This is a genomic window from Amycolatopsis sp. CA-161197 (assembly GCF_050942255.1).
GTDB lineage: Bacteria > Actinomycetota > Actinomycetes > Mycobacteriales > Pseudonocardiaceae > Amycolatopsis.
Genome location: NZ_CP192059.1, coordinates 2,909,734 through 2,966,457, shown reverse-complemented (window position 1 = coordinate 2,966,457; position 56,724 = coordinate 2,909,734). Strand labels below are relative to the sequence as shown.

The window sequence follows — 56,724 nt, the reverse complement described above, 5'->3', positions numbered from 1 at the left end:
CCGGCCGTTTCCTCGTACCGAACCGACCGCTCACCGGGTCGAACTCACCCGTTCGAGTGACCCGCCGTGAGCTTTTCCCCGGTTCGGACATCGTAGGAGTGGGCAAGCTTCCGGCGCCGACGCCAGCGGCGCCGTCCCCACCGACAGCGAGGAGCGAACTCCATGGTGCAGCCGAGCCCCCGCCGGACCGATGTTCCGGGTACCGCGATCACGACGCCCCTCAACGAGGAGGGGTCCGCGGGCCGGACCACGATCTCGTCGCTGGTGGTGCAGAAGGTCGCCGGGCTCGCGGCGCGCGAGATCGCCGGCGTCCACGCGCTGGGCGGCGGGGTGTCCCGCGCGTTCGGCGCACTGAAGGAGCGCATCCCCGGCTCCGGCACGACGTCCACCGCGGGTGTCGCCGTCGAGGTGGGCGAGAAGCAGACGGCGATCGACCTCGACCTGGTCGTGGAGTACGGCGCGCGGATCGTCGAGGTGTCGCGAGCGGTGCGGCGCAACGTGATCGAGGCCGTGGAGCAGATCACCGCGCTCGAGGTGATCGAGGTGAACATCGCGGTCAACGACGTCCACCTGCCCGACGAGGACGACGAGCCCGAGTCCTCCCGCGTGGAGTGACCACCACCCGACCACCCAGCACCAGGAGGAAACGTTGAACGCAACGCAGACCGGGATCCTCGCCGGACTGATTCTCGGCCTCGCCGCGACCCAGGGGTTCACCGCCTTCCTGGTCACGTTCGCCGTGGGGGTCGTGGGGCTGGTCATCGGCCGGGTCGTCGACGGTGAGCTCGACCTCGGCGACCTGTTCGGCCGGGGCCGCGACAAGTGACCGGCCGGCCGCTCCAGGTCGACCTGCCGCGCGGTGACCTGGCCGAACCCGAGGAGCGCGGCAGCCTGACCATCGCCCACGCCGTGGTGCGCAAGGTCGCGCAGCACGCGGCGGACCTCGTGCCCGGGACCCTGCAGACCGAGCGCCGCGTCGCCGGTCTCACGCGCGGCCGCTCCGGCGCGAGCGCGAAGGTCGGCGGCGAGGACAACGACGTGGACCTGGCCCTGGAGCTGGCGTTGCGGTATCCGGCGCCGGTCCGGGCCGTGACGGGTGACGTGCGCGCGAAGGTGACCGAGGAGGTCGAGCGGATCACGGCGTACCACGTGCGGTCGATCGCCGTGACGGTTTCCGCGCTGCTGCCCGACGTCCGGCCGAGGGTGCGCTGATGCGGATCCTCGTGCGGTTCCTGTCCACTGTGCTCGGTCTGGCCGTTGCGGCCGGCGGGGCGGTGCTGGCGATCGAGGTCGGGTGGCGCTGGTGGCAGCCGGGCCGCGCGCCGCTGATCGTGCCGTGGGAACGCTGGCGTGAAGACCTCGCCGGGCTGCCGTGGACCAGCACGTCCGTGCGGGTCACGGCGGCGATCGTGCTCGTGGCCGGGCTGCTTTTTGTGTTGTTCGCCCTCACCGCGGGCAGCCGCGCCGTGCGGATGGCCGACCCGGCCGACGGGATCTGCGTGAGCACGTCGCCGCGGGCGCTCGCGCGGCTGGTCGGGCTCGCCGTGCGCGCGCAGGCCAACGTGACCGGCGCGAGCGTGACGGCGAGCGCCCGCAAGGTGCGCGTGCGCGCGACCAGCCGGCTGGAGAACGAGGAACAGCTGCGGCCGCGGCTGCTGGAGACCGTCGCGACGGTGCTGGACGACGTCCCGCTCGAACGCCGGCCCAAGGTGTCCGTGGTCGTCGACTCACCGAAGGACCGCCGATGAGCCGCTCCACCGCCTCCCGTGCCCTGGGCCGTTCCCACAGGGCCGAGCGCACGCTGACGTTCCTGACCGGGCTGGTCGCGGTCCTCGCGGGCGCGGCCGCGCTGGTGGTCGGGCAGGGCTGGCTCGGCGAGTTCCGCGCGCGGCGGCCGCTGCTCGACCCGATGGCGGTGAGCTGGCTGGCCGACCATCAGCTGTACGCGCGGATCGGCGCCGTCGTGCTCGGCGTGCTGCTGTTCGTGCTGGGGCTGTGGTGGTTCTTCCGTTCGCTGCGCCCCGAACGCCGTCCCGACCTGGCCCTCGACGAGACGCCGGGCGCCGAGCTCACGGTGACCGCCGGCGCGCTCGCCGGCGCGGTGCAGACCGACGCCGAGGCCATCGCCGGCGTCACCCGGGCGCGGGCGCGCGCGGTCGGCACGGCGGCCGAGCCGGCGCTGCGTGTGACGCTGTGGCTGAGCGAAGGCACCGACGTCCGGCGCATCTGGACCGACCTCGACACCTACGTGCTCACGCGTGCCCGCGAGGCGCTCGGACTCGACTCGCTGCCCACGGCCGTGCGGCTCGAACTCGACACGACGGGCCCGGCACGCGTGCGCTGACCGCGTGTTTCGCACAGAATGCCCGCATGGCCCTCCCCGTGCAGGCTCCGATCAAGCCGATGCTCGCCAAGCCGGCGAAGGCGATCCCCGACTCCGGCGGGCTGCTGTTCGAGCCCAAGTGGGACGGGTTCCGCTGCCTGGTCTTCCGCGACGGCGACGAGCTCACCCTGCAGTCGCGCGCCGAAAAGCCGCTCAACCGCTACTTCCCCGAGGTGGTGGAGCGGCTGCTGGCGACGCTGCCCGAGCAGGTCGTGCTCGACGGCGAGCTGGTCGTGGGCCGCGGCGGCAAGCTCGACTTCGACGCGCTGACCGAGCGCATCCACCCGGCCGACTCCCGCGTGCAGCTGCTGGCGAAGGAGACGCCCGCGGAGTTCGTGGCGTTCGACGTGCTGGCGCTGGGTTCGGAGTCCTTCGTGGACGAACCGACGTCGGCGCGGCGCGCGCGGCTGGAGGGCATCGCGGGCGACGGCGTGCACCTCACGCCGGCGACGACCGACCCGGACACCGCGCGGCACTGGTTCGAGCTGTTCGAGGGCGCCGGGCTCGACGGCGTGATCGGCAAGCCGCTCGACGAGCCGTACTCGCCGGGCAAGCGCGTGCTGTTCAAGTACAAGCACTCCCGCACGGCCGACTGCGTGCTGGCCGGGCTGCGCTGGCACGTCGACGGCGAGCCGGGTGAGGCCGTCGGGTCTTTCCTGCTCGGGCTGTACGACGCCGACGGGCTGCTGCACCACGTCGGTGTGGTCGGGTCGTTCCCGGTGAAGCGGCGCCGTGAGCTGGCCGAGGAGCTGGCCCCGCTGATCACCGACGGCGAAGGCCACCCGTGGGTGGGCGACGCCGTGCGCGAGGGCCAGCGCATCCCGGGCGGCATCACGCGCTGGCGTTCGACCGAGCACGCGTGGGTGCCGCTGAAGCTGGAGCGCGTGGTCGAGGTCGGCTACGAGCACACCGAGGGCGGCGAGCCCGCGCGGTTCCGGCACACCGCGCAGTTCAAGCGGTGGCGCCCGGACCGGGAACCGGCGTCGTGCGGCTACGCGCAGCTGGACGAACCGGCGCGCTACGACCTGTCGGCCGTGTTCCGCGGCGAGGTCGTGCGGACCCGCTAACTTCCGCGTCACACCCGGCATGCCAAGCTCGTCGGACAGCTCCACCGACACCACGTGAGGACCAGCCCGTGCGCCGCCGTTCCACCAGCCGCCCCCGCCTGCGTGCCCTGGTGGCGGTGCTGGCGGGTGCGTTGACCGTCGCGGGCTGCACCACGGGCCCGTCGGTGCGCCCGGCGGTGGTGGACAACGACGGCGGGGTCACGCAGGCGCCGGCGTCGAGCGCCGCACCCGTGCCGCTGCCGCCGCTCACGCAGCCGCAGTCACCCAGCCTGCGTTGGAGCGACTGCGACGAGGACACCCGCCAGCGCATGGGCTCCCCCGCCGCGCCGGACTCGCTGCACTTCACGTGCGCGCGCCTGACCAGTCCGCTGGACGCGCCCGACGACACGCAGCACCTGCTCGCGCGCATCCTCGTGCTCAAGGCCGGCGACGGCCCCATCCCGCTGGTGGTCGTGAACGACGTCGGCGGCGAACCCGGCTCTGTTTTCGCGGCGCGCCTGGCCTCGCAGCTGCCGCCCGCGTTCCTGCAGAAGTTCTCTTTGATCGGCGTGGACCGCCGCGGCACCGGTTTGTCGGGCGGCGTGCAGTGCGTGCCCCCCGAGGCCCGCGAAGCGCTGCTCGGCGCCGACCCGGCCCAGGGCGACCTGTCCGACGTCCTCGACGCCTCGCGGCGCGCCGGCCAGCAGTGCGCCATCGACCTCGACACGGCCCAGACCGCGCTGGACAGCTGGCGCACCGCCGGGGACCTGGAGGAGCTGCGCACCCAGCTCGGCGTGCCGCACCTCAACGCGCTCGGGCGGGGCGACGGCTCGAAGGTGCTGTCGGAGTACGCCGTGCGCTATCCGGCGCAGGTGGGGCGGATGGTTCTGGACGGCTTGCCGGACCCGGGTGAGGACCGCGCCGCGGTGCTGGACGCGGTCGCGGCCGGCGCGCAGGCGACGTTGGACGCGTTCGGGGCGGATTGTGCGGCTCGCGGGTGTGCGATGGGCGGCCCGAAAGCGGCGTTGAAGGCGGTGATCGACCGGTTGCGCGCGGCGCCGGAGACGACTCCGGACGGGGTCACGGTGACGCCCGGTATCGCTACGTACGCGGTGTACGTGGGGTTGGCCGACCGGACGCGGTGGCCGGCGCTGGCCGATGCGTTGACAGCGGCGAAGTCCGGTGACGTGACGGCGCTCGAGTCTTTCGCGGATCCGGTGATCGTGGACGCGCAGGGCCGGACGTCGCGGATCGGCGGCGTGATGGCGACTCGGTGCAATGACGCGTCTACTCGGTTGCCTGCCGATCAGATCAACAAGGTCGATCAGGGGATGCGGGCGAAGTATCCGCAGTTCGGGTCGGCGGTGGCGCAGGAGCTGGCGTGGTGTGGGGCTTGGCCAGTGCGTCGGGAGCCGTTGCCTGCCGCTGGTGCGCCTGGTGCACCGCCGATTCTGGTGGTGGCGACAGCTGCCGACCCGGTGACGCCGGAGATCGGGACCACGCGGGCGGCGGACCAGATGCCGAGCGCCGTGGCGCTTTCGTGGCAGGGTGCCGGGCATGGCGCCGTGGGGCAGTCGCCGTGCGTGACGTCGGCGGTTCAGGCGTTCTTGATCGACGGCAAGGTTCCTACTGACGGGACTCTGTGCCCGGCTTGACGGGGGGTTCGGTGTGACCGGTAGTGCCGAGGTGCTGGCTGAGTTGGCCGCGCTGGAGGATCCCAGGTCTCGTGCGGTGAACGAGAAGCATGGTGATGACCATGGGGTGAATCTCGGGAAGCTGCGGGCGCTGGCCAAGAGGTTGAAGACGCAGCACGAGCTTGCGGTCGAGTTGTGGGGCACTGGGGACAGCGCGGCGCGGCTGGTGGCGGTGTTGATTTGCCGGCCCAAGGCGTTCGAGCGTGGTGAGTTGGACGTCATGGTGCGTGAGGCTCGGACGCCTAAGGTGCATGACTGGTTGGTGGGGTATGTGGTGAAGAAGAGCCCGCATGTCGAGGAGTTGCGGGTGGCTTGGTTCGCCGATGCCGATCCGGTTGTGGCCAGTGCTGGGTGGGCGCTGACGACTGATCGGGTGGGGAAGGCTTCGGAGGGGCTGGATCTGGGTGGGTTGCTGGATGTGATCGAGGCCGAGATGAAGGATGCGCCCGAGCGGCTTCAGTGGGCGATGAATCATTGTCTGGCTGAGATCGGGATTGAGCATGCGGAGTTGCGGGAGCGGGCGGTGGGTATTGGGGAGCGGTTGGGGGTTTTGAAGGATTATCCGACGCCGAAGGGTTGTACGTCGCCTTATGCGCCGGTTTGGATTGCGGAGATGGTTGGTCGTCGGGTTTGAGTGGGGTGGCGGGCGGCTCGGCGCGCGGAGCGCACCATTGCCGGATTTTTGGGGCGAGATGGCGTTCAGCGCAACCAACGCCGCATTGGGGCGCGGGGGAAGGAGTCGGGGCTCAGTGAGGCGGGGCTAGCTGTGATGTCCGGGGACGTTGTTCTCGGTTGAGGTGAGGTCGGCCTGTCGTGCAGACAGGCGAAGGCCTCCGGTTGTGAAGTGGAGCTGTTGAGGAACCGCTTCACCAACGGGAGGCCTTCGTGTCCCACCCTAATGCTGCGTTGACCCCGCGGGCCCGGTTGCGTCTTGCTCGGTTGATTGTCGAAGAGGGCTGGACCGCGACTACTGCGGCGAGAATGTTCATGGTCGCGCCGCGCACGGCCGGCAAGTGGGCCGCGCGGTATCGCGCCGAGGGTCAGGCGGGTATGGCCGACCGCAGCTCCCGGCCACACCGCAGCCCGGCTGCAACACCTGAGCAGCTCGTGCGCCGGATCGTAGGGTTGCGGTGGCGGCAGCGGTTGGGGCCCGTGCAGATCGGTGGCCGGCTGGGTATGCCCGCTTCCACCGTGCATGCGGTTCTGACCCGGTGCCGGATCAACCGGCTTGCCCGCATCGACCGGGTCACCGGAGAACCGTTGCGTCGCTATGAGCACGACCGCCCCGGCTCACTGATCCACGTCGACGTGACCAAGTTCGGCAACATTCCCGACGGCGGCGGCTGGCGTTACGTCGGCAAACGGCAGGGCAAGCGCAACCGCACGCAGACCGCTTACCGCACCGGAGAACGCGACAGGCACCACGGACCCAAACTCGGCACCGCCTACCTGCACACCGTCATCGACGACCATTCCCGGGTCGCCTACGCCGAGATCTGCGCGGACGAGACCGCCGCGACCGCCATCAGCGTCCTGCACCGGGCCGTTACCTGGTTCGCCGACCGCGGCGTCACCACCGAGCGAGTGCTCTCCGACAACGGCTCGGCCTACCGCTCGTTCGCGTGGCGCGACACCTGCACCGCTCTTGGCCTCACCCACAAGCGGACACGGCCCTACCGCCCGCAAACCAACGGGAAGATCGAAAGATTCCACCGCACCCTGGCCGACGGCTGGGCCTACGCCCACTTCTACAAGTCAGAAGCCGACCGTCGAGCCGCCCTACCAGCCTGGCTCCACTTCTACAATCACCACCGACCCCACAGCGCCATCGGAGGCCACCCACCGATCACCCGGCTGACCAACCTCCCTGGACATCACAGCTAGCCCCAGCCGACAGACGACGACGTTACCTGCAGCAGGCACGAAAACACTCGAAGTTAAGCGAACCAGGATTGCCAACGGCGCGGGCGATTCCCAACCCAACCACCCACCCCAACCGCGCCGCTCTTGCCACCACACAACCCACAGCCGGCAACGCGACTCACCACCCACATTCCCCTCCCCGCACCCTTCCCCCGGCCGGCCCCCGATTCTTTTCCCCAACACGGTCTGGGTCGGTTTGTCAAGGCACGCTTTCCCGCCTTGACAAACCGACCCAGACCGTAGTGACAATCAAAAATCGGGGTGCCCACCACCCACCCCTATATCCGGCAATGGTGTGCGCAGCACGCCGAGCCGAACAACCCAAAAGCCCCTACTGCCGATACCCCTCAACCTCACCCACAGACCGCACCTTCGCCTCATCCGGGTTCTCGTGGAACTCCGCCCGAGCGCGCCGCTGCCTCAACAGGTCCCAGCACTGATCGAGCTCCTGCTCGACCTTCGTCAGCTTCGCCTGATCATCCCCGGACAGCCCGGTGCCGACCGATTGCGACCGCAGCTGGTGCTCCTCCGCGATGAGCTCGTCGATGCGGCCCAGGATCTCGCCGTTCGCCATGGGTGGTCCTCCTCACCTCGTACTTCCGGCCCATGACGCTACCCGGCGCCGGGGAATTCCCGCCCGGCGCCGTCCGTTGAAGCCGCCATGAGCACCGTTGAGCTGACCACCGCCAACTTCGACCAGACCGTGACCGACAACGACTTCGTCCTGATCGACTTCTGGGCGAGCTGGTGCGGGCCGTGTCGCCAGTTCGCGCCGGTGTACGACAAGTCGTCGGAGAAGCACTCCGACATCGTCTTCGCCAAGGTCGACACGGAGGCCGAGCAGCAGCTCGCCGCCGCGTTCGACATCCGGTCCATCCCGACGCTCGCCGTGATCCGCGACAAGACGCTGATCTACGCGCAGCCGGGCGCGCTGCCGGAGTCGGCGCTGGAGGACCTCATCCGCCAGGCCCGTGAGGTCGACATGGACGAGGTCAAGAAGGCCGCCGAGCAGGCCGCCCAGGAGCAGGCCTGACGCACCGACCCCGAGCAGGGGCCGGACCGTCGACGAAGGCCCCCTCAACCACGGATGACGTGGTCGAGGGGGCCTTCGCAGGTTCTCAGGACCGGGTGACGAGCCCCCGCAGGAAGAACGCCAGGTTGGCCGGACGCTCGGCGAGCCGGCGCATGAAGTAGCCGTACCACTCGTCGCCGCACGGCACGTACACGCGCATCGTCCGGCCCTCGGCCGCGAGGTTCTTCTGCTCCTCCGGGCGGATGCCGTAGAGCATCTGGAACTCGTGGTCGCCGGGCTTACGGCCGTTGTCGGCGGCCAAGCGCTTCGCGATGGCGATCATCCGCGGATCGTGCGAGGCCACCATCGGGTAGCCCTCGCCCGCCATCAGCACGCGCAGGCAGCGCACGTAGGACTGGTCGACCTCGGCCTTGTCCTCGAACGCCACCGACGAAGGCTCCGCATACGCGCCCTTGCACAGCCGCACCCGCGACCCCGGGCCGGACAACTCACGGCAGTCCTGCTCGGTGCGCCGCAGATACGCCTGCAGCACCGCCCCCACCCACGGGTACTCGCCGCGCAGCTCACGCAGGATCGCGAGCGTCGAGTCCGTGGTGGTGTGATCCTCCATGTCGAGCGTCACCGTCGCGCCGACGGCCTCGGCCGCCGCACAGATCTTGCGTGCGTTCTCCAGCGCCACGCCCTCGCCGTCGCCGGGCAGGAACTGCCCGACGGCCGAGAGCTTCACCGAGACGTCCGCGCCGGCGGCGAGGCCCTGCTCGGCGAGTGCCGAGAGCAGTTCCTCGTACGCCCGCACGGTGCCGGCCGCCTGGGTGGCGTCGGTCGTGTCCTCGCCGAGGTGGTCGATGGTGATCGACCGGCCGTCGGCGGCCAGCTCGCGCGCGGCGCGCACGGCGTCGGCGGTCGTGGACCCGGAGACGAAGCGGCGCACGACGGATCGCGTCGCGGGCACGGCTTCGATCAACGCGCGCATCCGCTTCGATCGGGCGGCGGCGAGCAACGGGGCACGCAACATGGCGGTCTCTCCCTCAGCCCTGGTGCGGGTAGCGCACGGTGGTCGGCGGCACGAACGTCTCCTTGATCGAGCGCGGGCTCGTCCAGCGGAGCAGGTTGAAGATCGAACCGGCCTTGTCGTTGGTGCCCGAAGCGCGGGCCCCGCCGAACGGCTGCTGCCCGACGACGGCGCCGGTCGGCTTGTCGTTGACGTAGAAGTTGCCCGCCGTGTAGCGCAGCGCCTGCGAGGCCTTGGCGACGGCAGCGCGGTCGTTGGCGATCACGGAACCGGTGAGCGCGTAGGCCGCGGTCTCGTCGATGACCTTCAGCAGCTCGTCGAACTGCGCGTCCTCGTACACGTGGACGGACAGGATCGGGCCGAAGTACTCGGTGCTGAAGATCTCGTGCTTCGGGTTGCCCGACACGAGGATGGTCGGCTGCACGAAGTAGCCCACGCTGTCGTCGGCGGTGCCGCCGGTGAGGATCTCGACCTCGGCGTCGCCCTTCACGCGCTCGAACAGCGACGCGTGCTTGTCGAACGCGCGGCGGTCGATCACGGCGCCACCGAAGTGCGACAGGTCGCTGACGTCGCCGTAGGTGATGGCCTCGGTCTCGCTGACCAGGCCGTCCTTCAGCTGCTCCCACAGGCTGCGCGGCACGTACGCACGCGAAGCCGCGGAGCACTTCTGGCCCTGGTACTCGAAGGCGCCGCGGACCAGCGCGGTGCGCAGCACGTCGAGGTCGGCCGACGGGTGCGCGAGCACGAAGTCCTTGCCGCCGGTCTCGCCGACGAGCCGCGGGTAGCTGCGGTAGCCGGCGATGTTCGCGCCGACCGTGCCCCACAAGTGCTGGAACGTCGCGGTGGAGCCGGTGAAGTGGATGCCCGCGAGGTCGCGGTGCGTGAGCGCCACCTCGGACACGGCCTTGCCGTCGCCCGGGAGCAGGTTGATCACGCCCGGCGGCATGCCGGCCTCTTCGAGCAGCCGCATCGTCAGGTGCGCGGCGAAGCTCTGCGTCGGCGACGGCTTCCACAGCACGGTGTTGCCCATCAGCGCGGGCGCGGTGGGCAGGTTGCCGGAGATCGCGGTGAAGTTGAACGGCGTGATCGCGTAGACGAAGCCCTCGAGCGGGCGGTGCTCCATGCGGTTCCACACGCCGGGCGAGCTGGCGGGCTGCTCGGCGAGGATGCGACGGCCGAATTCGACGTTGAAGCGCCAGAAGTCGGCCAGCTCGCACGCGGAGTCGATCTCGGCCTGCGTCGCGGTCTTCGACTGGCCGAGCATGGTGGCGGCGTTGAGCGTGGCGCGCCACGGGCCGGTGAGCAGGTCGGCGGCCCGCAGCAGCACGGCGGCGCGGTCGTCGAAGGACAGCGCGCGCCACTCCGGCGCGGCCTTGCCGGCGGCCGCGATCGCGTCCTTCGTGTCCTGCTGGGAGGCGCTGGAGATGGTGCCGAGGACGTGGCCGTGGTTGTGCGGCTCGACGACGTCGATCTTCTCGCCGCCCCCGGCGCGCTGCTCGCCGCCGACGGTCACGGTCAGGTCGACCGGACCGGCCTGACCCAGTTTCTTCAGCGCCCCTTCCAGCTCGGCGCGCTCGGCGCTGCCCGGTGCGTAGGTGTACACCGGCTCGTTCTTCGGGGCGGGTGTCTGGGTCACGGCGTCCACGGCGGCTCCCTCGGGTCTTTCACGTGCACTACTGCTTGAGATGCCCGAACCGTAACTCCGGGAAGCGCTGGCAGGTTTGTCCGAACGGCTAGAATCGGGGTGATGAACTTGTCCGATCGGATGAAGGTGATCCGGTGACCGCCGAAGCGTCCGACGGCCTTCCCACCACCTCGTTGCGCCACGTGCTGGCGACGCTGGGCGAGCCGCTCGTGCGCGTGCTGGTGGCGCCGCAAGGGCTGGGCGTGCGGGTCGACGACGTGGTGATCCTCGACCCCGAAGACCCGCCGGAGGCGCACCCCGGTGACCTCGTGCTGGTGATCGGCGCACGCGGCCGGGCGGCGGCCGCGGCCATCCGGGCGGCCGGGCGGGGCGGCGCGGCCGCGGTGGCGGTGAAGGGCGAAGGCGGCACGGACGTGGCGGCCGACGCGGGCGTCGCGCTGCTCACGGTGGGGGCCGAGGCGCGGTGGGAGCAGGTGGAGGCGCTGGCACGCGGGGTCGTCGACGCGGCCCGCGCCGGCGGCGAGGCGGAGACCGGCGAGGTGCTGGGCGACCTGTTCGCCCTGGCCCAGACCGTCGCGACCCTCACCGGCGGGCTGGTCAGCATCGAGGACACCGCGAGCCGCGTGCTGGCGTACTCGCGCTCGTCGGACGAGGTCGACGAGCTGCGCCGGCTGTCGATCCTCGGCCGCGAGGGACCCGAGCGGTACCTGGCGATGCTGCGGGAATGGGGCGTCTACCAGCGGCTGCGCGCGGGCGAGGGCATCGTGCGGATCGACGAACGGCCGGAGCTGGGCATCCGCCGGCGCATCGCGGCCGGCATCCACGCAGGGTCGCAGCCGCTGGGCACGATCTGGGTGCAGGAGGGCGCCACGCCGCTGACCGAACAGGCCGAGGTGGCGCTGCTCGGCGCGAGCCGCACGCTGGCACCGCAGCTCATCCGCGCTCGCACGCTGCCCAGCCCCCAGCTGCGGCTGCGGGAAGATCTGCTGGCCGGTCTGCTGGAGGGCCGCGTCGACGCCGAGTCGGTGGCCGACGACATCGGCGCCGACCCCGCGCGGCCCGCCCAGGTGCTGACGTTCGCGCTGTCGTCGACCGGTCCCGCCGCGTCGGACCGGCTGCTGCGGCGCGCGGAACTGGTGCACCTGATCGCGGTGCACACCGCCGCGTACCGGCGCAGTGCCCTGGTGAGCGTGCTGGGCGGACGCGTCTACGCGTTGCTACCGGATCTGCCCGAGCATTCGGACGCGGCGGTTCTGGCTCTGGCCAAGGAGATCGTGACCGCGGCGGAGCGGCACCTCGACGTGCCGGTGCGCGCGGCGCTCGGCGGGGTAGTCCCCCGGTTGTCCGACGCCGCGGCTTCGCGGGGCGACGCGGACCGGGTGCTGCTGGCGATGGCGCGTGGTCGCTGGCCCGAGGCCGTCGCGTCGCTGGCGGACGTCCGCGCCGACGTGCTGCTGTCGGAGGTGCTGGCGTACCTCGCGGACCAGCCGCGCATCCGCGACCCGCGGCTGACCGAGCTGCTGGCGCACGACGCCGACCACGGCGGGATCCTCGTGCCGGCGGTGCTGGCCTACCTCGACGCGTTCGGGGACGCCCGCGCGGCGGCGAAGGCGCTGAACATCCACCCGAACACCGTGCGGTACCGCGTGCGGCGGGCCGCGGAGGTGTCCGGCGTCGATCTCGGGGATCCGGCCCAGCGCCTGCTCACGCAGCTGCAGCTGCGGCTGTAGAAAAGCGGTAGAAACCTTGTGCGGGCCGGAGTGCGGCCTCGCTAGGGTGCGGCATGGATCTTTTCCCCCGGGCCTGGGGCGCCCTGCAGGAAGCCGTCCACTCCCTCGACGACGCGCAGTGGGTCGCGCCGTCCGGCTGCGCCGGGTGGCTGGTGCAGGACCTCGTGTTCCACCTGATCATCGGGGCGCAGGACATCCTCATCACGCTCGTGACGACCACCGACGCGCCCGCGACGCGCGACGCCGTCACCTACTGGGAGCCCGGGGAAGCGGGTGACGGCACTGACGAGGAGTCGGCGTTCGTCCGCCGCGGCGCTGCGGCGTATTCCGGGCCGGCCTCGGTGAAGCACCACTTCGACGACCTGGCCGTCGCCGCGGGGCGGGCCGCGGCGGCCGCGGATCCCGCCGCCCGCGTGGAAACTCGCGACCAGGTGCTGACGGTCGCGGACTTCCTCACGACGTATGTGGTCGAAGCGACGCTGCACCACCTGGACCTGACCCTGCACGTGTCCGGTGTGGACGGTCCGCCTGCGTCGACACTCGCGGCGACGCGGGCGATCGTGGAGGGCGTTGCCGGGCGGCCGCTGCCGTCGGAGGACGACCGGGAGGCACTGCTGCTCGCGACCGGACGACTGCCCGCTCCGGCGGGGTTCGCCCCGGTGGCGCTGGGATGACTGGCCGACTGAACGTCGCGCACGATTGTGGCCGTGGTGAGCTGAGGGTTGGGGCAGCAGCGCTTCTGCCCCAACCCCCGCGCATCACGCCGTGGCGAGGCTGAACCGGCGGCGTTCGACGTCGATCTGCTCGATGCGCACCGACAGGCGGGCGCCGACTTCAGGAGCCGCGCCGCGGTCGGTCACGAGCAGGCCCTGGATGCCGGGCGCCACCTCGACGAACGCACCGAACGGCAGCTGCTGCACGACCACGCCGTCGAGCACTCCGCCCGTCGCGTGCTCGGACAGCCAAGCGCGCCAGGCGGTTTCCGCCGTGCTGGATTCCGATGTGGACAAACGATTTCACCTCCCTTCGCGAACCGCAGGAATGTCCTCGGAGTTCGCTGGGGAGGGGCGGGCCACGGGCCCGCCGGGGGGTCACGGCAAGGCCGGGTACCCCGTCTGCTCACGGCTCTCGGCCGACCCGGCAGTCATGCGTTCACCGTAGCAGTGAGGTCCGCAGCGCGTAACCGGTTTTAGGCCGAGACCGAAAGCCCGGCCAGCTCCGCGAGCGCGGCGAACGACTCGACGCGGGCGGACTGGTCGTAGGTGCTCGTGCTGACCAGGAGCTCGTGGGCACCGGTGGCCTCGACCAGTTCGCCGAGCCGGTCGGTCACCTCGGCGGGGGTGCCGCCGATCTGGCTCGCGACGATGTCGTCGAGGCGCGTGCGTTCGCGGTCGGTCTTGGGCAGGGCCAGGATCTCGTCGACGGGCGAGAGCGCCGGGAAGACGCCGTGGCTGCGCGAGTACACCGTCGACCACGCCTCGGGCACCAGCAGCCGGCGCGCCGCTTCGTGGGTATCGGCGACGGCGACCGATGTCGATACGACGACATACGGCTGGGCTCCGGTGAAGGTGTCGCGGTACCGGTGGATGGCCTCGACCATTGCCCGCTGCCCGCGCGCCGGCGCGATCACCAGCGGCAGGCCCAGCTCGGCGGCGAGGCCGGCACCGGAGCCGGTGGCCAGCAGGAACGTGGGCAGGCTCAGCCCTTCGGCCGGGATCGCGTGCACGCCGGGGTAGGCCGTCTGGTCGCCGCTGAAGAAGGCGAGCAGCTCTCGCACCTGGTCGCCGAAGTCCTCGGCCGCCTCGCGCCCCTGGCCGAGCGCCTGCCGCACGCCGTCGGTGAAGCCCACCGACCGGCCCAGCCCCAGATCGATCCGGCCCGGGAATAGCGACTCCAGCACCCCGAACTGCTCCGCCACCACCAGCGGCCGGTGGTTCGGCAACATCACGCCGCCCGTGCCCACGCGGATCCGCGACGTCACCGACGCGACCGCCGCCGCCAGCACCGTCGGCGCAGACCCGGCCACCCCGGGCACGCTGTGGTGCTCCGACACCCAGAACCGGTGATACCCCATCCTCTCGATGTCCCGTGCGAACGCGACGGTGTCCCGCAGCGCCTGGGCACTGCCCCGCCCGCGCCTGGCGGGCGACCGGTCGAGCACGGAGATCCGGAACGTCACGACTGGATCAACACGGGCGCGTGGCCGCGGATTCCCCGGTGTGACGGGCTACGGGCGCCAGCGTTCGCTGTAGTCCGGGTGGTCCGCGTACGGCAGGGCGAGCAGCCGCAGCGTCAGGCACCAGTTCGACCCCGCCTCGTCGGCCGGAACGTGGCAGGTCTCGCACCAGTATTCGCTGCCGTACAAAGGAAAACCGGGGACCTTTTCGGACACGGTGGTGCGGTGGGCGAGCATGATGCGGCGCGTGACCTCGACCTCGTTGATCATCTGGTTCACGACGTCGAGCTCGATGTCGCCCAGGGCGCGCACGCGTTGTTCGACCGCGACCTTCGTCTCGCCGCGGTTGAGCGCCTCGCCGGTTTTCGCCTTCTGCACCGCCTGCATGATCAGCGCCTGCCGCTGACCCACCCGCGCGGCGAGGAACGCGATCAGGTCGTCCACGAAAGGCCTCCCTCCTCGAGCCGGGCTCCTCCGGCGCGGGATAGTCGCCGCGCGGCGCCGGGGCGTTACGCGCCGGATCCGTCACCGGGGGTATCCCGAGCCCGCAGCACGCTACTCCACTCCCAGTCTGACCTGCGGGAACGTTACGCAGCCGTAAAGGTGGGAATTTTTCGTGTTCGCCGAAGTTGATCACGGACGGTGAGCACCCGCGGCGACGAGGCGATCACTCGGTGTCGGACCGCGCCTTGCTCGGCTGCACGCGCTTGGGCTCGCCCGGCATCTTGGGATAGTCCGGCGGGTACGGCAGCTCCGCGCCGCCGAGGTCGCGATCGTCGCGGTCGTACCACTCCAGGAGGGTTTCGAGGCCGAACGCCGTTTCGTCCATCGGCGCGTGAAGGTCGCCGTGCTCGGCCAGGAACGCCGGGACGGTGAGCACGTCGAAGTCGTCCGGGTGCACGTCGTCGAGCATCGCCCAGGTCAGGGGCGTGGACACGGTCGCGCGCTGCGTGCCGCGGACCGACCACGTGGACGCGACGGTGCGGTCGCGCGCCGCCTGGTTGTAGTCGAGGAACACGCGGCCGCCGCGTTCCTCCTTCCACCAGGAAACGGTGGCCTTGTCCGGGATGCGGCGTTCGACCTCGCGCCCGAGCGCGATCACCGCGTGGCGCACGGCGATGAAGTCCCACTCCGGCCGGATGCGCACGAGCACGTGGACCCCGCGGCCGCCGGACGTCTTGGGGTAGCCGGTGAGCCCGGCGTCGGCCAGCACCTCGCGGACCACGCGCGCCACCTCGACGGCGTCGTCGAAGCCGGCGGAGTCCGGCGGGTCGACGTCGATGCGCAGCTCGTCCGGATGGTCCACATCGGACCGCCGGACGGGCCACGGGTGGAAGTCGAACGTGCCGAGGTTCGCCGCCCACGCGAACACGGCCGGCTCGGTCGGGCAGACCTCGTCGGCGGTGCGCCCGGACGGGAACGTGATCCGCGCGGTCTGGACCCATTCGGGCGCACCCTTGGGCACGCGTTTGGCGTAGAACCACTCGCCCGCCACGCCGTCGACGTAGCGTTTGAGCGTGGTGGGCCGCTCGCCGATCGCCCGCAGCAGCGGCTCGCCCACGGCGAGGTAGTGCTCCACCACCTGCCGCTTCGTGATGCCGCGCTCCGGGAAGTACACCTTGTCCGGGCTCGTGACCCTGACGGTGCGCTCCCCCACCTGGTACTCGACCGGATCGCCGTTCTTGGGCATGGGCCCACCGTAGCCGGATCCACGCCGATCGCCCGCCGATCACGCCGTGCCCTACCGTGGAAAGCGTGTCCGGCAGAACCAAGCTGATCCTCGCGCTCGTCGTGCTCGCCCTCCTCGCGGCGGCCGCGGTGTTCCTGCCGATCCCCGGCCCGGCGGACCTGCGCCACTGGGCGCAGGCGACCGGTCCCGCGACGCCACTGGTGCTGCTGGTCGCGTATTCGTTGCTCACCGTGGCACCCATTCCGCGCACCGTGTTCAACCTCGCGGCGGGGCTGCTCGTCGGCAGCGTCGCGGGGATCGCGATCGGCCTGGTGGCGACGACGATCGCAGCGGGCCTGTCGTTCGGGCTCGCGCGGCTGCTGGGCCGCGACCTCGTGCTGCGCCACCTGCACCGCGCACCCGTGCGCATCGTGAACGAACGGCTGTCCGGCGGCGGTATGCTCGCGATCACCTCGCTGCGGCTGATCCCCGTGGTCCCTTTCGCGCCGCTGAGCTACCTGTGCGGGGTTTCGACGGTCAAACCGGTGCCGTACCTGGTCGGCACGCTGATGGGGAGCGTCCCCGGCACGGTCGCCGTGGTGGTGCTGGCCGACGCGCTGACCGGCGACACGCCGCCCGCGCTCCTGGCTTGTTACGCCGTTTTCGCCGTGGCCGGAGCCGTCGGCCTGGTCAGGGTGCTGAAGAAGCGCACTCCCGCCGTCGAGGAGGAAGAGCCCGCCGCCTCCGCACCGGCTGGCTGACGGCGGCAACATCCACCCGACCGCTACACTCGTTCGGGTGCGCGAGGGGTATCCGCGCTGAGTAAGGCCACGATCACCGGGATTTCGTCAGGAGCGGTCGCCATCGACACCGGTCAGCTGATCGCGGGGCACTACCGCCTCGTCGAGCACATTGGTAGCGGTGCCATGGGTGTGGTGTGGCGCGCCGTCGACGTGCGCCTGGAACGGTCGGTGGCGATCAAGCAGATCCTCCCCCAGCCGGGCGTCTCCGAGGCCGAACGCGACAACATGCGCCAGCGCGCCATGCGCGAGGCCAAGAACGCGGCCCGCTTCCAGCACCCGAACGCGATCGTGGTGTTCGACATCGCCGAACACGGCGGCGATCCCTGCCTCGTGATGGAGTTCCTCGACGGCCCGAGCCTCTCGGCCGTGCTGGCCGAGCAGGGCACGCTGCCCGTGGGCCAGGTCGCGCGCATCGGGGAGCAGGTGGCCGCCGCGCTCGTCGCCGCGCACCGCTCCGGGATCGTCCACCGCGACGTGAAGCCCGGCAACATCCTCATCGACGAGACCGGCACCGCGAAGATCACCGACTTCGGCATCTCGCGCGCGGCCGGCGACATGACGCTCACGCAGACCGGCCTCATCGGCGGCACGCCCGCGTACCTCGCCCCCGAGCTGGCCCGTGGCGCCGACCCGGTGCCCAGCTCCGACGTGTTCGCCCTCGGCGCGACGCTCTACCAGGCCATCGAGGGCCAGACGCCTTACGGCAACACCACCAACCAGCTCGCGCTGCTCTACGCGGCCGCCAACGGCCAGATCAACCCGCCGACCCAGGCCGGCCCGGCCACCGCACTGCTGATGAGCCTGCTGCGCAGCGAGCCCGGCGAGCGCCCCAGCATGGCCGAGGCCCGCGAAGGCCTGGCGAAGCTCGCGGCGGGCGAACCGGCCGTGGGCCCGGAACTCCTGTCGTCCGGCCCCACCGAACGCCTCGACCGCGGCGGCTCCCGCCCGCCCTGGCAGCGCGTCGACGGCCCGAAGCCCAGCGCCCCGGTGCCCGCGCAGAAGGCCCCGTCGAACCCGCCCCGCACCCCGACGGCGGCGTTCATGCCGATGCGCTCACCCGCCGCACCGCCCAACACCCCGCCGCGGCCCCAGCCCGCACCCCCGGTCCGGCCCACGCAGCAGCAGCCCCGCCCGGCCCCGACGGCCGCGGCGCCGAACTACCGCAACGCCTCGAGCACGCCGCCGCCTGCCGACAACAAGCGCAAGTTCGCCCTGCTCGCAGGTGGCGCGGCGGCCGTGCTGGTGATCGCGGTCGTGGTGTTCCTGGTACTGAGTTCAGGCGGCGGCGGCGACAAGGGCACGTCCTCGCAGGCGGGCCAGCAACCCCAGCAGTCGAACTCGACCGGCGCGCCGGGACCGAGTGCACCACCGAGCTCGAATATTCCCTCCGGACCAGTGGACCAGACCCCGACCGAGGGTACGGTGACCGACTTCGCCGGCGCAGGGCAGCTGATCACCAACGGGTTCTTCGACAACCCCGGCAGTCACTGGGCAAGCCTGACGCCCGCCGCGCAAGCGGCGTACGGCAGCGAAGCGGCGTTCGTGCAGTACTGGCAGGGCCAGAAGATCACCAGCTACAAGACCGCACATGCCGACAGCGGCGGCAACAACCCCGATGGTTCACTCACGATGAACCTCACCGTGAACGGTGTTCGCCGGCCCTACCGGATCGTGCTCATCGGCGGCCAGATGCGCATCGACAGCAACACGAAGCTCGATGCGACCGGCGGCCAAGCGGGCCAGTGACGACCGCGGAGGCCCGTCGATTTCCACCAAGGCGGCCACCGGTTTCGGCCAGTGACCGCGCCGTCGCAGCGCGTCAAGTGCGGCCGATCGGCCTCCGCCGCGCGTGCGCGTAACCAGGAGCTACGTCACTGTTGCGAAGCAGTGAGACTCGCCGCGCGGGGAGTGTGGTGAGCAGGGGTGATGGCCTACCGTGGAGCCATGGCCGAGAGCGGAGCTGTACAGCCGGGCTGGAATCCTCGGTTCCACGAGGATCTCGTCGGGCTGGATCCGTACGACCCGGAGGCGCGCGCGTTCGCCGCGCACCTCGACCGGATGGAGCGCACGGGCCCGACGTTCACCGTCGAAGCGTGCCTCGACCAGGTCTCCGACTTCGCCGATTCCAGCAGCCGCGCGGGTGGGCTGCGGTACTGGGTTTCGGCGCTCATCGCGGCGTTGATCGTGCTCGGGGTGATCGTGACCGCATGGCAGATCGTGACCCACGCGATCGCTTTCCTGGCGGGGTAACGTGGACGAAGTGAAAGGTATGAAACCCGTCGTCGGCACCACGCCCCGTGTGGTGAAGTCCGAGCAGGAGTGGCGCGAGCAGCTCAGCCCCGAGGAGTACGCGGTGCTTCGCCAGGCCGGCACCGAGCGGCCGTTCGTCGGCGAGTACACCGACACCAAGACCACCGGCGCGTACGAGTGCCGGGCTTGCGGTGCCGAACTGTTCCGCAGCGACACGAAGTTCGAAAGCCACTGCGGCTGGCCGTCGTTCTTCGACCCGGCGGACTCCGACGCCGTGCTGCTGCGCGAAGACCGCACGCTCGGCATGAAGCGCATCGAGGTGCTCTGCGCCTCGTGCCACAGCCACCTCGGCCACGTCTTCGAGGGCGAGGGCTACGACACCCCGACCGACCAGCGCTACTGCATCAACTCGATCTCGCTGAAGCTCGTCCCCGAGACCGAGTAACACCGACGATCACCGAAAAGCGCCCTCCCCCACCGGGAGGGCGCTTTTTTCTTGAGGAAGGCTTAGGGAAACCCGGGGCAACCACGGTGTCTTCCTGCGCGTGCTACGAAACACGACGCACCGGGGAGGCGCCATGACACTCATCGCCACCATCGCCTTGACACTGCTCGGCATATTCGCGTTCCTCGGCGGACTCCGCCACGACCGGCGAATCCGGGCCGGCTCCCGCAGCGCGACCGGCCTCGGCTCCCTCGCGGAGATCGCATTCCTCACCGCCGGCCCGAACCGCACCGGTGAAACCGTGGTGGCGGCGATGATCGAACGCGAACAGCTGCGGCTCGACAGCAACGGGCGGCTCTACCGCACCCCGCTGGCGCCCGTCGACGCGCTGGGCGTGGCCACGGCCGAGCTCGTCGGTGCCGGCGCACCGACCTTCCCCGACGTCATCGGGCGGCTGGCCACGACCGACGCGATGGCCGCGCTCGCCGGCGACCTCGCGGCGCGGGGACTCGTGGTCGACGCCGCCCAGCGGCGCCGAGGGTGGTGGTCGGTGGCCGCCGCGGAAGCCGTGTTCGCGGTCGGGGGCCTGGTCGTGGGTGTGGCGTCCACGAGCTGGTTCGTCGCCGCGGCCGTGGTCCTCATCTCGGTGCTCGGGGTCGTTGCTCTCATCTGCTCGTGGCAGCCGGCCGGTCGCACCAACGCGGGTTACGAAGCGGTGCGTGCGGCCTGGGCGGATCGCAGCCTCGTGACGGGAGCCGCGGGCGCCGTGGCGGTCGGCGGGCCGGCCAACCACCCGGACCGCGAGACGCGGGCCGTCTTCAGCCGAGTCGGGGCAACCCGGCGCGGTCGCCCCGGGTACCAAGGAGGCACCTCTCACGGCGGTGGCGCCTTTCTCGGCGGCGGGTTCTATCTCGGGTCGAGCTGCGGCGGCGGGTCAAGCTGCGGCGGCGGGTCGAGCTGCGGTGGCGGATCGGGGTGCGGTGGCGGTGGTTCGGGATGTGGGGGTGGCTCCGGCAGCTGCTGAACGGAACCACGCCGCCCGCGACAGACCCACCGCCGACGGCTGAGTCGAGACAACCCGGCATGGTCACCCGAATACCAGGGTGGCGTCTTTCTCAGCAGCGGCAGCTTTACCCCGGGTCGAGCTGTGGCAATGGTTCGAGCTGTGTCGGATGGGGATGCGGCGGCGGCTCCGGCAGCTGCTGACCGGAACCACGGTGCTGCGGACGGCGTCAGTTGTGCCGACCCGACCGGTGGGACGGGGTGGGTAGCGTCCGGCGATTGCGAGGGAGGTGGGCCGTGGGCGGGACGTGGGGGTTTTCGGGACCGCAGTTCCTGGCGTGGTACGGGATCGCGCTGGCGGTGGTGGTCGTGGTGCAGGTGGGATGGCCGCGGGTGGCGCGCCCGCGAGGTGTCGAGGGCGGAGGGGAGCTGCCGGACGTCTACCACCTCGCGTACCTCGCCGGCGGCCCCGAGCGCGTGGCCGACACGGCCATCGCGGCGCTGGTGGATCGCGGGCTGCTGCGCGTGAACAGCGAAGGGCTCGTGACGGCGGCGGGGAAACGCCCGTGGCACAAGATCGAACGCTCGGTGCACGAAGGTGCCAAGGGCGTCACCGGCGGCACCACGCGCAGCCTGCGGGCCAGGGCCACGCGGTCGAAGGCGATGAGCGACCTCGAGGCCGAGATGCAGCGCGCCGGCCTGCTGACCTCCGGCAGCGAAGCGCAGCCGTTCCACAGCGCGGTCTTGCTGGCCTACCTGGTCCTCCTGGCGGTCGGCGCCGTGCGGTTCGTGACGGGCGCGGCGAACGACCGGCCCGTCGGCTGGCTCTTCCTGTTGCTCGTGGTGGCCCTCGTGCTGACGATCGTCGCCTCCGTCATCCGCGGCCGCAGGCGCGTGCGGATCACGCCGAGGGGCCAAGGGGCTCTGGCGCGCGCCCGTTCCGCGAGCCAGGGCCCGGCTCAGCCGGCCGTGCTGCTCGCCGGGCCGGCCGGCGCGGTGGCGCTCGGCGGGCTCGCGATGTACCCGGACGACGAGCTGAGCGCGGCGCTGATCCCACCGTTCCAGCCGTTCGCCGGGTCCGGCGGTGGTTCGTCGGGCGGCGGTTCTTCCTGCAGCAGCAGCTCGTCGTGCAGCAGCGGATCTTCGTGCAGCAGCGGGTCCTCCTGCGGTTCTTCGTGCGGTGGCGGGGGTTGCGGTGGTTGACCGGCTGGGTGTCGGCATCGGCTGGCGGGCCGAGCTGGACCTGTCGATCGCGCGGCTGCCGGGCGTCGACTGGGTCGAGGTCGTCGCCGAGAACCTCCACGCGCCGCACCTGCCCGAGAGCCTGCTGGCGTTGCGGGAGCGCGGCATGCCCGTGCTCCCGCACGCCGTGTCGCTCTCTCTCGGTGGGGCCGAGCCGCTGGACACGCAGCGCGTCGAGCACCTCGCCGAGCTGGCCCGGGCGCTCGACGCGCCGCTCGCGAGCGACCACGTGTGCTTCGTCCGCGCGGGCGGGCTCGACTCCGGGCACCTCATGCCGCTGCCCCGCACGCGCGAAGCGCTCGACGTGCTCGTGGCCAACGTCCGCCTTGCCCAGTCCATTGTGGACGTTCCGTTGGCACTGGAGAACATCGCGGCCGTGCTGGAATGGCCGGAGAACACGTTGTCGGAGGAGCAGTTCCTCACCGAGCTGACCGAGCGCACGGGCTGCCTGCTGATCGTCGACGTGGCGAACCTGTACGCCAACGCGCGCAACGTCGGCACCGACCCGGTGGCGTTCCTCGACGGAATCCCCTGGGAGCGCCTGGCCTACGTGCACATGGCCGGCGGGGTCGAGCGCGCCGGCGTCTACCACGACACGCACGCACACCCGGTGCTGCCCGAGGTGCTCGACCTGCTCGCCGAGCTGCGCCGCCGCACCGACCCGCCGGGCGTGCTGCTGGAGCGCGACGACGACTACCCCACCGACACCGAGCTGGCCGCCGAGCTCGCGGCCCTGCGCGCGACGGTGACGACGTGAGCCGCGAAGAGCTCGCTGCGCGGCAGGCGGCGTTGCTCGACGCGCTGCTCACGGGCGCCCCTCCCCCGCCGGGCTTCGCGCCCGACCGGCTGCGCGTCGAAGCCGACGTGCTGCTCGCCAAACGGCGCCGGCTCATCGCGTATCTGCGACCCGACGTGGCCGAACGCCTGGGCGAGCGCTTCGGCCCGCTCTTCGCCGCCTATGCCGCCGCGCACCCGAAGACGGACGCGATCCGGGCGCGCGAGTACGCCGACGCGTTCGCCGCCTGGGTCGCCGACCGGGAACCCGCGAGGCGGCGGCGCTGGTTCAGGAGTTGACCGGGTGCCACACCGCGCTGTCGGCGCCCGGCAGGTGCGACGCGTGGTCCCAGTGCGGCTGGGCGCCCGGCAGATCGCCGGCCATCTTCACGCGCCTGAGCTTGCCGAAGTCGCTGTCGACTTCCTCGACGAGGTCGCTGTAGTCCACTTCGGACGATCCCGGTTCCTTGCGGCCCAAGGAATCCAGCCACCGGCCCGTACTCGCGAGCGACAGCCGGACGTTCCAGCTGCCGCCCTCCACGACCGTGCGGCGCACCGCCGTCATGATCGCCGCGGCGGCGAGCCAGCCCGTGGTGTGGTCGAGTGCCTGTGCGGGCAGCGGCGTCGGGCGGTCGGTGCCGGCGACGCGAGCGCCTTCCTCGGCGATGCCCGAAGCCATCTGCACCAGGCTGTCGAAGCCGCGGCGGCGGGCCCACGGGCCGGCCCAGCCGTAGGCCGACAGGTCGGCCGTGACGAGACCCGGGCGCAGCTCGGCCATCTCCTCCGGACCGAATCCGATTCGCTCCAGCGCGCCGGGACGGAACGACTGCAGCACCACGTCGGCCCGCGCGATGAGCTTCTTCAGCCGCGCGCGGCCGCCCTCGGTGTCGAGCGCGACAAACCCCGAACGCTTGCCGTGGCCGGTGTCCATCGTGAGCGCCGGGATGCGCGGCAGGTGCGCGGCGCCGACGTGGAGCACGTTCGCGCCGTGGGCCGCGAGCACGCGGCCGGCGACCGGCCCGGCGAGCACGTGCGTCAGCTCCAGCACGCGCACCCCGCCCAGCGGCCGGTCGGAGTCGAAGAGCGTGTTCTTCGGCGCGTCGCCGATCTGCCGGATCTCGGCGAGGGGCAGGCCCGCGACGGCCTGGCCCTGCGGGTGCGCGAGCCACTCGTCGCGGGACCGCATGAGCGCGGCCGCGCCTCCCGCCGTCACCACGGCCGACTCGACCTCGGCGGCCGTCTTCGCGGCCACGGTCTTCGCCACGGCGTCGCGCTGCGCGGGCACGCCGAGCGACCAGCAGATGGCGGCCTCGTGGCGGGGGTAGTTCGCGTGGAGCTTGACCCAGCCGTCGGACGCGAGGTAGTCGCCGGCGATCGGTCCCCACGGGCTCGGCGGCAGCTCGCCGTTCACCCGCAGGAACATCTCGCTGCGCACGGCGGCCGCGGCGTGGCGCGTGTCGACGGAGACCGTGCCCGGGCCGATGCCGCGCAGCCGCAGCAGCTCACCGGCCGCCAGCGTGGCGGCCGCGATGCCCGCCGTCGCGGCGGCCTCGACCCGGAAAGTGCCGGGCAGCAAGGATTCGTCGCCGGTCAGGGACACGGGCGGGAGGGATTCGCCGGTGAGCGTCCGCCACACCCCGGCCAGCACGTCCTGCACGGCGGTTACGGCAGTGCCGCGACGAGCTCGGCGGGCGCCACGCGCGTGCCGGTGTAGAACGGGATCTCCTCGCGCACGTGGCGGCGGGCCTCCGTGCCACGCAGGTGGCGCATCAGGTCGACGATGCGGTGCAGCTCGTCGGCCTCGAACGCGAGGATCCACTCGTAGTCGCCGAGCGCGAACGACGCCACGGTGTTGGCGCGCACGTCGGGGTAGTCGCGGGCTTCCTTGCCGTGGTCGGCGAGCATCTTGCGCCGATCCTCGTCCGGCAGCAGGTACCACTCGTAGGAGCGGACGAACGGGTACACGCAGATGTACTTGCGCGCTTCCTCACCGGCGAGGAACGCCGGGATGTGGCTCTTGTTGAACTCCGCCGGGCGGTGCAGCGCGACCTGGCTCCACACCGGGGTCGACGCGCGGCCCAGCGGTGTGCGCCGGAAGCCGTTGTAGGCGGCCTGGACCTGCTCGATCTCCTCGGCGTGCCACCAGACCAGGTAGTCGGCGTCGGCCCGGAGCACGGACAGGTCGTAGACCCCGCGCACCACCACGCCCTTGTCGGCGAGCCCGTCGAGGAACTCCGCCGTCTCCTGGCCCGCGGTGCCGCGGTCCTCGCCGAGCCGGCCGGGCTCGACCCGGAAGACCGACCAGGCGGTGTAGCGGATGGTGTCGTTGAGCTCGTTGTAGTTCAGCCGCGCCATGGCTCCATCCTCGCACCGCACGGCTTTCGGGCGCCAAGCGCCTCCGTCACGTCACACTGTGAAGCTCGCCGCGATCCGCTTCGCGGCGGCATCGGCGGTGGCGACGCACGCGGGCAGGCCGACGCCGTGCAGCGTCGCGCCCGCCACGGCGAGGCCGGGGAGCTCGTCGACGGCGGTTTCGATGCGCGTCACGCGCTCGAGGTGCCCGGCGCCGTACTGCGGCAGGCCGCCGCCCCAGCGGGTGACCAGTGTGTCGAGCGGTTCGGCGGTGACGCCGGTGAGGCGGGCGAGGTCGTCGCGGACGGCGTGCACCAGGGCTTCGTCGTCGCCGTTCAGCGCGCCCGGTTCGCGGAAGCGGCCGACGGAGCCGCGGACGAGCACCGGTCCGGCGGCGCCGTAGTGGGCCCACTTGTTGGCGGAGAAGGTGAAGGCCTTCGACGCGTAGCGCACGCCCTCGGTGTCCTTCTCGCCCGCGCCGATGAGGATCCCCGACGCGTCGGGCAGTTCGGTGCCGGGCGGCAGCGCGAGCGCGACCACGGCCATCGAGGCCAGCTCGACCTCGCCGAACGCCTGCGACGCGGCCGGGGCGACGTCGGCGAGCAGCTTGCGCGCGGCGGGCGCGGGCACGGCGAGGACGACGGCGTCGACGTCGACCGGGGTGTCATCGGGGGCGTGGGCCGGGGCGGCGGCACCGACGTCGAGGCGCCAGCCGTCCGCGGTGCGGGTAAGCGCGCGGACGGTGGCGGAGGTGTGCACCGTTGCTATCGACAGCGTCTGCAGCCGGTCCAGCAATGTGGTCAGGCCGCCCGTCAGCGTGCCGAACACGGGCGCGGTGCCGGGGGTCTTCGGCAGCAGGGAGGCCGCGGCGTCGGTGAGCGAGCCGGCGCCGTCGGCGACGGCCTTGGCCAGGCCGGGCATGGTCGCGCGCAGGCCGAGGCCGTCGGCACCGCCCGCGTAGACGCCGCCGAGCAGCGGGTCGACGAGCCGGTCGACGAGCTCGTCGCCGAAGCGGGCGCGCAGCAGCGGGCCCAGCGGGAGGTCGGCGGCGGTGAGCTCGACGGGGCCGAGCGAGCGTTCCTTCTCGACGGCGAGGCGGCCGTCTTCCGAGAGCACGCCGGCCACGGCGTCGGCGGAGGCGGGGACGCCCATGACCGTGCCGGGCGGCAGGCCGGTGACGGTGCCGCCGGCATGGATCTTGGCGCGCGCCTTCGTCGGGTGCACGAGGTGCTCGCCCAGCCCGACCTCGGCGACCAGCGCCGTGACCTCGGGCCGGCGGGCGAGGAAGGCCTCGGCGCCGACGTCGTAGGGCACGCCGCCGACCTCGGCCGTGCGGAGCTTGCCGCCGACCGCGGGGGTGGCTTCGAAGACGGTGATCGCGACGGCGTCGCCGAGCAGCGTCCGCAGGCGGTAGGCCGCGGTCAGGCCGGAGATGCCGCCGCCGACGACGGCGACGTGCTTCACAGCGAATGCACCAGCTCGACGACGCGGGTGAGCACCTCGGGCTCGACGCTCGGCAGCACGCCGTGGCCGAGGTTGAAGATGTGCCCGTCGGCCGCGCGGCCCTCGTCGACGATCCGGCGGACCTCGGCCTCGATCACCGGCCAGCCCGCGTAGAGCAGCGCCGGGTCGAGGTTGCCCTGCACCACGGCTTTGCCGCCGAGCCGGCGCACGGCCTCGTCGAGCGGCACGCGCCAGTCGACCCCGACGACGTCGGCGCCCGCGTCGCGCATCGCCACGAGCAGCTCGCCCGTGCCGACGCCGAAGTGGATCCGCGGCACGCCGTAGTCCGCGACCCCGGCCAGCACCTTCGCCGAGTGCGGCTGGACGAACTCGCGGTAGTCGCGCTCGGACAGCGCGCCGGCCCACGAGTCGAACAGCTGGATGGCGTCGGCGCCCGCGTCGAGCTGCGCGCGCAGGAACGTGAGCGCGATGTCGGCGAGGCGGCCGGCGAGCTCGTGCCAGAGCTCGGGTTCGCCGTGCATGAGCGCCTTGGTGTGCTCGTGGTTGCGGCTCGGGCCGCCTTCGATGAGGTAGCTGGCCAGCGTGAAGGGCGCCCCGGCGAAGCCGATCAACGGCGTGTCGCCCAGGCGTTCCACCAGCAGCCCCACGCCCTCGGCCACGCGCGCGACCTGCTCGGCCTCCAGCAGCGGGATCGCCCGCACTGCCTTGAGGTCGCGCACCGGCTCGGCCACCACGGGCCCCGTGCCGGGCACGATGTCGATGTCCAGCCCCGCCGCCTTCAGCGGCACCACGATATCGCTGAACAGGATCGCCGCGTCCACACCGTGCCGGCGCACCGGCTGCAGCGTGATCTCGGCGAGCATCTCGGGGTCGAAGCACGCGTCGAGCATCGGGACGCCCTCGCGCAGCTTCCGGTACTCCGGCAGCGACCGCCCGGCCTGGCGCATGAACCACACGGGCGTGCGCACGGGCTTCTCCCCCCGCGCCGCCGCCAGGAACGGCGACTCCGCCAGCACCCGCCGCGCGGAGGGGCTCGACGGGCGGGTTTCGGACGCGGCGGACTCAGACACAGACGAAAGCTCAGGCACGAAGCCCATCGTCCCACCCGGTCGCGGAGACCACGCGCGTAGGCCACGGGTAGTGGCCGGAGGTGCCGGCGATTCCGATCTCGTGGGCACCGGGTGGGGTGGAGTGGCCCGGGAGGTCCGATTCCGCGGGCCCGTGGGCGGCCGTCGCGGTGGTCTCGGGGCCCGTCACTTCGGATCCGATCGCCCAGCTCCGTTCCGACCGCGCCAGATCCGCTCCCCCTCTTCCCCCTTGACGGACAGCGACTCAAGCCCAGTGGGGCTGCCGCCCGGGCGCTCGGTGGCCTCGGTGCCCGCCCCCTCGGCCCGGTCGCCGAAGCCTCGACCAGCACCGCCGCCACAGCAGGCCAGATCAAGCCTCCGCGTCCGGTTCGCCCGGACCGGCAGCCGCGCCGGTGGGTGGCGGGGCCGGTCGGGGCGTCCCTCGGCGCGCCTGCGTCCGCAACGGGGCGTCGCCGCCCTACAGTCGTTGGGTGACCGCGATGACGCCAGTGCCCGAGCTGTTCCGCGAAGCCGTCGCGGCGCTGAAGTCCGTGCGGCCGCGTCCCGAGGTGCGGTTGGAGACCATGCGGGCGCCGCAGCGGCTGGCGCCGTGGTCGTTCGCGGTGAGTTGTGAGGTGGCCGGGCCGGCGGACGTGCTGGCGTCGGGGCGGCTGGTGCTGCTGCACGACCCCGACGGGCAGGAAGGCTGGGACGGCGTCCTGCGGCTGGTCATGTACGTGCGGGCCGAGCTCGACCGCGAGCTGGCCACCGATCCGTTCCTGCCGGCCGTCGGCTGGTCGTGGCTCACCGACGCGCTCGAAGCGTCCGGCGCCTCGTGGACGGCGCTGGGCGGCACGGTCACCGAGACCTCTTCGGCGCGGTTCGGCGACATCTCCGGGCCCACGCGCACCGACGACCTCGAGCTGCGGGCGTCCTGGACGCCCACGGACGCCGCGCTGCGCGCCCACGGCTACGCGTTCTGCCAGGTGATGGCGAGCGTCGTGGGGCTGCCGCCGGTGGGCGTCACGCTGTTCGAACAGCGCCAGAGCTCCTGATCCCCCGAAGTTCACCCGGACGGGCCGCCCGTCCGGGGCTCTCGCGCGCCCTCAGAACGTCCAGGAGCGCCCGGCGTGGTCTGGACAACCGTCGACACCGGCGGCCGACCGAACGCGATTCTGAGCGCGGTTCACGTCCGTCCACCTGGGACCGCACGCGCTAGCACGCACGGATGCCCACGTTCGTGAAGACCCCATGATCACGGGCTGTCATGCCCTGGTCACGCCCGCAAAGCCGCCCGAAGCCCCCAGGGCACCCCGGCGGGTCCCGCGGAGACCCCCGCGAAACCACTCTGTGCAAACGTGAAGAAAGTTGATCTTGCCCCGGCGGAGGCCCATTTCCGACGTCTGGTGGACTGCTCACGAGACGTCCGGGCGGAAGCACCCGCAGGTGCACGGCCCACCTGCACGGGCGTTTGGGGTTCGGTAACTCTGTTGCATCGCCTCCGGAAGCCGTTCCGTTAACAACGGGCTCAGCACTAGCCCGATCGTGTGACGGTGAACGCCCTGAGTGACGAGTCGTTTCAGATAGATACCCATTCGATCCCCCCGTAATGGCCTCCGGGCGGCTACAGTGCCTTCGACGACACCACTTTCGGTCTAAAGCTGGCGCGGCTGAACGGCCGAAGGTCCCGGTGCCGGTCGGGGGGCACGACCGACTCCAGGGAGGTAGTGACGTGGCTACCGTCGGCTTATCTCAGGCCGTTCGATCCACGCCAGCCGGTGCTTTGCCGGCGAGCATGGTTCCGCACCCGCGGGAAGAGCTTTTTTCCGTGTTGGTGGTCGATGACCACCCGCTGTTGAGGGAGGCAATCGCAGCACGACTCGCACAGATGGGTGCGGGCACGGTTCACGAGGCCGCCACGGTGGCCGAGGCGAGGGCGCGAGCACAGGCCACCGGCCCGTGCGACCTGGCGATCCTCGATCTCGGACTGCCGGACGGCAGCGGCATCGAGCTGGTTACGGAACTCCGTAGCCACGGATGGCCGCGCGTGGTGGTGCTCGCATCGTCCGACGACCCGTACGCGGTTCGGTCGGCGTTCCAGGCCGGTGCCCAGGCGTACCTGCTGAAGTCCGCGTCACCGGTGGTTGTCACCGACGGCGTGCGCAGGGTCCTGGAAGGCGGCGTGTACGCCGACCCGAGCGTGGCCCCGGTCCTGGCGACCGGCACGCGGGTGGCGGGCACCGACAACACCCCGCGGGAGCTCTCCGCCCGTGAGGTCGAGGTGCTCCAGCTCGTCGCCGACGGACAGTCGAACAAGGAGATCGGGGAGGAGCTTTCCCTCTCCGCGCTCACCGTGAAGTCGCACCTCTCCCGCATCGGGCGCAAGCTCGGCACGGGTGACCGGGCACAGATGGTCGCATTGGCTATGCGCGCCGGTGTGATCCGCTGACGAAGGCAGACAGAGGCCCTGCGGGGCGGGCGGACCAGGCGCGGTACGCCCGTCCCGTAGGGTCGTCAGCTATGGGAAGTGCACAGGCGGACGGCGCCCGGACCGGAGAGACCACCACCGAGGACGCCGGAACGCCCGTGCTGCTACGCGAGCCTGCCGAAGGCACACCCCCCGTGGTGACCGATCCGGCGGCGCTCGCCGAGGCGTGCGCGCGGCTCGCCGCGGGAACCGGCGCCGTGGCCGTGGACACCGAGCGGGCGTCCGGCTACCGCTACTGGCCCAAGGCCTACCTCGTGCAGCTGCGCCGCGAAGGCTCCGGCACGGTGCTGATCGACCCGATCGCGCTGGCCGACGACCTCGCGCCCCTGCGGGAAGTCCTCAACGACACCGAGTGGGTGCTCCACGCCGCCAGCCAGGACCTGCCGTGCCTGGCCGAGCTGGACCTGCACCCCAAATCCCTCTTCGACACCGAGCTGGCCGGCCGGCTGGCGGGCTACGAGCGCGTGGCGCTGGGCACGCTCGTCGAGCTGCTGCTCGGCTACACGCTCGAGAAGGGCCACAGCGCCGCCGACTGGTCGAAGCGGCCGCTGCCCGTCGACTGGCTCAACTACGCGGCGCTGGACGTCGAGCTGCTCAACGAGCTGCGGGTCAAGCTCGAAGTCGAGCTGGAGGCCCAGGGCAAGCTGGAGTGGGCGCGCCAGGAGTTCGAGGCCGTGCGCACCGCGCCGCCGCCCGCCCCGCGCGCCGAGCCGTGGCGCCGCACGTCGGGCGTGCACAAGATCCGCAGCCCGCGCGGCCTGGCCGCCGTGCGCGAGCTGTGGCAGGCCCGCGACGAGCTCGCCCGCAAACGCGACCGCGCACCCAGCCGCATCCTGCCCGACAGCGCGATCGTCAACGCCGTGACGGCCGACCCGAAAACCGTCGAGGAGCTCCAGGCCCTGCCGGTCTTCAGCGGCCGCGTGCAACGCAAGTACACGGCCAGCTGGCTGCGGCACCTGCAGGCGGCCAAGGCGCTACCCGCGAGCGAGCTCCCCAGCCCCACCCAGCCCTCCGACGGCCCACCCCCGGTCAACCGCTGGGCCGACAAGGACCCCGACGCCGCCGCCCGCCTCTCCGCGGCCCGCGCAGCCCTCGCCGCCATCGCCGAGGACCGCAGGCTGCCCGTGGAGAACCTCATGCTGCCCGACCTCGTGCGCCGCACCTGCTGGCGCCCGCCGGCCGACCTGTCGGAAGACGGGGTGGCGGCGGTGCTGCGGGCCGGTGGGGCCCGGCCGTGGCAGGTGGAGCTGACGGTGGGGGCGCTGAGCAAGGCGCTGCACACGACGGCTTCTGCCTGACGGCTCTGGTGGTGGCTGGATCCTGCGTGAGCGGGCAGCTGCCACGGCTTGGTGCGGACCGTTCCCGCGCTTCGCTCGGCAGATCACACTTCGCTGAGCCACGCGGCGGTCTCGAGGGTGCGCGAGTGGGTGGGCCCGAGCGCAGCGTTGAGGGCGACGACCGCGGCCTCCAGCCCACGGCGAGCCTCCTCGCGGTGCCCTCGGCGCGCGGCAACACGCGCGAGAGTCACCTGGGCCGCAACGGGAGTGGGGTGGCCCGACGGCCAAGCCCCGGCGGCGAGGAGGGCTCCGGCTTCCCGCTCCGCGCGGTCGAGGTCGCCCATCTCCAGGTACGCGTGCGCCAGCAAGCCGCGGATCAGGAGGGACTCGCGCCTGTGGTCCGGGAGGGCGGCCAGGATCGAACCCAGTAGCTCGGCGGCTTCCCGGGCTTCCCCGGCACGCAGCAGCACCGCGGCGAGCAGCTCGCGAAACCCCCCGGTGCCGTGCCGGGCGACGAGCTCGCGCAGCGGCGCGACGGCCGGCTGCGGATCGCCCCGCTCCGCGCGGATCAGCAGGCCGACCCCGGCGGCACTGTCGCGCGAGCGATCGGTGGTGGCCAGCGATGCCAGCTCGGCAAGCAACCGCTCGGCCTCGTCGAACCGTTCGAGCACACGCAGCACCGTGAGCTGGCGATAGCCGGCCACCCGCGTCGCCATGTGGGCCGGCCCGACCTCGGCCGCGCACGAGCGCCGGTGGGTTTCGAGCACGTCGAGCGCCTCGGCGTAGCGCCCGGCCACGCTGAGCACCAGCGCGAGGTTGAGCCGGGTCTGGAAGGTGCCGGGCTCCTTCGCGCCCCACGTCCGCTCGTAGACCTCGGCAGTCTGCTCCAGCACCGGCACGGCCTCGTCCGGCCGGCCCTGCTCGGCCAGGCTGAGCGCGAGGTTCGTCCAGGCGGCCAGCGTGTTCGGATGCCGCGCACCCACCACCCGCGCCTGCGCCGGCGCCAGCTCGGCGAACAACACCTCAGCGGCCGGCCAGTCCCCCGCCTTCATCAGCGCGCATCCCAGCTCATGCCGGCGCCGTAGGCCGTCCAGGCTTTCAGGTTTACGGGTCTTCGCCAGCGCGGCGCGCAGCCTTGTCACCTCGTCGGCCGGCGCGAGCGCGGGCCTGGCGCGAAACAGCTTCACGGGCGGCCGCCGCTCGATCCGGGCATCGCAGCAGTCTGCCGCGCTCAGCCGAGGCAGTCCAGGACCTTCTGCACAGCAAGCACTTCCGCGTGCCGATCGGCCACATCCGGGCCAAGACCCCCGAGCGACCCCAGCACCGCAGCAGCCTGACTTCAGCCGAGGCGGTCCAGGACCTCTTGCGCCGCAAGCACTTCCGGATGCCCCACCGGCCACGCCACCGCTGCCAGCACCGCGCGGGCGTGGAACGCCGCCACGTCCGGGTCCGGGTGGATCTGGGCCAGGGTGCCGCGGTTGCGCAGCGTCTGGCGCCAGCCGCTCCACGACTCGGTGACCAGGGTGGTCAGCAGGGAGGCCGCCTCGGGGTGGTCGCCGGTCAGGACCAGGACGTCGGCGAGGGACTGGCGGAAGAAGCCGTGGCGGGGGTGCCGGGTGGCGAGTTCGCGCAAGGGTGGCACGGCGAGGGCGGGGTCGCCCTGTTCGGCGCTGATCTGGAGGCGGGCGGCTTCGGCCCAGTCGAGGTCGAAGGGCTTCTTCAAGTGCGGCACGATGTGCTCGGCCAGCTCGCGCAGGGCCTCGTCCTGGCGGTCGGCGTCGCACAGGGCGATGAGGTCGCCGAAGCGGACTTCGCGGGTCAGGGGGTCGGCGTCGCCGAGTTCGGAGGCGCAGTAGCGGACCAGGGAGGCCGACGCGGCGACGCGCTCGTCGATCCGGTTGGCAACGCTCAAGGCCTCGACGAGCATGCGGCGGCACCAGATCGTGGCGGCCTCGGCACCCCAGGTCCGCTCGTACACGTCCTCGGTCTCGGCCAGCAGCGGTACGGCCTCGTCGGGGCGGCCCTGCCCGGACCACGACATCGCGAGCTGCACCCACACGTTCAGCGTCTCCTTGCTGCGCGGGCCGAACTCGCGAGTCATGGGCGGCACGAGCTCGCGAAACACCGGCTCGGCGTCACGCCATTCGCCCAGCTCGCCGAGGCGCGAGGCGACCGCGAAGCGCTCCAAGAGGTCACGCGCGCCTTCGCGGCCGCGCGACCACTCCGCCGAGCCGCGCAGCGCGGCAGCCTCGTCGAAGGGTCGCGAGCGGAAGAACTTCACCGGCACCACCGCAACGACCTGTCCACAATGTGCATTATGTCCGACCAGCCCCTTCCAGCAGCGAGCGGGCCGCCGCCCGCAGCGGGTCGTCCGGTTCGCCGAGGCCCGCCAGGCGGACGACGGCGTCGGCCGCTTCGCGGGCGTGGGCTTCGACGTCGAGCGCGGGATCGTCGCGGCGGGTGATCGCGGTGCTCTCCACCAGGCCGAACACGAGGTCCGTGCGGATCTCCGAAACGCCCGGCCGGGCGGCGGCCACGAGCGTGCCGTACGCGGCCTTGAGCTCGGCCCGCTCCGCGCGGAACCCCGCGAGGTTCGGCGACGACACCTCGGGCAGTAGGTACAGCGCGCCGATGTTGTGCCGCGCCCCGCCCAGCAGCCGGACGTCCGCGTAGGCCAGCGCCCACAACCGCACGCTCGCCGGCGCCGGCGAGGAGACCAGGCCGACCGCGACCGCCAGCGACGGCCGGACGGTGGCCGCCAGCAGCTCGGCGAGGATGTCCTCCTTGGCCGGGAAGTGGTAGTACAGCGACGCTTGGCGCAGGCCCGCCCGCTCGGCGATCGCGCGGGTCGTGGTCGCCGCGTACCCCGCGCCGGTGAACAGCTCGCCCGCTGCGTCGAGCAGCGCTTCGCGCGCGTCCTGACGGCTCGCCGCCGCGCCGCTCGCGCGCGGTCGCCCCACTCCCGTCGCCTTCCCGTCCACGCGGCCGATCCTGCCAGGCGCCCGGCCGTGTTACGCGCCGCAGCCCCCTCCCGAAACACGCGTTAACACTCGCCTTACGCGGGCGAGACGGCACCGACCCACCGGCGGCTTAATTTCGGTCAACCGATCGAAATCCCCGCCAGCAGACGGGAGCCCCGCATGCCCGCGCCACCGGTCCCCTCCGACGACCTCACCCAGTTCGGCTACCGCCAGGAGCTCCGCCGCAGCTTGGGCGGCTTTTCCGCCTTCGCGGCCGGCTTCTCCTTCGTCTCGATCCTCACCACCGTGTTCCAGCTCTTCGGCTTCGGCTACACCTTCGGCGGCCCGCTGTTCTTCTGGTCGTGGCCGTTCGTGCTCGCCGGGCAGGTCCTCGTCGCGCTCGTGTTCGCGGAGCTGGCCGCCCGCTACCCGCTCGCCGGATCGGTCTACCAGTGGGCCAAGCAGCTCGCGCGTGGGTTCGCCGGCTGGCTCGCGGGCTGGATGATGCTGCTCGGCTGCGTGGTCGCGCTCGCCGCCGCGGCGATCGCGCTGCAGATCGTGCTCCCCTCGGTGTGGAGCGGGTTCCAGCTCGTCGGCGGCGACCCGTCGGTCACCTCACCGACCGGCGCCACGAACGCCGTGCTGCTCGGCACGCTGCTGATCGTGTTCACCACGGTGGTCAACGCCGCCGGCGTGCGCGTGATGGCCCGGATCAACGACGTCGGCGTCGCCGCGGAGCTGATCGGCGTCGTCGTGCTCATCGGTGGCCTCGCGCTGTTCGCCGTGCGCGGGCCGCAGGTCGTGGTGCACAGCGTCCCGGTGAGCGACGGCGCCTCCGCGGCCGGGATCGGCGGTGTGCTCGCTTCGGCACTGATGGCCGCGTACGTGCTGTACGGGTTCGACACCGCGGCGTCGGTCGCGGAGGAGACGCGCGACGCCCGCCGGGCCGCGCCGCGAGCCGTACTGCGCGCGGTGCTGGTGTCCGGAATCGGCGGCCTCGCCGTGGTGCTCACCGCGCTGATGGCCGCGCCGAGCCTCACCGACGGCGAACTCGCCGGGCACGGCCTGCCCTACGTGATCACGGCCGTCTTCGGCGACACCTTCGGCCGGATCTTCCTCGCCGACGTCGCGATCGCCGTGATCGTCTGCACGCTCACCATCCAGACCGGCACGATCCGGCTGATCTACGCGATGGCCCGCGACAACGCGCTGCCGTTCTCCACGCGCCTGTCCGGCGTCAACCCGCGCACCGGCACCCCGCTGTGGCCCGCCGTCGTCTCCGGTGCGCTGGCGATCGCGCTGCTCGGGGTGAACGTCGGCAACCCGACCCTGTTCAGCACGATCACCGGCACCTCGGTCGTCGTGGTCTACCTCGCGTACCTGCTGGTCACCGGCCCGCTGCTGGTGCGCCGGCTGCGCGGGCGGTTCCCCGCCCAGCCGGGCCTGTTCTCGCTGGGGCGCTGGGCGCTCCCGGTGAACGTCGCCGCGGTCGCCTACGGCGTGGTGATGATCGTCAACATCGCCTGGCCCCGCGCGGAGATCTACGACCTCGCCGGCTCGGGTTCGCCCTGGCTGCTGCTGTTCCCCGTCGAGTTCGTCGGCGCCGCCCTGCTGATCGGCTGGTTCTGCTGGCTGCGGCTGCGCCGGTCCACCGCCCCCGCCCTCGAACCCGCGGTCTGAGAGGACGTCCATGAGCACCACGGCAACCACGTACGGCGCGCGCGACCACGCCCGCGCCCAGGCCGGCACGGTCGTCGACACCATGCCGACGATCCCGGCCACGGGATCACCGGCACCGCCCGGCGTCGATCCCGCCACGCTGACCTGGGCCGAGACCGTGGCCGGCGGCGGCTACACGCACAAGGTCCTCGCCCGCGGCACCCGGCTGCGGCTCACCGACCTCGATGGGGACGCCTGCGCCCACCTGCTGCTGTTCAACGCCGACGCGCCGTGGGAACGGCTCAACGTGGCCGACACCGTGAAGGTGCAGTGGAACGCCTACCTCGGCGAGTCCGTCGCACTGCTCTCGGACCAGGCGCGGGTGCTCGCGACCGTCGTGGCCGACACCAGCGGCCGGCACGACGCGTTGTGCGGCACGTCCACTGTGGACGGCAACACCGAGCGCTACGGCGACGGCGCACCCGAGAGGCCCTCGCCGGCCGGGCTGCCCCTGTTCACGCTGGCGGCGGCGAAAAACGGCCTGGGGCCCCGGGATCTGCCGCCCAGCCTGTCGTTCTTCCAGGGCGTGCGGGTCGACGCGGAGGGCGGACTCGAGTTCACCGGCTCCGCAGGCCCCGGCGCGTCGGTGGACCTGCGGATCGAGCTGCCGGTGGTCGTGCTCCTGGCCAACACCGCACACCCGCTCGACCCGCGCGAGGACTACACCGTGAGCCCGCTGCGCGTCCTCGCCTGGCGCGACCGGCCGACCACTCCGGACAGTCCGGAGTGGACCCACACTCCGGAAGCGCAGCGGGCGTTCGAGAACACCGCCGACTACCTCACCGCCCGGGGGCTCGCATGACCACGACCGTGCTCGACGTCGAAGTCCCCGCGCGGGCGCCGTTCTCCACGGTGCTGCGCCGCGGCCAGGAGCTCGCGATCATCGACCTCGGCGGCAACCAGGCCGTCGACTTCCTCTGCTACGACGCGAACGACACCTCCCGCCGCTACAGCGCCGCCGCGACGATCTCGGCGCAGCGGAACATCTTCCTCACCACCGGCAGCGTGCTGCGCACCGGTGAGGGCGCCCCGCTCGTCACCGTCGTCGCCGACACGTGCGGCCGCCACGACACGCTCGGCGGCGCGTGCAGCAAGGAGTCCAACAGCCTCCGCTACGGCCAGCACACCCGGTTCCAGCACGCGTGCGCCGACAACTTCCTCATCGAGGGCAGCAAGTGGGGCCTCGGCAAACGCGACCTGGTGAGCAACGTCAACTGGTACATGAACGTGCCCGTCGAGGCCGACGGCACGCTCGGCATCGTCGACGGCATCTCCGCGCCGGGCCTGGAAGTCCGGCTGCGTGCCGAGACCGACGTCCTCGTGCTCGTGTCCAACTGCCCGCAGATCAACAACCCCTGCAACGGCTTCGACCCGACGCCGGTGCGGATGGTCGTGACCGAGCCGGAGCGTGCGGCGTGAAACTCCTGGTCGCCAACCGCGGCGAGATCGCCGTCCGCCTGCTGCGCGGCGCGCGGGAGCTGGGCATCCCGACCGTCGCCGTGTACTCCGACGCCGACCGCACCGCGCCGCACGTCCGGCTGGCCGACGAGGCCGTACGGCTCGGGCCGGCGCCCGCTGCCGAGAGCTACCTGCGCGCCGACGCGATCATCCGGGCCGCGCTCGACACCGGCGCGGACGCGATCCACCCGGGGTACGGCTTCCTCAGCGAGGACACCGCGTTCGCCCGGGCCTGCGAGAACGCCGGGATCGCGTTCGTCGGCCCGGCGCCGGAGCACCTGGAGGTGTTCGGCAGCAAGCACACCGCGCGCGAGGCCGCGATCGCCGCCGGCGTGCCGCTGCTGCCGGGCACCGGGTTGCTGGCCGACCTCGACGAAGCCCTGGCGGCAGCGGCCGGGATCGGCTACCCGGTGATGCTCAAGGCGACCGGGGGCGGCGGCGGGATCGGGATGCGCGCGTGCGCGTCGGCCGAGGAACTGTCCGCCGCGTGGGAGACCGTGCGCAGCGTCGCGGCCAAGAGTTTCGCCAGCTCCGGCGTGTTCCTGGAGCGGCTGGTGACGAGCGCGCGACACGTCGAGGTGCAGGTGTTCGGCGACGGCGCCGGCGCGGTCCTCGCGCTGGGCACACGCGACTGCTCGCTGCAGCGGCGCAACCAGAAGGTCGTCGAGGAGTGCCCGGCGCCGGACCTGCCGGACGCGGTGCGGCGGCAGCTGGCCGACGCGGCGGTGGCGCTGTGCTCGTCGGTGCGCTACCGCTCGGCCGGCACGGTCGAGTTCGTCTACGACCCCGTCCGCGAGGAGGCCGCGTTCCTCGAGGTCAACACGCGGCTGCAGGTCGAGCACCCGGTGACGGAGGCGGTGTACGGCGTCGACCTGGTGGGCTGGATGCTGCGGCTCGCGCAGGGCGATCGCGGGATGTTCACGGCGGTGCCCGAGCCGCGCGGGCACGCGTTCGAGGCCCGCGTCTACGCCGAGGACCCGAGCGCGAACCACCGCCCGAGCGCCGGCCTGGTCACCGGTGTGACGCTGCCGGACGTCCGTGTCGACACGTGGATCGAGGCCGGCACGACCGTCACCACGCATTACGATCCCTTGCTGGCCAAGGTGATCTGCACCGGAACCGACCGGGCGGACGCGCTGGCGAACCTGCGCGCGGCCCTCGCGGCCACGGCGGTCGACGGGCTGCGCACCAACCTCGGCCAGCTTCGCGCCGCGGCCGTCGATCCCGCGTTCACGAGCGCCACCCACGACACCGCGACGCTCGACGGCGTCACCGACGACGAGCCGCGGATCGACGTGGTGCGCGGCGGCACGATGACCACCGTGCAGGAGTGGCCGGGCCGCACCGGGTTCTGGCACGTCGGGGTCCCGCCGTCCGGCCCGATGGACGACCTGTCCCTGCGGCTCGGCAACCTCGCGCTCGGCAACCCCGAGGGCGCGGCCGGCCTCGAGTGCACTGTGGACGGTGTCACCCTGCGGTTCTCGGCCGCCACCACCGTTTGCGTCACCGGCGCCGACGCGCCCGTGCTCCTCGACGGCGCCCCCGTTCCCGCGTGGACGCCGTTCGAGGTCCCGGCCGGCGGCACGCTCGACGTGGGCGCGGGAACGGCCGGCCTCCGCAGCTATGTGCTCGTGCGCGGCGGCCTCGCCGTGCCGGAGTTTCTCGGCAGCGCGGCGACGTTCACGCTCGGCCGGTTCGGCGGGCACGGCGGCCGCGCGCTCGCCGCGGGCGACGTGCTCACGCCCGGCCCGGAGCCCGCGGACCCGGTCGCCGGCGCCGTCGCGGACCGGCCCCCGATGAGTACACAGTGGACGATCGGCGCGCTGGAAGGACCGCACGCCGCACCGGAGTTCTTCACGCCGGCCGACATCGAGACCTTCTACCGCACCGACTGGCAGGTGCACTTCAACTCCGCGCGCACCGGCGTCCGGCTCGTCGGGCCACGCCCGGAGTGGGCTCGCGAGGACGGCGGCGAAGCCGGGCTGCACCCGTCCAACATCCACGACACGCCGTATTCGATCGGCGCCGTCGACTACACCGGCGACCTGCCGATCCTGCTCGGCCCCGACGGCCCGAGCCTCGGCGGGTTCGTCTGCCCCGCGACGGTGGCCACCGGCGAACGCTGGAAGCTGGGCCAGTTGCGCCCGGGCGACACCGTGCGGTTCGTCCCGATCGACACCGACCACGCCGCGGCCCTGCGCCGGCGCCCGGCGGTGCCACTGCTCGCCAGCCGCGGTGTCCTCGACGACGGCGGTGTGCTCGCCCGGCGGCCCGCGGCCGACGGCGAGCCGTCGGTGACCTACCGGCGCAGCGGCGACGACAACCTGCTCGTCGAGTACGGCGACATGACCCTCGACCTCGCGCTGCGGATGCGCGTCCACGCGCTGGCCGAGCGGCTCGCCGCCGAAGGCGTACCGGGGATCGTCGACCTCACGCCGGGCATCCGGTCGCTGCAGGTGCACGTCGACCCGGACGCGCTGCCGGTCGGCAAGGCCCTCGGCCTCGTGCGTGAACTGGAGGGCGATCTCCCGGGCACCGCGGACCTGGTGGTGCCCAGCCGCGGCGTACGGCTGCCGCTGTCGTGGGACGACCCGGCGACGCGTGAGGCGATCGAGCGGTACATGACGGGCGTGCGCGACGACGCTCCCTGGTGCCCCTGGAACATCGAGTTCATCCGCCGCGTCAACGGTCTGTCTACTGTGGACGACGTCTACCGCACGGTGTTCGACGCCGAGTACCTCGTGCTCGGCCTGGGCGACGTCTACCTCGGCGCGCCCGTCGCGACGCCGCTGGACCCGCGCCACCGCCTGGTGACCACGAAGTACAACCCAGCGCGGACGTGGACGGCCGAGAACTCGGTCGGCATCGGCGGTGCCTACCTGTGCATCTACGGGATGGAAGGGCCGGGCGGTTACCAGTTCGTCGGCCGCACCGTGCAGGTGTGGAGCGGCTGGCACCAGCGCGGCGCGTTCGAGCCGGGTTCGCCGTGGCTGCTGCGGTTCTTCGACCGGATCTCCTGGTACCCGGTGTCGGCCGACGAGCTGCTGGACCTGCGGGCGCGCGGCTCGGCCGGGCAGCTGGAGCTCGACATCACCGACGGGGAGTTCCGCCTCGCCGACTACCAGCGGTTCCTCGCCGACAACGCCGAGAGCATCGCCGGGTTCCGCGCCACGCAGTCGGCGGCGTTCGAGGCGGAACGCCGCGCCTGGGCGGCCGCGGGCGAGTTCGACCCGAAGCCGGAGCCGGTCACGAGGCCGCCGGCCCGCGTGCAGGCGCCGCCGGGCGGCCACGTCGTCGAGGCCCCGTTCGCCGCCACCGTCTGGCGCGTGGACGTCGAGGCGGGCACGCGGGTGGACCACAAGCAGTCGCTGGTCACGCTGGAAGCCATGAAAACCGAGGCGCGCATCCCCGCGCCCGCGGACGGAAAGGTGCTCGAGGTGCTCGTGTCCCCCGGCGACCAGGTCGCGCCCGGCACCCCGCTGGTGGTGCTCGGATGATCCGCGAACGCGTGCGCGCCGCGTACCGACGCATGGAGCAGGTCGCCCGCCCCGAGATCTGGGTGGACCTGCGCCCGGAGGCCGAGCTGCTGGCCGAGGCCGCGGCGCTCGAAGAGCGGTACACGGCCGGGGAACCACTCCCCCTGTACGGACGGCTCGCCGCGGTCAAGGGCAACATCGACGTCGCCGGGCTGCCGACCACCGCCGGGTGCCCGGCCTACTCCTACCAGCCCGAGGCCGACGGCCCCGTGGTCGCCCGGCTGAAGGCGGCCGGGGCGCTGGTGCTCGGCACGACGAACCTCGACCAGTTCGCCACGGGGCTGGTCGGCACGCGCAGCCCGTACGGTGCGGTGCGCAACGCCGTCGATCCGGCGTACGTGTCCGGCGGGTCCAGCTCAGGGTCCGCGGTCGCCGTCGCGCTGGGGATCGCCGATCTCGCGCTCGGGACGGACACGGCGGGCTCGGGCCGGGTGCCGGCGGCGTTCAACGGGATCGTCGGGCTGAAGCCGACGCCAGGCCTGGTGCCCACGGACGGCGTCGTGCCGGCATGCGCGAGCATCGACTGCGTGTCGGTCTTCGCGCGCACGGTGGGCGAGGCGGAACTCGCGTTGCGGTGTCTCTCGGACGAGGGCGCGTTCCGGATCGGCGTCCCGGCCGCCCTGGGCCCGCTGCAGGACGGCTGGACCGAGGCCTACACCGCCGCGGTGGCGGACTACGCCGCGGCCGGGGCGGCGGTGACCACTGTGGACTTGTCGCCTTTTCTCGCCGCGGCGCGGCTGCTGTACGAGGGCTCGTTCGTCGCCGAGCGCTACACCGCCGTCGGCGAGTTCGTCGAGAAGCACCGCGACGACGTCGACCCGACTGTCGCGCGCATCATCACCGCCGCTCGCGACCTGCCCGCGCACCGGGTGTTCGCCGACCAGGCCACGCTCGCCGCGCTCAAGCGCGAGGCCGACGCCGTGCTCTCCACAGTGGACGCCCTGCTGCTGCCGACCACCACCGGGCACCCGACGCTCGCCGATGTGGCTGCGGACCCGGTCGGCGCGAACGCCGCCCTCGGCCGCTTCACGAACTTCGCCAACCTGCTCGGCCTGTCCGCGCTCGCCGTGCCCGCCGGGACCGTCGGCGGACGGCCGTTCGGGGTGATGCTCGTCGGCCCGCCCGGCGCGGACGCGAAGCTGGCCGCGCTGGCCCGTGGCGTCGAGGAGCGCGTACGCCTCGTCGTCGTCGGAGCGCACCTGCGGGGGCAGCCGCTCAACCACGAGCTGACCTCGCGCGGTGGCCGGTTCGTCGCCGAGACCGAGACCGCACCCGAATACCGGCTGCACGCGCTGGCCACGACGCCGCCGAAACCGGGGCTCGTGCGTGTGGCCGAGGACGGCGTCGCGATCGCGGCGGAGGTGTGGGACCTGCCGGTGGCCGGCTTCGGCGCGTTCGTGGCGGCGGTACCGGCGCCGCTGGCGATCGGGCGGGTGCGCCTGGCCGACGGCTCGGAGGTCTCGGGGTTCCTGTGCGAGCCGGCGGCGCTCGCCACCGCGGAGGACATCTCGGCGAAGGGTGGCTGGCTCGCCCACCTGCGGTCCTGAGGGCGGGGCCGCCCGGGAGTGTGCCGTCGCCCACTCGTCCGGGCCACCCCCCTGGTTACCCACCGGTAACAAGGGCTATCGTGCGGACAGGATTTCTGTCTACTTCAGGAGCATTCGTGGCCGCACCAGCAACGCCGCCCCTTGCGCCGACCGCGCGTGGGGTGCGCAACGTCGTGTTCGTCGAAGGGGTACGCACCCCCTTCGGCAAGGCGGGCGACAAGGGCATCTACGCCGGGACCCGCGCGGACGACCTGGTCGTCAACGCCATCCGTGAGCTGCTGCGGCGGCACCCCGAGCTGCCGCCCGAGCGGGTGGACGACGTCGCCATCGCCGCGACGACCCAGATCGGCGACCAGGGCCTCACCATCGGCCGCACCGCCGCCCTGCTGGCCGGGCTGCCGAAGTCCGTGCCGGGCTTCGCGATCGACCGCATGTGTGCCGGCGCGATGACGGCCGTGACCACAGTCGCGAGCGGCATCGGCTTCGGCGCGTACGACATCGCCATCGCCGGCGGCGTCGAGCACATGGGCCGCCACCCGATGGGCGAGGGTGTGGACCCCAACCCGCGCATCATCGCCGACAAGCTCGTGGACCCGACCGCACTCGTCATGGGCCAGACCGCGGAGAACCTGCACGACCGGTTCCCGGAGATCACCAAGGAGCGCACCGACGCCTACGCCGCGCGCAGCCAGGAGCGCTACGCCGAGGCCGTGAAGACCGGCAAGATCGGCCCCGAGCTGGTGCCCGTCGCCATCCGCTCGAAGGAACTCGGCTGGGGGCTGGCGACCGAGGACGAGCCGCCGCGCCCGGGCACGACCGTGGAGCAGCTGGCGAAGCTGAAGACGCCGTTCCGGCCCCACGGCCGTATCACCGCGGGCAACGCGGCGGGCCTCAACGACGGCGCCACCGCGTCGATCCTCGCCGACGAGGAAACCGCCCGCGAGCTGGGCCTGCCGGTCGCGATGCGGCTGGTCGGCTACTCGTTCGCCGGCGTCGAGCCGGAGGTCATGGGCATCGGCCCGATCCCGGCCACGGAGAAGCTGTTCAAGCGCACCGGCCTGTCGATCGACGACATCGGCCTGTTCGAGATCAACGAGGCCTTCGCCGTGCAGGTGCTGGCCTTCCTCGACCACTTCGGCATCGCCGACGACGACCCGCGCGTGAACCAGTGGGGCGGCGCGATCGCGTGCGGCCACCCGCTGGCCTCGTCCGGCGTGCGGCTGATGACGCAGCTGGCGCGCCAGTTCGCCGAGCGCCCCGACGTGCGCTACGGCATGACCACCATGTGCATCGGGATCGGCATGGGCGGCACCGTGATCTGGGAGAACCCGGCGTTCGAGGGGGCGAAGTAAATGACTTTCACCGCTGAAGAGGCCAAGGCCGCGTTCCCCGACGAGGTCGTGACCACCGCCGTCACCCGCCTGGTGAAGGTGCCGGGGCTGGCCAAACCCGTCGCGCTGATCACGCTCGACAACGGCCACGACCACACCCGGCCGAGCACATTCGGCCCGCAGGGGCTGGTCTCGCTGAACGCGGCGCTGGACGTGGCGTTCGCGGCCGAGCCCACGGCGATCGCGGTCACCGGCAAACCGTTCATCTTCGCGGTCGGCGCGGATCTGTCCGGTGTGGAGGCCGTGTCCGACCCGGCGCTGGCGCGCAAGATCGCGCAGACCGGCCACGACGTGTTCCGCCGGCTCACCGAATCGACGATCCCGACGTTCGGCTTCGTCAACGGCGCGGTGATGGGCGGCGGGCTGGAACTCGCGCTGTCGTGCCACTACCGCACGCTCTCGGAGAACACGGCCGCGATCGCGTTCCCCGAGGTGTTCCTCGGCCTGTTCCCGGGCTGGGGCGGCACGCAGCTACTGCCGAACCTCGTCGGGGCCGACGCCGCCGTCACGGTGATCATCGAGAACGCGCTGGCGCAGAACAAGATGCTCAACGTCAAGCAGGCGGCGGAGCTGGGCATCGTCGACGAGGTGTTCGGCTCGGCCGACTACCTCGAACAGTCGCTGCTGTGGCTCGCGAAGGTCGTCAACGGCGAAGTCACCCCCGCGCGGCGCGAGATCGATCGCGGCGCCGGCTGGGACGCGGCGATCGCGCGCGCGAAGTCCATCGTGGACGGTCGCACGCACGGCGCTTCGCCGGGCGCGACCAAGGCCGTGGAGCTGCTGGAGCTGGCGCGGGAGAACGATCTCGACCGCGGCTACGCAGCCGAGACGGACGGCCTGGCCGAGCTGCTGATGTCCGACGTGCTGCGCGCCGGGCTGTACTCGTTCAACCTCGTGAACAAGCGCGCGAAGCGCCCGGCCGGCGCGCCGGACAAGTCGCTGGCGCGCAAGGTGAACAAGGTCGGCATCGTGGGCGCGGGCCTGATGGCCAGCCAGCTGGCGCTGCTGTTCGTGCGGCGCCTCAAGGTGCCGGTGGTGCTCACCGACGTCGACCAGGAGCGCGTCGACAAGGGCGTGGGGTACGTCCACGACGAGATCGACAAGCTGCTGGCCCGCAAGCGCGTGTCCCCCGACGGCGCCAACCGGCTCAAGGCGCTGGTGACCGGGTCGCTGGACAAGGCCGCGTTCTCCGACGCCGACTTCGTGATCGAGGCCGTGTTCGAAGAGCTGGGCGTGAAGCAGGCGGTGTTCGCCGAGCTGGAACAGCACGTGTCGCCCGAGGCGATCCTGGCGACGAACACGTCGTCGCTGTCGATCAGCGCGATGGCCTCGAAGCTGCAGCACCCCGAGCGCGTGGTGGGTTTCCACTTCTTCAACCCGGTGGCCGTGCTGCCGCTGCTGGAGATCGTGCGCGGCGAGAAGACCGACGACGCCACGCTCGCCACGGCGTTCTCGGTCGGCAAGCAGCTGAAGAAGTCGAGCGTGCTGGTGAAGGACGCCACGGCGTTCGTCGTCAACCGGCTGCTGCTGCGTTTCCTCGGCGAGGTGCTGGTGTCCGTGGACGAGGGCACGCCGTTCGAGGTCGCGGACTCGGCGCTGGAGCCGCTGGGCCTGCCGATGTCGCCGCTGAACCTGATGCAGCTCGTGGGCCCGGCCATCGCGCTGCACGTGGGCGAGACGCTGCACGGCTCGTTCCCGGACCGCTTCACGGTGAGCGAGAACCTCGCCAAGTTCGTGAAGGCGGGCAAGAAGGGCGTGTGGACCTGGGACTCGTCGGGCAACGCGTCCGTCGACCCGGAGGTCGACGCGCTGTGGACCCGGGGCGACAACCCGTCCACGGCGGAGCAGGTGCGCGACCGCGCGCTGAACGCCATCGCCGAGGAGATCCGCCTCATGCTCGACGAGGGCGTGGTCGCGGAGGCACAGGACATCGACCTGTGCCTGCTGCTGGGCGCGGGCTGGCCGTTCTGGAACGGCGGCATCACGCCGTACCTGGACCGCGCGGGGGTTTCCGAGCGGGTGAACGGGAAGCCGTTCCTGGCGCTGGGTGTCGCTTCGGTTCCGGTGGCTTGAGTTTTCCGGGGGCGGCTGTCCTCTGTGGACGGCCGCCCCGCTTCCGGGTTCCGGGTTACGGGCAGGACGGGGTGCGGGTGCCGGGCGGAAAGTACTCTCGCACCTGGTCCTGGGTCAGCGGGTTCACGCCTCCCGCGCCCAGGGTCCGCTGCCGCAGTTTCGCGGCCAGTGCGGTCGCGTCGGTGCCCGGTCGCCCGAATGCGGTGATCATCGGCGGCACGTCTTCCGGGCCCATCGCCTGCCGCAGGTCCGGGTCGTCCTTGAAAACTTCCTTGAGCCGGGCGTAAGTCTGGGCCCGGGTCTCGGTGAACACCTCGGCCACGTCGGGGTCGTCCTGAAGCGCCCGTGCCGCGAGCTGCATCTCGTCATCCTTGTCGAAGGCGAGTTGCACGGCGGTGCAGCCCCCGCGTTCACCCGACGGCGCGGCCTGATGCCGGCGCACGGCGTCGGAGTGCACGGCGCCGCCGACGACGAAGGCCAAGCCGACACCCGCACCCAGGGCGAGCACGAGCACGGGGGCGAGCCAGCGCCACATTCGCCTCACCTGATCAGAACTCCCCCGCGCGCGGGCAGACCGGACCGCGCTTGTCCTGGGGGAGCTTCTCGCGCACGGCGTTGACGTCGAAGTCCTCGGCCCGCCGCGCGTTCGGGAACCGCCGCCCGAGCTCGGCCGCATACGCCTTCAAGTCCGTGCCCGGAAGCGGGATCACGGTCACCGAGCCGGGGATGGCGCTCGGATCCGTGGTCGCCAGCAGGTCGGGCTCGTCCTTGAAGATCTCCTTGAAGCGCACCCAGGCTTCGGCCTTCGTCTCGGTGTACACGCGCCGGGCCTTCGGGTCGTCGCGCAGCTGGTCGGCCGCGAACCGCATCGCCTGGTCGTCGTCGAAGTACACGTCCACGGCCGCGCACGGCCGGTGCCCGGCCAGCGGCACCGGCGTGCGATCCACCGGCAACGGATCCGGCCGCACGGCCGCGCCGACGACAAACGCCAGCCCGACCCCTGCGCCCAGTGCGACGACCAGCACCGGGACGAGCCAGCGCCAGATGCGAATCCCCATGAAAAGATCATCACACACCGAGCCGGGAGTGGTCCCGGTCAGCGTTCGCGGTGCGGCTAAGCGCAGACGAAGCCCTGGAGCCCTGAGTGGTACTTCTTCCAGACGGCCTCGAGGTCGAGCTGCTGGACCTTCTGCCCGTCCGGGAACCGCTGCTTCAACTCGGCGCCGTACGCGGTGAGGTCGACACCCGGAACCGGAAGCACGCCCACCGTCGCCGGCATGGCGCTTTCACTCGCGGCGGCGATTTTCGCCGGGTCCTGCTTGTAGATCTTCTTGAACTCCATCCAGGTCATCGCCTGGGTGTCGAGGAAGACCCGACGAGCCCGCGGGTCCTCACCCAGCGCGGCGGCGGCGCGGCGCATCGAATCGTCGTCACGGAAGAAGACCTGCACAACCACACACGGCTGGTGCCCGGCCGACGGCGCCGGCGTCCGAGCCGCCGACGACGCCACAGCCCGCACCGACCCGGCGACCAGGAAGGCGGCCCCGGCGCCCACCCCGAGCGCGACCACCAGAACCGGCGCGAGCCAGCGCCACAAGCGAATCCCCACGGTCGTTCCTTTCGCCCCGGATACCGGGGTCAGCGTTCGCCGGCCGGAGGGCAGGCGGGCCCGCGGTTGTCCCCGGGCAGGGTTTTCGCGAACGAGTCGACGTCGAACGGTTTTGCGTCGGCTGCGCTCGGGAACCGCTGTTTCAGTTCGGCGGCATAGGCGCTCAAGTCGGTGCGCGGAACCGGGATCACGGTGATCACCGCCGGCATGTCCGTCGGCTTCGCCTGTGCGACGAGGTTCGGGTCGTCCCCGAAGAGCTCCTTGAACTGCACCCACGCCTCAGCCTGGGTCTGGGTGTACACCCGCCGCGCCTTCGGGTCGTCAGCGAGCGCCGCGGCCACCCGGCGCATTTCGCCATCGAGATCGCGCCCGACCCCGGCGTCGAAGAACACCTGCACGGCCGCGCACGGCTTGTGCCCGGCCAGCGGCACGGGTGTCCGGTCGACCGGCAGCGGGGCCGGCCGCACCGCAGCCCCGGCGAGCAACGCCGGCCCGGCCCGCGCGCTCAGCGCGACGAGCAGCACCGGGGCGAGCCAGCGCCACAAGCGAATCCCCATCACGCGCTCAGTACTCGCCCGCACGCGGGCACGTCCGGCCGTCGCGGGGTTTGCCGAACAGCTTGTTGAAGGCGTTGACGTCCATGGAGTAGATCTCCTGCGCGTCCGGGAAGCGGGTCTTCAGCCGGGCGGTGTAAGCCACGAGGTCGGTGGTGGGCGGCGGTACGACGGTGACCACCGCGGGCGAGCTCTCCTCGCCGCCCAGGCCGTTCAGCATCTCCGGGTGGTCCTTGAAGCCGTCGCGCAGCGAAAGGAAGGACTCGTGTTTGGTCTCGACGAAGACGAGCCGCGCGTCGGGGTCGTCGTGGAACGTGGCGGCGGCGCGCCGCATCTGCTCGTCGGTGTCGAAGTACGCCTGCACGTCCCGGCACGGCTGGTGCGCGGCCAGCGGCACCGGCGTGCGGTCGACCGGCAGCGGGGCCGGCCGCACGGCCGTCCCGACCACGAAGGCCAATCCGGCGCCCACACCGAGCGCGACCACCAGGACCGGCGCGAGCCAGCGCCACATTCGCATCCCCACGCACGATCATCATCCGGCGGGGCGCGAACGTTACCGGGTGGGGACGCCGTGCGGTCCGGCCGGCAGATGAACCGTGACGGTCAACCCGCCGCCCACCACCGGTTCCGCGGAGATGGCACCGCCGTGGGCCTGGACCGCGGCGCGCACGATCGACAACCCCAGGCCCGCTCCCGAGCGGGCGGTGCGGGCGACGCCGGCGCGGCGGAAGGGCTCGAACAGCTCCGGCACCGCCGCCGGGTCGAGCAGGCCGCCCGACGAGCGCACGCGCAGCGTGGACCACTGGGGGCCCGGAGTCGTGGTGACCTCGACCCAGCCGCCGTCGACGTTGTGGCGCACGGCGTTCTCGACGAGGTTGCCGGCGATGCGTTCGAGCAGCGCGGGGTCGCCGAACGCAGGCGCGGCGTCGGTGGCGAACTCGGCCCGCAGGCCCCGCGCCGAAGCCTCCGCGCGCACAGCCGCCCACGCGCGCCCGACGAGCACCGCCAGGTCCACCGGCTCGCGCAGCACCAGGCCGGCGCCGTCGGTGCGGGCCAGGAGCAGCAGGGAGTTCACGAGCTGGCCCGCGCGTTCCGTCGCGTCGCGGACCACACCGCCCATGCGGCGCAGCTCGGCCTCGTCGGCTTCCTCGTCGGACAGCGTGACGTCGAGCTCGGTGCGGATGACCGAAAGGGGCGTGCGCAGCTCGTGGCTCGCGTTGGCGACGAAGTGGCGCTGCGCGTCGAACGCGGCCTGCAGGCGGTCGAGCATGTCGTCGAAGGTCTGGGCCAGCTCGGCCAGCTCGTCGCGCGAGCGGACCTCGCCGATGCGCTCGCCCATCGACTCCACCGAGAGCCGCCGCGCGGTGCCGGTGATCTCGCGCAGCGGCAGCAGCACCCGCGAGGTGAAGGTCCACGCGAGGATCGCCGCCGCGGCCACGACGAAGCAGAACGCCAGTGAGCCGAAGATCAGCACCCGGTTCACCGCGTGGGTCCGCAGGTGCTGCGCGAGCGTGGACGCGTCGACGTCGACCCCGTCCACGCGCACGATCGTGCCGGGCGGCATGTGCGGCACGGCGTCCACCGCGTCGCCCACGAGCGACCACGCCAGCCACAGCAGGAGCAGCCCGGCCGCGGCCACCAGCACGGTCGCGAGGATCGTGACCCGGGCCCGCAGGCTGCGTGTGCCGGGCAGGTTCACTACGCGCCGGCCTCCGCGACCGGCACCCGGTAGCCCGAGCCCACCACGGTCTCGATGATCCCCGGTTCACCCAGCTTCTTGCGCAAGGTCATCACGGTCACCCGCACCGTCGTGGTGAACGGGTCGGCGTTCTCGTCCCACACGCGCTCCAGCAGCTCCTCGCTGCTGACCACCGAACCCGAGGCCGACAGCAGGACCTCGAGCACGCCGAACTCCTTGCGCGTCAGGTCGATCGGCCCGCTCGCGCGGCGCACGATGCGCTTCGCCGGGTCCAGCTCCACGTCGCCCGCCGTGAGCAGCGGCGGCGCGGCCGGCGTCGCGCGGCGGCCGAGGGCACGCACGCGGGCGACCAGCTCGGGGAACGCGAAGGGCTTCGCGAGGTAGTCGTCCGCACCGAGCGACAGCCCGTCGACCCGGTCGGAGACGGAACTGCTCGCGGTGAGCATGAGCACCCGCGTGAGCTCGCCCGACGCGACGATCTCGCGGCACAGCTCATCGCCCGACATCCCGGGCAGGTCGCGGTCGAGCAGCACCACGTCGTACCGGGTGACGGACGACTTCTCGTGCCCGTCGTCACCGGTCAACGCGACGTCCACCGCCATGCCCTCGCGGCGCAGGCCGCGGGCGATCGCGTCGGCCAAGGGCTCTTCGTCTTCGACTACCAGAACACGCACCAGACCACAATCCCACAGTTTCCTGAGAGCACCTGAGAGACCTGAATGGACACTCCGGGCCACCTCACGCGCAGCTCACGACCAGCGCAGCGCGAACCACAGCCGCATCCGCGTCTCGGGGTCCGAAAGATCCACGCCCAGCGCCCGTTCGGCCTGCCCGATCCGGTGCCGCACGCTGTTGCGGTGCACCCCGAGCTCGGCGGCCGTGCGGTCCCAGCCGCCGTGGTGCGCGAGCCAGGTCCGCAGCGTCGGCACCAGCTCCCGGTCGTGCGCGCGGTCCAGCTCCCGCAACGGCGCCAGCACCCGCTCGGCGAACTCCGCCGCGGCACCGGGCGCGACGAGCGCGTCGAAACCCAGCGGGTCCGCGGCCATCACCGGTCGTCCGAGGGCCTGGGCGCGGGCCAGCAGCAGCTCCGCCTCCGCGAGCGCGCCCGGCAGCCCGTCCGCGGTCACGGGCGAGCCGGCCACCGCGAGCCAGCCGTGTTCGCGCAGCCCGTCGAGCTCCGGCGGCGCACCCACCACCGCGAGGAACCGCGGGCCGGGCAGCACCTGCACGAGCGGGGTGTCGAGCCGCGCGCGCAGCCAGTCGTGGCGCACGGCGACCTCGTCCGGGCCCCGGCGGTGCGCGACCCCGGCCACGAGCCGGCCCTCCGCCGTGCCCAGCAACGTCGTCAGCACGCCCGCGCCACCCTGGCCCAGCAGCAGACCGGTGGCCGCCGCGCCGAGCTCCGCCGTGTCGGAGCCGGCGCGGCCGACGAGCCCGAGCAAAGCCGCGCCGACGGCGAGGATCGCGCGGTCCCCGCCGTCGAACCGGCGGCGACGCCCGAGCACGAGCAGGTGCGCCGCCGTCGCCTGCGGGTACACCGGCTGCGCCACCACGTACGTCCCGTCCGGCAGTTCGGTGGTCGCGCTGCGGATGCCGGTGCCCGCACGCACCGTCGTGAGCAGGTCGGCGACTTCCGGCGGCAACGGCTGCGGCGCGTCGTGCCCGGCCACGAGCGCGTCGGCGGGCCCGACGAGCGCCACCCAGCCCCGCAGCCGCTCGGCCAGCGCCGTCACGAGCGCGCCCATGCCGTCGCCCGCGGCGCGCGTGAGGGCCTCCCGCGCGGCCGCCGTCCGGCGCTGTTCGCGTTGCCCCGCCTCGGCGAGCGCGACGGCGACGGCCCGGCTGATCGCGAGGAACGGCGTGCGCGGCGGCACGACCAGGAGCGGCAATCCGTGGCGCACGCACGCGTCGCGCAGCGGCTCGGGCAGGGTCTCCGACACCGTCGGGGTGAGGCCGAAGCCCAGCGCGGTCACGCCGGCGTCGCGCAGGCGGCGGACGTAGTGCTCCGGTTCGCGCGGCAGGTTGACCCCGGCGGTGAGCACCAGCTCGGCGCCGAGCAGGTAGGGCGCGGGATCGTCGAGCTCGCTCACGTGGGCCCAGCGCACGGGCGCGTCGAGCGCGCCCGGCCGCAGCGTCTCCCGCACGACGTCGAGCGCGAGTTCTGAGTTGCCGACGACCGTCCGTAACGGAACATTCACTTCCGCAGACTCGTGCTCGAGGTTCTGGGTCATTCCATCCCGGCTTTCGATGGTTCCTGGACGGATCGTCCCATGCCGCAGTGGTGGCGCACGAACCTACGGTGGCCCGAACAACCCCGCAGAGAACCGAGGAGGACCCCGTGGGCGGCGACTATGCGGTGATCGCGCTGTACATCGCGGGCATGATCGGAGTGGGCTGGATCGGCCTGCGCCTGGCGAAGACCAAGTCCGACTACCTCGTGGCGGGCCGGCGGTTGGGCTGGTTCATGTACTCCGGCACGATGTCGGCCGTCGTGCTCGGCGGCGCGTCGACCGTCGGCGGCGTGAAGCTCGGCTACACCTACGGCGTCTCGGGCGCGTGGCTCGTGGTCACCATCGGCGTCGGCATCCTCGTGCTGCACGCGGTGTTCGCGCGGCGGCTGGTGAAGCTGCGCGTGTACACCGTCGGCGAGATGCTGGACCTGCGCTACGGCGGCCGCACCAGCGCCGTGTCCGGGGTCGTCATGTGGGGCTACACGCTCATGCTCACCGTGACCTCGACGCTGGCGTTCGCGTCGATCTTCAAGGTCCTGTTCTCGATCCCGAGCTGGGCCGGCATCGCGATCGGCGGCTCGATCGTGGTGCTCTACTCGGTGCTGGGCGGCATGTGGTCGATCACGCTCACCGACATCGCGCAGTTCGTGATCAAGACGATCGGCATCCTGTTCGTGCTGCTGCCGATCGCGCTCGTGTCCGCCGGCGGCTTCGGCGGGATGGCCGAGAAGCTCGACGCCACCTACTTCGAGTTCACCTCGATCGGCGGCGAAACGATCCTCACGTACTTCCTGATCTACACCTTCGGCCTGCTCATCGGGCAGGACATCTGGCAGCGCGTGTTCACCGCCCGCACCCCGCGCGTCGCGACCGGCGGCGGCATCATTTCCGGTGTCTACTGCCTCGTCTACGGCGTGGCCGGCGCGCTCATCGGCACGGCCGCGAAGGTGCTCTACCCCGACCTCGGCAGCGCGCAGGACGCGTTCGCCACGATCGCCGAACGCCTGCTGCCCACCGGGGTGCGCGGGCTGGTGCTGGCCGCCGCGCTGTCGGCGCTCATGTCGACCTCCAGCGGCGCGCTGATCGCGTGCGCCACCACCACGACGTCGGACCTGCTGCGCAAGATCGGCCTCAAGGGCGGCGAGGTGCTGCGCAACCGCGTGACCACGCTGGTCCTGGGCGTCGTCGCCATCGGCATCGCGATGGTCGTGGACGACGTCGTCAACGCGCTCACCATCGCCTACGACATCCTGGTCGGCGGGCTGCTGGTGACGATCCTCGGCGCGTTGTTCTGGAAGCGCGGCACGCGTCAGGGCGCCTACGCGTCGATGGTGGCCGGCACGGTGTTCGTGGTCGCGTTCATGATCATCGACGGCGTCGCGGCCAACAGCCCGATCTACTGGGGCCTCGGCGCGAGCCTGATCGTGTACGTCGCGGTGAGCCTCGCGACGCCGCGCACCCCCGAAAGCATCCTTTCCGTGTGGACGCGGCGCCTGAACGGGTCCGCGGCAGAGGAAGAGAAAGCGGTGCCGGAGACCCCGGCCGCCGCGCAGGCCTGAACACCCCAACCACGAGGAGCACACCGCAGTGAGTGACCTGCCCCCGATCGGCCCGCTCGACTCGTCGCGCGTCCCGCGCTTCGCCGGCTTCGCGACCTTCGCGCGGCTGCCGCGGATCGACGAGGTGGACCACGCCGACGTCGCCGTGGTCGGCGTCCCGTTCGACTCCGGCGTGTCCTACCGGCCGGGCGCGCGCTTCGGCCCCGCCGCCGTGCGCGAGGCGAGCCGGCTGCTGCGGCCGTACCACCCGGCGCTGGACGTGTCGCCGTTCGCCGAGCGGCAGGTCGTGGACGCGGGGGACATCGCGGCGAACCCGTTCCACATCGGCGAAGCCATCGAGAAGGTGCAGCAGGACGCCGAAGCGCTCATGGCCGGCGGCACGAGGCTGGTGACGGTCGGCGGCGACCACACCATCGCGTTGCCGCTGCTGCGCGCCACGGCGAAGAAGCACGGCCCCGTCGCGCTGCTGCACTTCGATGCGCACCTCGACACGTGGGACACCTACTTCGGCGAGCCCTACACGCACGGCACGCCGTTCCGCCGCGCCGTCGAGGAAGGAATCCTCGACACCGCAGCGCTTTCGCACGTCGGCACGCGCGGACCGCTGTACGGCAAGCGCGACCTGGAGGAGGATCGCCGGCTCGGCTTCGGCATCGTCACCTCCGGCGACGTGCTGCGCCGGGGCATCGACGAGACCGTCGACGCGCTGCGCCAGCGGATCGGCGACCGGCCGCTGTACGTCTCGGTGGACATCGACGTGCTCGACCCCGCGCACGCGCCCGGCACCGGCACGCCCGAGGCGGGCGGGATGACGAGCCGCGAGCTGCTGGAGATCCTGCGCGGGCTGCGCGACCTGCACCTGGTGGGCGCCGACGTCGTCGAGCTGGCCCCGGCCTACGACCACGCCGAGATCACGGCCATCGCCGCCTCGCACGTGGCCTACGACCTCGTGAGCCTGCTGGCGCTGGGGAAGAGCGAATGACGCGCATCGGGGGCGACGTCGTCGTCGAGACGCTGCGCGCCCTCGGCGCGGACACGGTGTTCGGGCTGCCGGGCCAGCACGCGCTGGGGCTGTTCGAGGCGCTGCGGCGCGCGGACGACGTGCGCGTGGTGAGCTCGCGGGTGGAGAACAACCTCGCGTTCGCCGCCGACGGGTTCGCGCGCGCCCGGCTGGCGGCCGTTTCGGGAGGCCCGGTGCCGGTCGCGCCGATGATCGTGTCGACGGGCCCGGGTGCGCTGCTGACGCTGGCTTCGCTGCAGGAGTCGCGGGCCGCGTCGGTGCCGGTGCTCGGGATCTCCAGCCAGATCCCCGCCGCCGGGCTCGGCGGCGGGCGGCACGGCTACCTGCACGAGCTGCCCGACCAGCAGGCGAGCTTCCGCTACGTCGTGAAGTCGGTGCACGTGGTCCGGAGCGTCAGCCAGATCCCGACGGCGCTGCGGGAAGCGTGGACGTCGGCGGCGACCGCGCCGTACGGGCCGGTGTGGGTGGAGATCCCGCAGGACGTGCTGCTTGCGCCGGCCTCCTTGCCGCCCCTGCGCGACGTGACCGCGACGCCGGTGCTGCTGGAACCGTTGCCGGAGCTGGCGGCGGAAGCGTCGAAGCTGCTGGCCGCGGCGGAGAACCCCGTGATTCTCGCCGGCGGCGGAGCGCTGCGGTCGGGTGCGCAGGCGGAGCTTCTTGCGGTGGCCGAAGCGCTGCGGGCGCCGGTGGTGTCGACGTTCGGCGGCAAGGGCGTGTTCCCGTGGGATCACGAGCTGTCCGCGCGCTCGTGGCTGGAGGACTGGCACACCACCGAGTTCCTGGCCGGCGCGGACGTGCTGCTGGTGCTCGGGTCGGGGCTCGGCGAGCTGTCGAGCAACTACCGCGAGTTCGCGCCGCGCGGGCGCGTGATCCAGGTGGAGGCCGACCTCGGGAAGCTGGAGTCGAACTATCCCGCGCTGGGCCTCCACGCCGACGTGCGGCTGTTCCTGGGGGCGCTGGACCTTCCGGCGCGGACCGCGGACGGGCGCGCCGAAGCCGCCGTGACCGACTTGCTCGCGCGCGTCGAGTCGCGATTGGACAGTCAGGACCTGGCCACGGAACGCAAACTCGTCGACGATCTCCGCGCGGCGGTGCCGGCGGGTGCGCAGACGTTCTGGGACATGACGATCGCCGCCTACTGGGCGTGGTCGGCGTGGCAGCCGGACGGCGCGCCGATCCACACCGCGCAGGGTGCGGGCGGCCTCGGTTACGGGCTGCCCGGCGCGCTCGGCGCGGCCGCGACCGGCATCCCCACGCTGGCCGTCTCCGGCGACGGCGGCGCGATGTACGGCCTGGCCGAGCTGGCCACCGCCAAACAGCACGGTCTCGACGTCACATGGCTCGTGATCGACGACGGCGGCTACGGCATCCTGCGCGAGTACCTCACCGGCGCGTTCGGCGAGACCACCGCGACCGAACTGGCGCGGCCCGACTTCGTGGCGCTGGCGGAGTCGTTCGGGGTTCCGGCCGTGCGGTCCACGCTCGGCTCGGTGGGCGCGGACGTGGCGAAGGCCCTGCGCACGCCGGGACCGTCGGTGGTCGTGCTGCCGGCCGTGCTGAAGATGTTCGCCCCGACCCACCTGGAGAAGCGGTGACCCACGTCCTGAACTTCGCCGACGGCGCTTTTGGTGCTGCCCAAGACACGCTCACCCTCACCGACCCGGCCACCGGGGAGGCGCTCGGCAAGAGCGTCCTCTCCGGACAGTCCGAAGTCGACAAAGCGATGGCATCCGGGTGCTGGTTTACGCGGACATGCACGACGAGTTCGTCGCCGGGCTGACCAAGGTGGCCGCCGCGCGGGTGTCCGGGGTGGACTACGGCCCGCTCGACAGCCGCGCGCAGCTCACTGGTGCAGGAGGAGGTGCTCGCGCCGGTGATCACCGTGCAGGCGT

57 protein-coding genes (1 of these 57 only partly in view) are annotated in these 56,724 nt (G+C 72.3%); 35 read left to right on the top strand and 22 right to left on the bottom strand.

Annotated features, from left to right (window positions below; all coding sequences use genetic code 11):
• The first annotated feature begins 162 nt into the window (after positions 1–162).
• From ACQPXB_RS14240 to ACQPXB_RS14200, 9 genes are all read left to right on the top strand, one after another.
• Positions 163–615, top strand: a complete 453-nt coding sequence (locus tag ACQPXB_RS14240; RefSeq protein WP_220238398.1) for an Asp23/Gls24 family envelope stress response protein — start codon at positions 163–165, stop codon at positions 613–615.
• A 34-nt stretch (positions 616–649) separates the two neighbouring features.
• The gene (locus ACQPXB_RS14235; RefSeq protein WP_220238397.1) at positions 650–826 is read left to right on the top strand and encodes a hypothetical protein; all 177 of its coding nucleotides are present in this window, start codon (positions 650–652) and stop codon (positions 824–826) included.
• Positions 823–1,212 carry an Asp23/Gls24 family envelope stress response protein gene (locus ACQPXB_RS14230; protein ID WP_432852087.1) on the top strand — a complete coding sequence of 130 codons (390 nt, stop codon included), beginning with the start codon at positions 823–825 and terminating at the stop codon, positions 1,210–1,212. Before ACQPXB_RS14235 ends, ACQPXB_RS14230 begins: the two co-directional genes overlap by 4 nt.
• A complete protein-coding gene (locus ACQPXB_RS14225; RefSeq protein ID WP_432852084.1) occupies positions 1,212–1,748 on the top strand; it encodes a DUF6286 domain-containing protein in 537 nt (178 codons plus the stop codon). The genes ACQPXB_RS14230 and ACQPXB_RS14225 overlap by 1 nt, the downstream gene beginning before the upstream one ends.
• Positions 1,745–2,344, top strand: coding sequence for an alkaline shock response membrane anchor protein AmaP (locus ACQPXB_RS14220; RefSeq protein WP_432852083.1), 600 nt, complete (start codon positions 1,745–1,747; stop codon positions 2,342–2,344). Before ACQPXB_RS14225 ends, ACQPXB_RS14220 begins: the two co-directional genes overlap by 4 nt.
• A 26-nt stretch (positions 2,345–2,370) precedes the next feature.
• On the top strand, positions 2,371–3,450 hold the full coding sequence (locus ACQPXB_RS14215) for an ATP-dependent DNA ligase (RefSeq protein ID WP_366583182.1): 1,080 nt from the start codon (positions 2,371–2,373) through the stop codon (positions 3,448–3,450).
• Positions 3,451–3,518: 68 nt separating this feature from the next.
• Positions 3,519–5,084: an alpha/beta hydrolase gene (locus ACQPXB_RS14210; RefSeq protein WP_432852076.1), complete on the top strand. Its 1,566-nt coding sequence runs from the start codon at positions 3,519–3,521 to the stop codon at positions 5,082–5,084.
• A gap of 13 nt (positions 5,085–5,097) precedes the next feature.
• On the top strand, positions 5,098–5,757 hold the full coding sequence (locus tag ACQPXB_RS14205) for a DNA alkylation repair protein (RefSeq protein ID WP_432852073.1): 660 nt from the start codon (positions 5,098–5,100) through the stop codon (positions 5,755–5,757).
• 251 nt (positions 5,758–6,008) lie between these two features.
• Positions 6,009–7,007 (top strand): IS481 family transposase, encoded by a 999-nt coding sequence (locus tag ACQPXB_RS14200; protein WP_432848405.1) that lies wholly within the window; start codon positions 6,009–6,011, stop codon positions 7,005–7,007.
• Positions 7,008–7,377: 370 nt separating this feature from the next.
• Here ACQPXB_RS14200 and ACQPXB_RS14195 read toward each other — a convergent pair whose 3' ends face one another.
• The gene (locus ACQPXB_RS14195; protein WP_366588135.1) at positions 7,378–7,620 is read right to left on the bottom strand and encodes a DUF2630 family protein; all 243 of its coding nucleotides are present in this window, start codon (positions 7,618–7,620) and stop codon (positions 7,378–7,380) included.
• Between the two features lie 87 nt (positions 7,621–7,707).
• Between ACQPXB_RS14195 and trxA the strand changes: the two genes are divergently transcribed.
• Complete coding sequence (gene trxA / locus ACQPXB_RS14190; protein WP_366588133.1) at positions 7,708–8,079, top strand: thioredoxin; 372 nt, start codon at positions 7,708–7,710, stop codon at positions 8,077–8,079.
• An 85-nt stretch (positions 8,080–8,164) separates the two neighbouring features.
• Here trxA and ACQPXB_RS14185 read toward each other — a convergent pair whose 3' ends face one another.
• The gene (locus tag ACQPXB_RS14185; protein ID WP_386956276.1) at positions 8,165–9,094 is read right to left on the bottom strand and encodes a proline dehydrogenase family protein; all 930 of its coding nucleotides are present in this window, start codon (positions 9,092–9,094) and stop codon (positions 8,165–8,167) included.
• 13 nt (positions 9,095–9,107) lie between these two features.
• Positions 9,108–10,736: an L-glutamate gamma-semialdehyde dehydrogenase gene (pruA, locus tag ACQPXB_RS14180; protein ID WP_366588127.1), complete on the bottom strand. Its 1,629-nt coding sequence runs from the start codon at positions 10,734–10,736 to the stop codon at positions 9,108–9,110.
• A 134-nt stretch (positions 10,737–10,870) separates the two neighbouring features.
• On the opposite strand from pruA, the gene ACQPXB_RS14175 reads away from it, so the two are divergent.
• Both ACQPXB_RS14175 and ACQPXB_RS14170 read left to right on the top strand, forming a co-directional pair.
• Positions 10,871–12,466 carry a PucR family transcriptional regulator gene (locus tag ACQPXB_RS14175; protein ID WP_432852068.1) on the top strand — a complete coding sequence of 532 codons (1,596 nt, stop codon included), beginning with the start codon at positions 10,871–10,873 and terminating at the stop codon, positions 12,464–12,466.
• A gap of 53 nt (positions 12,467–12,519) precedes the next feature.
• Positions 12,520–13,140: a maleylpyruvate isomerase N-terminal domain-containing protein gene (locus ACQPXB_RS14170; RefSeq protein ID WP_432852065.1), complete on the top strand. Its 621-nt coding sequence runs from the start codon at positions 12,520–12,522 to the stop codon at positions 13,138–13,140.
• 84 nt (positions 13,141–13,224) lie between these two features.
• Here ACQPXB_RS14170 and ACQPXB_RS14165 read toward each other — a convergent pair whose 3' ends face one another.
• The 4 genes from ACQPXB_RS14165 to ACQPXB_RS14150 all read right to left on the bottom strand — a co-directional run bounded on the left by ACQPXB_RS14165 (position 13,225) and on the right by ACQPXB_RS14150 (position 16,332).
• Positions 13,225–13,476: a S1 RNA-binding domain-containing protein gene (locus ACQPXB_RS14165; protein ID WP_366588117.1), complete on the bottom strand. Its 252-nt coding sequence runs from the start codon at positions 13,474–13,476 to the stop codon at positions 13,225–13,227.
• A gap of 179 nt (positions 13,477–13,655) precedes the next feature.
• Complete coding sequence (locus ACQPXB_RS14160; protein WP_432852062.1) at positions 13,656–14,645, bottom strand: MsnO8 family LLM class oxidoreductase; 990 nt, start codon at positions 14,643–14,645, stop codon at positions 13,656–13,658.
• Between the two features lie 48 nt (positions 14,646–14,693).
• On the bottom strand, positions 14,694–15,086 hold the full coding sequence (locus ACQPXB_RS14155) for a DUF6221 family protein (protein WP_386956272.1): 393 nt from the start codon (positions 15,084–15,086) through the stop codon (positions 14,694–14,696).
• A gap of 223 nt (positions 15,087–15,309) precedes the next feature.
• A complete protein-coding gene (locus tag ACQPXB_RS14150; protein WP_432852059.1) occupies positions 15,310–16,332 on the bottom strand; it encodes a DNA polymerase domain-containing protein in 1,023 nt (340 codons plus the stop codon).
• A gap of 65 nt (positions 16,333–16,397) precedes the next feature.
• Here ACQPXB_RS14150 and ACQPXB_RS14145 point away from each other — a divergent pair, with 65 nt between their 5' ends.
• The 8 genes from ACQPXB_RS14145 (at position 16,398) to ACQPXB_RS14110 (ending at position 23,127) form a co-directional block, all read left to right on the top strand.
• Entirely contained in the window at positions 16,398–17,072 is a 675-nt protein-coding gene (locus ACQPXB_RS14145) for a TVP38/TMEM64 family protein (RefSeq protein ID WP_432852056.1), read from the top strand.
• A 117-nt stretch (positions 17,073–17,189) separates the two neighbouring features.
• Entirely contained in the window at positions 17,190–18,860 is a 1,671-nt protein-coding gene (locus ACQPXB_RS14140) for a serine/threonine-protein kinase (protein WP_432856614.1), read from the top strand.
• Positions 18,861–19,058: 198 nt separating this feature from the next.
• The gene (locus tag ACQPXB_RS14135; RefSeq protein WP_220238380.1) at positions 19,059–19,364 is read left to right on the top strand and encodes a hypothetical protein; all 306 of its coding nucleotides are present in this window, start codon (positions 19,059–19,061) and stop codon (positions 19,362–19,364) included.
• 19 nt (positions 19,365–19,383) lie between these two features.
• On the top strand, positions 19,384–19,809 hold the full coding sequence (gene msrB, locus ACQPXB_RS14130) for a peptide-methionine (R)-S-oxide reductase MsrB (RefSeq protein ID WP_366588107.1): 426 nt from the start codon (positions 19,384–19,386) through the stop codon (positions 19,807–19,809).
• Between the two features lie 133 nt (positions 19,810–19,942).
• On the top strand, positions 19,943–20,833 hold the full coding sequence (locus tag ACQPXB_RS14125; RefSeq protein WP_432852052.1) for a TIGR04222 domain-containing membrane protein: 891 nt from the start codon (positions 19,943–19,945) through the stop codon (positions 20,831–20,833).
• Between the two features lie 275 nt (positions 20,834–21,108).
• A complete protein-coding gene (locus ACQPXB_RS14120) occupies positions 21,109–22,014 on the top strand; it encodes a TIGR04222 domain-containing membrane protein (protein ID WP_432852049.1) in 906 nt (301 codons plus the stop codon).
• A complete protein-coding gene (locus ACQPXB_RS14115) occupies positions 22,007–22,810 on the top strand; it encodes a DUF692 domain-containing protein (RefSeq protein WP_432852046.1) in 804 nt (267 codons plus the stop codon). The genes ACQPXB_RS14120 and ACQPXB_RS14115 overlap by 8 nt, the downstream gene beginning before the upstream one ends.
• Positions 22,807–23,127: a hypothetical protein gene (locus tag ACQPXB_RS14110; RefSeq protein WP_366588098.1), complete on the top strand. Its 321-nt coding sequence runs from the start codon at positions 22,807–22,809 to the stop codon at positions 23,125–23,127. Before ACQPXB_RS14115 ends, ACQPXB_RS14110 begins: the two co-directional genes overlap by 4 nt.
• Here the strand turns inward: ACQPXB_RS14110 and ACQPXB_RS14105 are convergent.
• From ACQPXB_RS14105 to hemE, 4 genes are read right to left on the bottom strand one after another with little or no spacing between them, the layout of a single operon-like run.
• The gene (locus tag ACQPXB_RS14105) at positions 23,117–24,484 is read right to left on the bottom strand and encodes a CoA transferase (protein WP_432852043.1); all 1,368 of its coding nucleotides are present in this window, start codon (positions 24,482–24,484) and stop codon (positions 23,117–23,119) included. The genes ACQPXB_RS14110 and ACQPXB_RS14105 overlap by 11 nt on opposite strands.
• A 5-nt stretch (positions 24,485–24,489) precedes the next feature.
• A complete protein-coding gene (hemQ, locus tag ACQPXB_RS14100) occupies positions 24,490–25,182 on the bottom strand; it encodes a hydrogen peroxide-dependent heme synthase (RefSeq protein WP_366588094.1) in 693 nt (230 codons plus the stop codon).
• A gap of 51 nt (positions 25,183–25,233) precedes the next feature.
• The gene (hemG, locus tag ACQPXB_RS14095) at positions 25,234–26,643 is read right to left on the bottom strand and encodes a protoporphyrinogen oxidase (protein WP_432852039.1); all 1,410 of its coding nucleotides are present in this window, start codon (positions 26,641–26,643) and stop codon (positions 25,234–25,236) included.
• Complete coding sequence (gene hemE, locus ACQPXB_RS14090; RefSeq protein WP_432852037.1) at positions 26,640–27,740, bottom strand: uroporphyrinogen decarboxylase; 1,101 nt, start codon at positions 27,738–27,740, stop codon at positions 26,640–26,642. The genes hemG and hemE overlap by 4 nt, the downstream gene beginning before the upstream one ends.
• Before the next feature lie 461 nt (positions 27,741–28,201).
• Here hemE and ACQPXB_RS14085 point away from each other — a divergent pair, with 461 nt between their 5' ends.
• The 3 genes from ACQPXB_RS14085 to ACQPXB_RS14075 all read left to right on the top strand — a co-directional run bounded on the left by ACQPXB_RS14085 (position 28,202) and on the right by ACQPXB_RS14075 (position 31,496).
• On the top strand, positions 28,202–28,765 hold the full coding sequence (locus ACQPXB_RS14085; RefSeq protein ID WP_366588088.1) for a DUF3000 domain-containing protein: 564 nt from the start codon (positions 28,202–28,204) through the stop codon (positions 28,763–28,765).
• A gap of 677 nt (positions 28,766–29,442) precedes the next feature.
• Positions 29,443–30,159, top strand: coding sequence for a response regulator transcription factor (locus ACQPXB_RS14080; protein ID WP_033291604.1), 717 nt, complete (start codon positions 29,443–29,445; stop codon positions 30,157–30,159).
• 71 nt (positions 30,160–30,230) lie between these two features.
• A complete protein-coding gene (locus ACQPXB_RS14075; protein ID WP_432852034.1) occupies positions 30,231–31,496 on the top strand; it encodes an HRDC domain-containing protein in 1,266 nt (421 codons plus the stop codon).
• Between the two features lie 83 nt (positions 31,497–31,579).
• Here ACQPXB_RS14075 and ACQPXB_RS14070 read toward each other — a convergent pair whose 3' ends face one another.
• The 3 genes from ACQPXB_RS14070 to ACQPXB_RS14060 all read right to left on the bottom strand — a co-directional run bounded on the left by ACQPXB_RS14070 (position 31,580) and on the right by ACQPXB_RS14060 (position 34,456).
• Positions 31,580–32,662: a tetratricopeptide repeat protein gene (locus ACQPXB_RS14070; protein ID WP_432852031.1), complete on the bottom strand. Its 1,083-nt coding sequence runs from the start codon at positions 32,660–32,662 to the stop codon at positions 31,580–31,582.
• A gap of 152 nt (positions 32,663–32,814) precedes the next feature.
• Positions 32,815–33,756, bottom strand: a complete 942-nt coding sequence (locus ACQPXB_RS14065; protein ID WP_432852028.1) for a hypothetical protein — start codon at positions 33,754–33,756, stop codon at positions 32,815–32,817.
• Positions 33,757–33,790: 34 nt separating this feature from the next.
• Positions 33,791–34,456, bottom strand: a complete 666-nt coding sequence (locus tag ACQPXB_RS14060; protein WP_366588078.1) for a TetR/AcrR family transcriptional regulator — start codon at positions 34,454–34,456, stop codon at positions 33,791–33,793.
• A gap of 159 nt (positions 34,457–34,615) precedes the next feature.
• Between ACQPXB_RS14060 and ACQPXB_RS14055 the strand changes: the two genes are divergently transcribed.
• The 7 genes from ACQPXB_RS14055 to ACQPXB_RS14025 all read left to right on the top strand — a co-directional run bounded on the left by ACQPXB_RS14055 (position 34,616) and on the right by ACQPXB_RS14025 (position 46,159).
• A complete protein-coding gene (locus ACQPXB_RS14055) occupies positions 34,616–36,115 on the top strand; it encodes an amino acid permease (RefSeq protein WP_366588077.1) in 1,500 nt (499 codons plus the stop codon).
• A 10-nt stretch (positions 36,116–36,125) separates the two neighbouring features.
• Positions 36,126–36,956 carry an urea amidolyase associated protein UAAP1 gene (locus tag ACQPXB_RS14050; protein WP_432852023.1) on the top strand — a complete coding sequence of 277 codons (831 nt, stop codon included), beginning with the start codon at positions 36,126–36,128 and terminating at the stop codon, positions 36,954–36,956.
• Complete coding sequence (locus ACQPXB_RS14045; protein ID WP_366588073.1) at positions 36,953–37,573, top strand: urea amidolyase associated protein UAAP2; 621 nt, start codon at positions 36,953–36,955, stop codon at positions 37,571–37,573. The genes ACQPXB_RS14050 and ACQPXB_RS14045 overlap by 4 nt, the downstream gene beginning before the upstream one ends.
• On the top strand, positions 37,570–41,109 hold the full coding sequence (gene uca / locus ACQPXB_RS14040) for an urea carboxylase (protein ID WP_432852021.1): 3,540 nt from the start codon (positions 37,570–37,572) through the stop codon (positions 41,107–41,109). The genes ACQPXB_RS14045 and uca overlap by 4 nt, the downstream gene beginning before the upstream one ends.
• Positions 41,106–42,695, top strand: coding sequence for an allophanate hydrolase (locus tag ACQPXB_RS14035; RefSeq protein WP_432852019.1), 1,590 nt, complete (start codon positions 41,106–41,108; stop codon positions 42,693–42,695). Before uca ends, ACQPXB_RS14035 begins: the two co-directional genes overlap by 4 nt.
• Before the next feature lie 161 nt (positions 42,696–42,856).
• Complete coding sequence (locus ACQPXB_RS14030) at positions 42,857–44,047, top strand: thiolase family protein (protein WP_366588139.1); 1,191 nt, start codon at positions 42,857–42,859, stop codon at positions 44,045–44,047.
• Complete coding sequence (locus ACQPXB_RS14025) at positions 44,048–46,159, top strand: 3-hydroxyacyl-CoA dehydrogenase NAD-binding domain-containing protein (RefSeq protein WP_432852017.1); 2,112 nt, start codon at positions 44,048–44,050, stop codon at positions 46,157–46,159. It begins immediately after the preceding gene.
• A 55-nt stretch (positions 46,160–46,214) separates the two neighbouring features.
• Here ACQPXB_RS14025 and ACQPXB_RS14020 read toward each other — a convergent pair whose 3' ends face one another.
• From ACQPXB_RS14020 to ACQPXB_RS13985, 8 genes are all read right to left on the bottom strand, one after another.
• The gene (locus ACQPXB_RS14020; protein ID WP_432852015.1) at positions 46,215–46,673 is read right to left on the bottom strand and encodes a hypothetical protein; all 459 of its coding nucleotides are present in this window, start codon (positions 46,671–46,673) and stop codon (positions 46,215–46,217) included.
• A gap of 34 nt (positions 46,674–46,707) precedes the next feature.
• On the bottom strand, positions 46,708–47,217 hold the full coding sequence (locus ACQPXB_RS14015; protein ID WP_386956260.1) for a permease-like cell division protein FtsX: 510 nt from the start codon (positions 47,215–47,217) through the stop codon (positions 46,708–46,710).
• Between the two features lie 56 nt (positions 47,218–47,273).
• Positions 47,274–47,768, bottom strand: coding sequence for a hypothetical protein (locus ACQPXB_RS14010; protein WP_366588061.1), 495 nt, complete (start codon positions 47,766–47,768; stop codon positions 47,274–47,276).
• A gap of 29 nt (positions 47,769–47,797) precedes the next feature.
• Entirely contained in the window at positions 47,798–48,325 is a 528-nt protein-coding gene (locus ACQPXB_RS14005; protein ID WP_432852012.1) for a permease-like cell division protein FtsX, read from the bottom strand.
• Between the two features lie 7 nt (positions 48,326–48,332).
• Positions 48,333–48,845 carry a hypothetical protein gene (locus ACQPXB_RS14000; RefSeq protein ID WP_366588056.1) on the bottom strand — a complete coding sequence of 171 codons (513 nt, stop codon included), beginning with the start codon at positions 48,843–48,845 and terminating at the stop codon, positions 48,333–48,335.
• A gap of 30 nt (positions 48,846–48,875) precedes the next feature.
• Entirely contained in the window at positions 48,876–50,021 is a 1,146-nt protein-coding gene (locus ACQPXB_RS13995) for a sensor histidine kinase (protein WP_432852010.1), read from the bottom strand.
• On the bottom strand, positions 50,021–50,695 hold the full coding sequence (locus tag ACQPXB_RS13990; RefSeq protein ID WP_220238356.1) for a response regulator transcription factor: 675 nt from the start codon (positions 50,693–50,695) through the stop codon (positions 50,021–50,023). The genes ACQPXB_RS13995 and ACQPXB_RS13990 overlap by 1 nt, the downstream gene beginning before the upstream one ends.
• 75 nt (positions 50,696–50,770) lie before the next feature.
• Positions 50,771–52,219, bottom strand: coding sequence for a PucR family transcriptional regulator (locus ACQPXB_RS13985; RefSeq protein ID WP_432852007.1), 1,449 nt, complete (start codon positions 52,217–52,219; stop codon positions 50,771–50,773).
• 140 nt (positions 52,220–52,359) lie between these two features.
• Here ACQPXB_RS13985 and ACQPXB_RS13980 point away from each other — a divergent pair, with 140 nt between their 5' ends.
• The 5 genes from ACQPXB_RS13980 to ACQPXB_RS13960 all read left to right on the top strand — a co-directional run.
• Positions 52,360–53,811, top strand: coding sequence for a sodium:solute symporter (locus ACQPXB_RS13980; RefSeq protein ID WP_366588049.1), 1,452 nt, complete (start codon positions 52,360–52,362; stop codon positions 53,809–53,811).
• 37 nt (positions 53,812–53,848) lie between these two features.
• Positions 53,849–54,793, top strand: coding sequence for an agmatinase (gene speB / locus ACQPXB_RS13975; RefSeq protein WP_432856609.1), 945 nt, complete (start codon positions 53,849–53,851; stop codon positions 54,791–54,793).
• A complete protein-coding gene (locus tag ACQPXB_RS13970; protein WP_432852005.1) occupies positions 54,790–56,427 on the top strand; it encodes a thiamine pyrophosphate-binding protein in 1,638 nt (545 codons plus the stop codon). Before speB ends, ACQPXB_RS13970 begins: the two co-directional genes overlap by 4 nt.
• Positions 56,424–56,612: a hypothetical protein gene (locus tag ACQPXB_RS13965; protein ID WP_432852003.1), complete on the top strand. Its 189-nt coding sequence runs from the start codon at positions 56,424–56,426 to the stop codon at positions 56,610–56,612. The genes ACQPXB_RS13970 and ACQPXB_RS13965 overlap by 4 nt, the downstream gene beginning before the upstream one ends.
• Before the next feature lie 69 nt (positions 56,613–56,681).
• On the top strand, positions 56,682–56,724 hold the 5' portion of the coding sequence (locus tag ACQPXB_RS13960) for an aldehyde dehydrogenase family protein (RefSeq protein WP_432852001.1). Its footprint extends 131 nt past the window's final position; only the first 43 of its 174 coding nucleotides appear in the window; the start codon lies at positions 56,682–56,684; its stop codon lies off the right edge, out of view.

Bases quoted from the DNA above. Each gene is read 5' to 3' on its own strand.
- ACQPXB_RS14015 (WP_386956260.1), bottom strand. From the start codon at position 47,217: ATGGGGATTCGCATCTGGCGCTGGCTCGTCCCGGTGCTGGTCGTCGCA.
- ACQPXB_RS14215 (WP_366583182.1), top strand. From the start codon at position 2,371: ATGGCCCTCCCCGTGCAGGCTCCGATCAAGCCGATGCTCGCCAAGCCG.
- ACQPXB_RS14185 (WP_386956276.1), bottom strand. From the start codon at position 9,094: ATGTTGCGTGCCCCGTTGCTCGCCGCCGCCCGATCGAAGCGGATGCGC.
- hemE (WP_432852037.1), bottom strand. From the start codon at position 27,740: ATGGGCTTCGTGCCTGAGCTTTCGTCTGTGTCTGAGTCCGCCGCGTCC.
- ACQPXB_RS14135 (WP_220238380.1), top strand. From the start codon at position 19,059: ATGGCCGAGAGCGGAGCTGTACAGCCGGGCTGGAATCCTCGGTTCCAC.
- msrB (WP_366588107.1), top strand. From the start codon at position 19,384: ATGAAACCCGTCGTCGGCACCACGCCCCGTGTGGTGAAGTCCGAGCAG.
- hemQ (WP_366588094.1), bottom strand. From the start codon at position 25,182: ATGGCGCGGCTGAACTACAACGAGCTCAACGACACCATCCGCTACACC.
- ACQPXB_RS14045 (WP_366588073.1), top strand. From the start codon at position 36,953: ATGACCACGACCGTGCTCGACGTCGAAGTCCCCGCGCGGGCGCCGTTC.
- ACQPXB_RS14025 (WP_432852017.1), top strand. From the start codon at position 44,048: ATGACTTTCACCGCTGAAGAGGCCAAGGCCGCGTTCCCCGACGAGGTC.
- ACQPXB_RS14005 (WP_432852012.1), bottom strand. From the start codon at position 48,325: ATGGGGATTCGCTTGTGGCGCTGGCTCGCCCCGGTGCTGCTCGTCGCG.
- ACQPXB_RS14055 (WP_366588077.1), top strand. From the start codon at position 34,616: ATGCCCGCGCCACCGGTCCCCTCCGACGACCTCACCCAGTTCGGCTAC.
- ACQPXB_RS14125 (WP_432852052.1), top strand. From the start codon at position 19,943: ATGACACTCATCGCCACCATCGCCTTGACACTGCTCGGCATATTCGCG.
- ACQPXB_RS14220 (WP_432852083.1), top strand. From the start codon at position 1,745: ATGAGCCGCTCCACCGCCTCCCGTGCCCTGGGCCGTTCCCACAGGGCC.
- ACQPXB_RS14150 (WP_432852059.1), bottom strand. From the start codon at position 16,332: ATGCCCAAGAACGGCGATCCGGTCGAGTACCAGGTGGGGGAGCGCACC.
- ACQPXB_RS14075 (WP_432852034.1), top strand. From the start codon at position 30,231: ATGGGAAGTGCACAGGCGGACGGCGCCCGGACCGGAGAGACCACCACC.
- ACQPXB_RS14195 (WP_366588135.1), bottom strand. From the start codon at position 7,620: ATGGCGAACGGCGAGATCCTGGGCCGCATCGACGAGCTCATCGCGGAG.
- ACQPXB_RS14170 (WP_432852065.1), top strand. From the start codon at position 12,520: ATGGATCTTTTCCCCCGGGCCTGGGGCGCCCTGCAGGAAGCCGTCCAC.
- ACQPXB_RS13970 (WP_432852005.1), top strand. From the start codon at position 54,790: ATGACGCGCATCGGGGGCGACGTCGTCGTCGAGACGCTGCGCGCCCTC.
- ACQPXB_RS14225 (WP_432852084.1), top strand. From the start codon at position 1,212: ATGCGGATCCTCGTGCGGTTCCTGTCCACTGTGCTCGGTCTGGCCGTT.
- trxA (WP_366588133.1), top strand. From the start codon at position 7,708: ATGAGCACCGTTGAGCTGACCACCGCCAACTTCGACCAGACCGTGACC.
- ACQPXB_RS14050 (WP_432852023.1), top strand. From the start codon at position 36,126: ATGAGCACCACGGCAACCACGTACGGCGCGCGCGACCACGCCCGCGCC.
- ACQPXB_RS14240 (WP_220238398.1), top strand. From the start codon at position 163: ATGGTGCAGCCGAGCCCCCGCCGGACCGATGTTCCGGGTACCGCGATC.
- ACQPXB_RS14035 (WP_432852019.1), top strand. From the start codon at position 41,106: ATGATCCGCGAACGCGTGCGCGCCGCGTACCGACGCATGGAGCAGGTC.